51 protein-coding genes, 1 tRNA gene and 3 pseudogenes (2 of these 55 cut by a window edge) are annotated in these 57,671 nt (G+C 69.6%); 30 read left to right on the forward strand and 25 right to left on the reverse strand.

The annotated features are described in order from the left end of the window. Positions 1–252 carry the 5' portion of a hypothetical protein gene (locus CF165_RS38540; RefSeq protein WP_143268757.1) on the reverse strand. Its footprint begins 36 nt before the window's first position, so the window shows 252 of its 288 coding nt (coding positions 1–252); the start codon lies at positions 250–252; its stop codon lies beyond the left edge, outside the window. Between the two features lie 440 nt (positions 253–692). Here CF165_RS38540 and CF165_RS38545 point away from each other — a divergent pair, with 440 nt between their 5' ends. From CF165_RS38545 to CF165_RS54125, 4 genes and pseudogenes are all read left to right on the forward strand, one after another. Next, a complete protein-coding gene (locus CF165_RS38545; RefSeq protein WP_143268758.1) occupies positions 693–2,771 on the forward strand; it encodes a hypothetical protein in 2,079 nt (692 codons plus the stop codon). After that, the gene (locus tag CF165_RS38550) at positions 2,768–3,205 is read left to right on the forward strand and encodes a hypothetical protein (protein ID WP_143268760.1); all 438 of its coding nucleotides are present in this window, start codon (positions 2,768–2,770) and stop codon (positions 3,203–3,205) included. The genes CF165_RS38545 and CF165_RS38550 overlap by 4 nt, the downstream gene beginning before the upstream one ends. A gap of 244 nt (positions 3,206–3,449) precedes the next feature. Then, positions 3,450–6,296: pseudogene (locus CF165_RS38555) on the forward strand (nSTAND1 domain-containing NTPase); the annotation flags it as partial. 99 nt (positions 6,297–6,395) lie between these two features. Beyond that, positions 6,396–6,947 (forward strand): annotated as a pseudogene (locus CF165_RS54125) (WD40 repeat domain-containing protein); the annotation flags it as partial. Positions 6,948–7,551: 604 nt separating this feature from the next. Here CF165_RS54125 and CF165_RS38560 read toward each other — a convergent pair. Further along, the gene (locus CF165_RS38560; protein WP_240521967.1) at positions 7,552–8,235 is read right to left on the reverse strand and encodes a GNAT family N-acetyltransferase; all 684 of its coding nucleotides are present in this window, start codon (positions 8,233–8,235) and stop codon (positions 7,552–7,554) included. 22 nt (positions 8,236–8,257) lie between these two features. Between CF165_RS38560 and CF165_RS52165 the strand changes: the two are divergent. From CF165_RS52165 to CF165_RS38575, 4 genes and pseudogenes are all read left to right on the forward strand, one after another. Continuing rightward, positions 8,258–8,532, forward strand: a pseudogene (locus tag CF165_RS52165) (transposase family protein); the annotation flags it as partial. 23 nt (positions 8,533–8,555) lie between these two features. Next, entirely contained in the window at positions 8,556–8,801 is a 246-nt protein-coding gene (locus CF165_RS53515) for a transposase (protein ID WP_276209753.1), read from the forward strand. A gap of 291 nt (positions 8,802–9,092) precedes the next feature. After that, positions 9,093–10,655: a sensor histidine kinase gene (locus tag CF165_RS38570; RefSeq protein ID WP_143268761.1), complete on the forward strand. Its 1,563-nt coding sequence runs from the start codon at positions 9,093–9,095 to the stop codon at positions 10,653–10,655. Further along, positions 10,642–11,313: a response regulator transcription factor gene (locus tag CF165_RS38575; protein ID WP_093952543.1), complete on the forward strand. Its 672-nt coding sequence runs from the start codon at positions 10,642–10,644 to the stop codon at positions 11,311–11,313. The genes CF165_RS38570 and CF165_RS38575 overlap by 14 nt, the downstream gene beginning before the upstream one ends. Before the next feature lie 404 nt (positions 11,314–11,717). On the opposite strand, the gene CF165_RS38580 is transcribed toward CF165_RS38575, so the two are convergent. Next, on the reverse strand, positions 11,718–13,040 hold the full coding sequence (locus tag CF165_RS38580) for an AlbA family DNA-binding domain-containing protein (protein WP_093952544.1): 1,323 nt from the start codon (positions 13,038–13,040) through the stop codon (positions 11,718–11,720). A 141-nt stretch (positions 13,041–13,181) separates the two neighbouring features. On the opposite strand from CF165_RS38580, the gene CF165_RS53520 reads away from it, so the two are divergent. Both CF165_RS53520 and CF165_RS38585 read left to right on the forward strand, forming a co-directional pair. Further along, on the forward strand, positions 13,182–13,310 hold the full coding sequence (locus tag CF165_RS53520; RefSeq protein ID WP_276209752.1) for a hypothetical protein: 129 nt from the start codon (positions 13,182–13,184) through the stop codon (positions 13,308–13,310). Between the two features lie 389 nt (positions 13,311–13,699). Next, positions 13,700–14,422: a hypothetical protein gene (locus CF165_RS38585; protein WP_093952545.1), complete on the forward strand. Its 723-nt coding sequence runs from the start codon at positions 13,700–13,702 to the stop codon at positions 14,420–14,422. 116 nt (positions 14,423–14,538) lie between these two features. Here the strand turns inward: CF165_RS38585 and CF165_RS38590 are convergent, their stop codons facing one another. Beyond that, a complete protein-coding gene (locus tag CF165_RS38590) occupies positions 14,539–15,333 on the reverse strand; it encodes a DinB family protein (RefSeq protein ID WP_240521968.1) in 795 nt (264 codons plus the stop codon). A 120-nt stretch (positions 15,334–15,453) separates the two neighbouring features. Then, the gene (locus tag CF165_RS38595; protein ID WP_093952547.1) at positions 15,454–15,753 is read right to left on the reverse strand and encodes a hypothetical protein; all 300 of its coding nucleotides are present in this window, start codon (positions 15,751–15,753) and stop codon (positions 15,454–15,456) included. Positions 15,754–16,246: 493 nt separating this feature from the next. Between CF165_RS38595 and CF165_RS38600 the strand changes: the two genes are divergently transcribed. The 3 genes from CF165_RS38600 (at position 16,247) to CF165_RS38605 (ending at position 18,637) form a co-directional block, all read left to right on the forward strand. Continuing rightward, complete coding sequence (locus CF165_RS38600; protein WP_143268762.1) at positions 16,247–16,615, forward strand: hypothetical protein; 369 nt, start codon at positions 16,247–16,249, stop codon at positions 16,613–16,615. An 86-nt stretch (positions 16,616–16,701) separates the two neighbouring features. Continuing rightward, a complete protein-coding gene (locus CF165_RS51850) occupies positions 16,702–16,869 on the forward strand; it encodes a hypothetical protein (RefSeq protein WP_167441702.1) in 168 nt (55 codons plus the stop codon). 235 nt (positions 16,870–17,104) lie between these two features. Next, the gene (locus CF165_RS38605; protein WP_093952549.1) at positions 17,105–18,637 is read left to right on the forward strand and encodes a hypothetical protein; all 1,533 of its coding nucleotides are present in this window, start codon (positions 17,105–17,107) and stop codon (positions 18,635–18,637) included. 76 nt (positions 18,638–18,713) lie between these two features. On the opposite strand, the gene CF165_RS38610 is transcribed toward CF165_RS38605, so the two are convergent. After that, positions 18,714–20,033 carry a hypothetical protein gene (locus CF165_RS38610; protein ID WP_143268763.1) on the reverse strand — a complete coding sequence of 440 codons (1,320 nt, stop codon included), beginning with the start codon at positions 20,031–20,033 and terminating at the stop codon, positions 18,714–18,716. Positions 20,034–20,746: 713 nt separating this feature from the next. Here CF165_RS38610 and CF165_RS53525 point away from each other — a divergent pair. Then, positions 20,747–21,004: a helix-turn-helix transcriptional regulator gene (locus CF165_RS53525; protein ID WP_093952551.1), complete on the forward strand. Its 258-nt coding sequence runs from the start codon at positions 20,747–20,749 to the stop codon at positions 21,002–21,004. Beyond that, positions 21,001–22,473 (forward strand): tyrosine-type recombinase/integrase, encoded by a 1,473-nt coding sequence (locus CF165_RS51855; RefSeq protein ID WP_093952552.1) that lies wholly within the window; start codon positions 21,001–21,003, stop codon positions 22,471–22,473. The genes CF165_RS53525 and CF165_RS51855 overlap by 4 nt, the downstream gene beginning before the upstream one ends. Positions 22,474–22,869: 396 nt before the next feature. On the opposite strand, the gene CF165_RS50555 is transcribed toward CF165_RS51855, so the two are convergent. After that, entirely contained in the window at positions 22,870–23,682 is an 813-nt protein-coding gene (locus CF165_RS50555) for a hypothetical protein (protein ID WP_143268764.1), read from the reverse strand. Between the two features lie 1,004 nt (positions 23,683–24,686). Then, positions 24,687–24,763 (reverse strand) — tRNA-Leu (locus tag CF165_RS38625). A 198-nt stretch (positions 24,764–24,961) separates the two neighbouring features. On the opposite strand from CF165_RS38625, the gene CF165_RS38630 reads away from it, so the two are divergent. Beyond that, positions 24,962–25,576, forward strand: a complete 615-nt coding sequence (locus CF165_RS38630) for an ANTAR domain-containing response regulator (protein WP_013227937.1) — start codon at positions 24,962–24,964, stop codon at positions 25,574–25,576. Positions 25,577–25,609: 33 nt separating this feature from the next. Beyond that, positions 25,610–26,137, forward strand: coding sequence for a DUF4352 domain-containing protein (locus CF165_RS38635; protein WP_093952553.1), 528 nt, complete (start codon positions 25,610–25,612; stop codon positions 26,135–26,137). Between the two features lie 45 nt (positions 26,138–26,182). Here the strand turns inward: CF165_RS38635 and CF165_RS38640 are convergent, their stop codons facing one another. From CF165_RS38640 to CF165_RS38660, 5 genes are all read right to left on the reverse strand, one after another. Further along, positions 26,183–26,896 carry an ABC transporter ATP-binding protein gene (locus CF165_RS38640; RefSeq protein WP_093952554.1) on the reverse strand — a complete coding sequence of 238 codons (714 nt, stop codon included), beginning with the start codon at positions 26,894–26,896 and terminating at the stop codon, positions 26,183–26,185. Further along, a complete protein-coding gene (locus tag CF165_RS38645; RefSeq protein ID WP_093952555.1) occupies positions 26,886–27,659 on the reverse strand; it encodes an ABC transporter ATP-binding protein in 774 nt (257 codons plus the stop codon). Before CF165_RS38645 ends, CF165_RS38640 begins: the two co-directional genes overlap by 11 nt. Next, the gene (locus tag CF165_RS38650) at positions 27,656–28,813 is read right to left on the reverse strand and encodes a branched-chain amino acid ABC transporter permease (protein ID WP_093952556.1); all 1,158 of its coding nucleotides are present in this window, start codon (positions 28,811–28,813) and stop codon (positions 27,656–27,658) included. The genes CF165_RS38645 and CF165_RS38650 overlap by 4 nt, the downstream gene beginning before the upstream one ends. Then, positions 28,810–29,778, reverse strand: coding sequence for a branched-chain amino acid ABC transporter permease (locus CF165_RS38655; RefSeq protein ID WP_093952557.1), 969 nt, complete (start codon positions 29,776–29,778; stop codon positions 28,810–28,812). Before CF165_RS38655 ends, CF165_RS38650 begins: the two co-directional genes overlap by 4 nt. 110 nt (positions 29,779–29,888) lie before the next feature. Further along, on the reverse strand, positions 29,889–31,040 hold the full coding sequence (locus tag CF165_RS38660) for a branched-chain amino acid ABC transporter substrate-binding protein (RefSeq protein WP_093952558.1): 1,152 nt from the start codon (positions 31,038–31,040) through the stop codon (positions 29,889–29,891). Between the two features lie 549 nt (positions 31,041–31,589). On the opposite strand from CF165_RS38660, the gene CF165_RS38665 reads away from it, so the two are divergent. Further along, a complete protein-coding gene (locus tag CF165_RS38665; RefSeq protein WP_093952559.1) occupies positions 31,590–32,360 on the forward strand; it encodes an alpha/beta hydrolase family protein in 771 nt (256 codons plus the stop codon). Here CF165_RS38665 and CF165_RS38670 read toward each other — a convergent pair. After that, positions 32,326–33,297, reverse strand: coding sequence for a LysR family transcriptional regulator (locus tag CF165_RS38670; protein WP_093952560.1), 972 nt, complete (start codon positions 33,295–33,297; stop codon positions 32,326–32,328). The two genes, CF165_RS38665 and CF165_RS38670, sit on opposite strands and share 35 nt — an antisense overlap. Positions 33,298–33,302: 5 nt before the next feature. Continuing rightward, on the reverse strand, positions 33,303–33,743 hold the full coding sequence (locus CF165_RS38675) for a PaaI family thioesterase (RefSeq protein ID WP_093952561.1): 441 nt from the start codon (positions 33,741–33,743) through the stop codon (positions 33,303–33,305). Between the two features lie 62 nt (positions 33,744–33,805). On the opposite strand from CF165_RS38675, the gene polA reads away from it, so the two are divergent. From polA to CF165_RS38690, 3 genes are all read left to right on the forward strand, one after another. After that, a complete protein-coding gene (gene polA, locus CF165_RS38680) occupies positions 33,806–36,547 on the forward strand; it encodes a DNA polymerase I (RefSeq protein WP_093952562.1) in 2,742 nt (913 codons plus the stop codon). Between the two features lie 102 nt (positions 36,548–36,649). Beyond that, entirely contained in the window at positions 36,650–37,174 is a 525-nt protein-coding gene (locus tag CF165_RS38685; protein ID WP_240521970.1) for an EF-hand domain-containing protein, read from the forward strand. A 126-nt stretch (positions 37,175–37,300) separates the two neighbouring features. Next, the gene (locus CF165_RS38690; protein WP_093952564.1) at positions 37,301–38,902 is read left to right on the forward strand and encodes a S1 family peptidase; all 1,602 of its coding nucleotides are present in this window, start codon (positions 37,301–37,303) and stop codon (positions 38,900–38,902) included. A 113-nt stretch (positions 38,903–39,015) separates the two neighbouring features. On the opposite strand, the gene CF165_RS38695 is transcribed toward CF165_RS38690, so the two are convergent. The 6 genes from CF165_RS38695 to CF165_RS38720 form a co-directional block, all read right to left on the reverse strand. Then, the gene (locus CF165_RS38695) at positions 39,016–39,588 is read right to left on the reverse strand and encodes a TetR/AcrR family transcriptional regulator (protein ID WP_093952565.1); all 573 of its coding nucleotides are present in this window, start codon (positions 39,586–39,588) and stop codon (positions 39,016–39,018) included. Continuing rightward, entirely contained in the window at positions 39,585–41,480 is a 1,896-nt protein-coding gene (locus CF165_RS38700) for a YhgE/Pip family protein (protein ID WP_093952566.1), read from the reverse strand. Before CF165_RS38700 ends, CF165_RS38695 begins: the two co-directional genes overlap by 4 nt. Next, on the reverse strand, positions 41,477–42,196 hold the full coding sequence (locus tag CF165_RS38705) for an ABC transporter ATP-binding protein (RefSeq protein WP_093952567.1): 720 nt from the start codon (positions 42,194–42,196) through the stop codon (positions 41,477–41,479). The genes CF165_RS38700 and CF165_RS38705 overlap by 4 nt, the downstream gene beginning before the upstream one ends. A gap of 122 nt (positions 42,197–42,318) precedes the next feature. Then, entirely contained in the window at positions 42,319–43,239 is a 921-nt protein-coding gene (locus tag CF165_RS38710; protein ID WP_093952568.1) for a GNAT family N-acetyltransferase, read from the reverse strand. Between the two features lie 22 nt (positions 43,240–43,261). Continuing rightward, positions 43,262–44,173 carry a GNAT family N-acetyltransferase gene (locus CF165_RS38715; protein ID WP_093952569.1) on the reverse strand — a complete coding sequence of 304 codons (912 nt, stop codon included), beginning with the start codon at positions 44,171–44,173 and terminating at the stop codon, positions 43,262–43,264. Beyond that, positions 44,170–45,021 (reverse strand): class I SAM-dependent methyltransferase, encoded by an 852-nt coding sequence (locus CF165_RS38720; protein ID WP_093952599.1) that lies wholly within the window; start codon positions 45,019–45,021, stop codon positions 44,170–44,172. The genes CF165_RS38715 and CF165_RS38720 overlap by 4 nt, the downstream gene beginning before the upstream one ends. Positions 45,022–45,341: 320 nt before the next feature. On the opposite strand from CF165_RS38720, the gene rpsA reads away from it, so the two are divergent. Continuing rightward, entirely contained in the window at positions 45,342–46,841 is a 1,500-nt protein-coding gene (gene rpsA / locus CF165_RS38725; RefSeq protein ID WP_093952570.1) for a 30S ribosomal protein S1, read from the forward strand. Between the two features lie 123 nt (positions 46,842–46,964). On the opposite strand, the gene CF165_RS38730 is transcribed toward rpsA, so the two are convergent. Next, entirely contained in the window at positions 46,965–47,600 is a 636-nt protein-coding gene (locus CF165_RS38730; RefSeq protein WP_205661086.1) for a TetR/AcrR family transcriptional regulator, read from the reverse strand. A 138-nt stretch (positions 47,601–47,738) separates the two neighbouring features. Between CF165_RS38730 and CF165_RS38735 the strand changes: the two genes are divergently transcribed. Next, on the forward strand, positions 47,739–48,185 hold the full coding sequence (locus CF165_RS38735) for an OsmC family protein (RefSeq protein ID WP_093952571.1): 447 nt from the start codon (positions 47,739–47,741) through the stop codon (positions 48,183–48,185). Positions 48,186–48,192: 7 nt separating this feature from the next. Here CF165_RS38735 and CF165_RS38740 read toward each other — a convergent pair whose 3' ends face one another. After that, positions 48,193–48,441 (reverse strand): hypothetical protein, encoded by a 249-nt coding sequence (locus CF165_RS38740; RefSeq protein WP_093952572.1) that lies wholly within the window; start codon positions 48,439–48,441, stop codon positions 48,193–48,195. 187 nt (positions 48,442–48,628) lie between these two features. Here CF165_RS38740 and coaE point away from each other — a divergent pair, with 187 nt between their 5' ends. After that, the gene (gene coaE, locus CF165_RS38745; RefSeq protein ID WP_093952601.1) at positions 48,629–49,813 is read left to right on the forward strand and encodes a dephospho-CoA kinase; all 1,185 of its coding nucleotides are present in this window, start codon (positions 48,629–48,631) and stop codon (positions 49,811–49,813) included. Here the strand turns inward: coaE and CF165_RS38750 are convergent. Further along, positions 49,810–51,318 (reverse strand): glycosyltransferase family 39 protein, encoded by a 1,509-nt coding sequence (locus CF165_RS38750; RefSeq protein WP_093952573.1) that lies wholly within the window; start codon positions 51,316–51,318, stop codon positions 49,810–49,812. The two genes, coaE and CF165_RS38750, sit on opposite strands and share 4 nt — an antisense overlap. A 175-nt stretch (positions 51,319–51,493) precedes the next feature. On the opposite strand from CF165_RS38750, the gene CF165_RS38755 reads away from it, so the two are divergent. The 4 genes from CF165_RS38755 (at position 51,494) to CF165_RS38770 (ending at position 54,696) form a co-directional block, all read left to right on the forward strand. After that, entirely contained in the window at positions 51,494–52,363 is an 870-nt protein-coding gene (locus CF165_RS38755) for a class II glutamine amidotransferase (RefSeq protein WP_093952602.1), read from the forward strand. A gap of 85 nt (positions 52,364–52,448) precedes the next feature. Continuing rightward, complete coding sequence (locus CF165_RS38760; RefSeq protein ID WP_003102310.1) at positions 52,449–52,610, forward strand: hypothetical protein; 162 nt, start codon at positions 52,449–52,451, stop codon at positions 52,608–52,610. 151 nt (positions 52,611–52,761) lie between these two features. Continuing rightward, on the forward strand, positions 52,762–53,538 hold the full coding sequence (locus CF165_RS38765; protein WP_093952574.1) for an isocitrate lyase/PEP mutase family protein: 777 nt from the start codon (positions 52,762–52,764) through the stop codon (positions 53,536–53,538). A gap of 168 nt (positions 53,539–53,706) precedes the next feature. Continuing rightward, positions 53,707–54,696, forward strand: a complete 990-nt coding sequence (locus CF165_RS38770; protein WP_167441703.1) for an RNA polymerase subunit sigma-70 — start codon at positions 53,707–53,709, stop codon at positions 54,694–54,696. Here the strand turns inward: CF165_RS38770 and CF165_RS38775 are convergent, their stop codons facing one another. Then, a complete protein-coding gene (locus CF165_RS38775; RefSeq protein ID WP_093952575.1) occupies positions 54,697–56,148 on the reverse strand; it encodes a hypothetical protein in 1,452 nt (483 codons plus the stop codon). Positions 56,149–56,381: 233 nt separating this feature from the next. On the opposite strand from CF165_RS38775, the gene CF165_RS38780 reads away from it, so the two are divergent. Further along, the gene (locus CF165_RS38780; protein ID WP_093952576.1) at positions 56,382–57,170 is read left to right on the forward strand and encodes a hypothetical protein; all 789 of its coding nucleotides are present in this window, start codon (positions 56,382–56,384) and stop codon (positions 57,168–57,170) included. Positions 57,171–57,291: 121 nt separating this feature from the next. Beyond that, positions 57,292–57,671 carry the 5' portion of a sugar phosphate isomerase/epimerase family protein gene (locus tag CF165_RS38785; RefSeq protein ID WP_093952577.1) on the forward strand. It continues 391 nt past the right edge of the window, so 380 of the gene's 771 nt are visible here — the first part of the coding sequence; it begins with the start codon at positions 57,292–57,294; its stop codon lies beyond the right edge, outside the window.

Raw genomic sequence — 57,671 nt, forward strand, 5'->3', positions numbered from 1 at the left:
AAAATCAAGATCGAGCTCCAGCGGGGCATCACGCTCGGCGCCGGCGTCATCGACCTCGGCAACGGCCACGGCCAGCGCACCGACGAGGTGAAGGCCGAGCTCGTCGGCCCCGGTCTTCCGCGGTCGGGTACGACCGGCTCCGCGAGGTCGGCCGCGGCGCACCTCGAGCTGCTGCATCGGCAGCAGCGGCCAGCAGGAGACGGACGCGACGCAGCTGTGCGGCGCGTTCGGGCTCGGCGCATCGGCGGTCATGCAGGACTGGAAAGTCAGGCCGTGCACGATGGCTCGGCATGAGATCGCCGGCGACGTCCGGGAACAGTCTCTGGCCGAAGCGCTCACGGAGTCGTCCGTCGCATCCGCGTTGCTGTCGTGACGGTGCGCTATGCTGGCGGGAGCATTCAGGCTCGATGCCGGGTTCAGTCCCGACTCCCATGGCCCACAAGGGTAGGGAGAGCCCCACAATGTCACGGCTGTCCGGCGAGTTCGAGTCGGCGGTGGTGACGTGGGCGACGGACAAAGCTACGGACGGGGCCCGGCCACATATGTCGTGTTCGCACGACGGATCGGCCGGGATACTGGAGACCTCCACGTAGATGCGGGGGTCCGGGCCTCTGTGTCGCCCGGACCGACCGGTTCGGGGTACCCGGACCGTGCCGACGCGAGCCGTCGGCGCCGCACGATGGAGATCCAACGTGAGCGTTACTGTGGAAGACTCCCAGGGCATCGACGAGCCGAACCTGGGCGACAACCCGTTCCCCGGGGCCGACAAGCCTGACTGGACTGAACGTCTCGCGAAGGCGATCAGCGCCCGCACTGGCATGCCGATCGAGCACGCGTGGTCGATCGCGGTGTACGTCGTCCGGCCGAAGGACTACCTCCGACGACACGGCACCGAGTACGTGCTGGTCGACAGCGCGATCAGCGAAGACGACGGACTGGTGGTCTTCACTGCCCAGATGCACGGGTTCGCCGGCACGGCCGGCGAATACAACGAACGCATCCGCACCAGCTTCGACTCACCGCTAAGCGCCACGGCCGACCCGAACTACGTACTGCCGCGGTTGATCACTTTCTTCACTCCGAACGGGGAGCGAGCACCTGTCCTGACCACCGCCGACCCGGTCGACATGGACCGGCAGGCGCTGCTGTTCGAACGCATGGAGACGGCTCTCACCGAAGCCGACGGTGAGCGCGGCTACCGGCTGCGCGACGACATCGCCATCTTCGGGCAGAAGGAAACCACGCTGCACGCGGTGTTCCTGCGCCAGATCGCCGAACCCCAGGACGGTGGGACCACCGTGCGTGCCGTGCCGGACCTGACGGCGATCAAGGGCGCGAACCGGTCCCGCGCTCGCCTGGACCTGTTCGGCTTGAAGGCGTACGACATCGTCTTCGGGATCAACCCCTACCGCTTGATGGGCATCGAGCGGGACTACAAGACGGCGGACCCCACAAAGTGGGTGCCGGTCTTCGCGAAGCTCCTGAAGGAGGCCTACAGCAACCCGGACCACCCCGGCCACCAACGAGCACAGGAGGCTGCGAATGTCGCGACCGTCGAGGTCGGCGTCATCATCGGGGCCGGAAGTCTCGAGGGCTTCCACGCGCGGGTGTTCGACCCGAACAGGGTTGATCACCGCCGCCCGCCGCTGGACTACGCGCTCTCCGAGAAAGCTGCCTCCGATCTCCGAGCTGTCCTGCGGATGCTGAACACCGAGGGCCTGATCACCGAAGCGGACCGTGCGTGGCTGTCGGGTGAAAGCCGTGATCCGCATGAGACACCGGGTGAGCCGATTGTGGACCGCCGCGACCGCCGCGACCGCGCCCTGTTCGCGATCATGTTCCCCTCTGACGACGTCGATCGCCTCCGGCTTCGCCGGACCCTGGGCGAACCGGCGCCGAGCCAGACGGGTCGCCGACACGTCGACGCACGTACCCGGATGATCTCCGCGGTCATCAGCGACTCCTACATCCACCACTGGAACCCGCGCGTTCTGGACGGCGTCATGAACACCTCGGCGATCAAGACCGAGTCGTTCTCGTCCACCGAGACCTGGCGTGAGCTGCTGACAGCCGCCGAGGACGACCTGGAGGCGCTGAAGCGCTTCGTGCTGACCCGTGGCATGCACTGGCTGGCCGAGCACAAGATCGTCGAGGCAGACCGCGGGTCCGTCGGCGCCCAGACCGAGGACCCGGAATCCGAGACGCGTCGGATCCGGCGAACGCAGACCAGCATCCGAGACGCGCTCCTGCTGGCCCCGGCCCGCACAATCGGGCTGATGCGTGAGCTCGCGCGCGCGGCCAACGCCCAGGAACGACCACGGCAGGTCGACATCGACGGCGTTCCGGTCGACGACACCGAAGCGTCGAAGGCCTGGTTCGACACCGCCTTCCCGAAAACCTCGCGTCGGAAGACGGGCGACGACACGAAGCCGACCGACAACCCGCAGACTCCGCCCCCAACCCCCGGCCAGCTACTGCTGGAAGCCCGGATCGCCCTCGGGGAAGCCCTCCTCAAGGTGCTGCCCCAGGCACACGTGACGACGCTGGGCTTGGCGCGCGCCGCAGCGGAAGCCGCGGAAAAGGCCGACACCACCGCGTTGCAGGAGGAAATGACCGACCAGCTCAAGCTCTACAACGAGGCGCTCGCGGCGATGAAGAAGGACCAGAAGACCCTCGCTGCTGCCCTCTCCGTGCTGCAGCAGCCCGGTGCCGATCCCTCGGACTTCGAGTCGGCGAGCGATGAGTTCCTGACCCGGCAGGTGGACGAGTGACCCGTCAGATGACCGCCTTGCCGGCGGGGCCGGTTCTGCTGCGTCACGTTCTCGGACGCTTGCCCCTTGCCGCCGGGCGCTACGGAGTCGCCAGCTACCTCGAGCCGGTGCCCTTCGCCGACTTCGAGCGGTATGCCGATCTCGGCATCGTCACCGGGATTTACCTGATCACCGATATCGATCGTCGAGTCCGGTGGTTGGGCCAGGCGAGCCGCGATGACGACCTGGTCTCGCGACTCGCGGACCACTGGCAGGATCCGGCCAAGCGGGCGGTGTTCACGGCCGTGCGAGTGTTGCACCTTCGGGATCACACCCCGGTCGCCGCGGTCAACGCGATCGAAGGAAAGTGCGCGGACTGGCTGGACCTGCGCTCGACGATGCGGCCGGCGCGGGTGTGGCCGCAGGCGACAGACTGGCTGACGCTGGTCGCGTAGATGCTGGTGTTTGGTTGGCTTGCAGGCTGGCCAAGCACCAGCACCAATATGTTGCCTGGAGGGCGAAGCAACCAGCGTCGTACACGTCGACCGGGTGGACCATGCCGGCGCCGGGGGAGCGGGCTGTCAGAGGCACGCCGGTGGCCATGCGGCTCCGATCACTGCCGGGGCACGCCACCCCGGTCGCGGTTCGTTGACCCGATCGGTCCTAGGTTTGCCGCCGCGGTTTCGCGACCATGCCCCTATGCGCACGCGGGTCTGGTCACAACAGTTCCGCTATCGCTTGCGGCTGTGGCTGGCCGCCGGCGTCGTGCTCGGGGTGGCGACCGCGCTCACCGTCGTCACCGGGAGTACCACTTCCCTGCTCGCCGCGCTGGCGCTGTTCGCCACGGGATTCGCCGGTGTCGTCGCGCAGGAGCTGGTCAAGGGCGGGACCGGTCACCGGTTCTGGTCCGCCGACCGGCCGCCGTACCCGGGGTTGGAGGCATTCGCTCCGGAGGACGCCGCGGTGTTCTTCGGGCGGGCGGTCCCCACTCAGGACCTGGTCGACCGGCTGAATCCGGTGGTCCGCGAACACTCGCGGCGGTTCGTCGCCGTCATCGGCCCGTCGGGCAGCGGCAAGTCGTCGCTGGTGCAGGGCGGGGTGATTCCGGCGCTGCGGCAGCGGCGGACCCGCTGGGTGATCAGCCCGGCGTTCCAGCCGGGGAACCGGCCGGTGGCCGCGCTCGCTACGGCGCTGGCGGAGCTACCGCCCCTGCTGCGAGCCGAGGATCTCGAAGCCGCGCTCATGGCCGATCCTGCCGCGCTGGGGACCAGGGTCCACGAGATGTCGGGCCGGCACCGGCATCTGATCGTCATCGACCAGTTCGAAGAGCTGACCACCATGGCGGGTGCCGAAGAGCGCGACAAATTTCTCACGCTGGTGAGCGAGGCGCTGACGGCGAACCCAAATCTGTGGGTGATCGCCACCCTGCGTTCGGAGTTCCTGACCGACCTGCTGGAGTCGCGGTATGCCGGGCTGATCCAGCAGCCGGTGACTGTCGGCACACTCGACGCGGACACGCTGAGCGAGGTCATCGAGGGCCCCGCCGAGCTCGCCGGCGTCCGCTTCGCGCCGGGGCTGGTGAGCCGGATGGTCGCCGACACCGGCGGCGGGGATTCCCTGCCACTGTTGGCCTATGTGCTGCAGCGGCTCTACCTGCGCAGCCGCGGCCGGGGCGTGATTTCCGCGGAGGACTACGAACGACTCGGCGGCGTCCGGGGCGCGATCGCCACCCAGGCGGAGACCGTGCTGGCCGACCTGGCCGGCGAGGTCGCCGAGGACAAGGTGCTCAGCCTCCTGCGCCGGTTCGTCACGTGGGAGGGGCGGGAGCCGACCCGGCGCCGGGTCCGGGCCGCCGACCTGACCGACGAAGAACGGCGAATCGCCGACGCCTTCGTCGACGCCCGGCTGCTGATCAGCCGGACCAGCAGCGGGCACGTCGTCCTGGACGTCGCCCACGAGGCACTGTTCCGGTACTGGGCGCCGCTGCGCCAAGAGGTCGAATCGCACGCCGAGGCACTGCGCCGGCGCACACAGCTGGAACGCTGGGCCGGCGAGTGGCTGCGGTCGGGCAGGCTGCGGGCGTTCCTGCTCCGCGGCGAACGGCTGCACACCGCGATGCGCTGGGTCGCCGACAGCACCGAGCAGGCCGTCGGAGAAGTCGCCGAGTTCCTCGCCGCCTCCCGCGGTGACGACCAGGTGTGGCGAGACCGGCTGGCCGACTCGCTCGCCGCACAGGCGACTCTGACCTGCGAGCTCGACCCCGAGCTGGCCATCCTCATCGTGCTCGCCGCGATCGAGGAGTGCGCGCCGCGGCCGCTCGCCTTCCGAGCCCTGCACCGGGCGCTGTGGGCCTGCCGCCAGCGCGTCCTGCTGCGCGGGCACGACGACTGGGTGTGGGGAGTGGCCTGGTCGCCCGACGGGCGGACGCTCGCGTCGGCGTCGCACGACCACACCGTCCGGCTGTGGGATCCCCGCGACGGCACCGAGCTGCGCGTGCTGCGTGGGCACACCGACAGGGTCGCGACCGTCGCGTTCTCCCCGGACGGCACCCGGCTGGTGTCCGCCGCCCAGGACCGGACCGCGCGGGTGTGGGACACCGCGTCCGGCGCGGAGCTGCTCCTGCTCGCCGGGCACGAGCATCGGCTGGAAGCGGCGGTGTTCAGCCCGGACGGCCGGCTGGTCGCGACCGGTGCCCGTGACGGCACCGTCCGGCTGTGGTCGGCCGATGACGGGACCGGCCGTGCCGTCCTCACCGGACACGGGGACTGGGTGCAGGACGTCGCGTTCGCGCCGGATTCGGCGTCGCTGGCGAGCGGGTCCGGGGACGGCACGGTCGGCGTCTGGCCGCTCGCCGACCCGGCTCCGGTGTACCTGCGCGGGCATCGCGACTGGGTCGAAGCGGTCGACTGGTCGCCGGACGGCAAGCGCCTCGCAAGCGGCTCGCGCGACACCACCGTGCGGGTCTGGCACGCCGCGCGGGCCGAGCAGCGGCTGGTGATCCGCGGCCACGAAAGCGTGGTCGAGGACCTGGCCTGGTCGCCGGACGGGCTCCGCATCGCAAGCGCCTCGCGGGACACGACAATCCGCCTGTGGGACGCCGGCGAAGGCGAGGAGACGGCCGTGCTCCGCGGGCACGCCGACTGGGTCGAAGGGGTCACCTGGTCGCCTGAGGGCACCCGGGTCGCGAGCGCGTCGCGCGACGGAACGATCCGGATCTGGGACGCCGCGCCGTCACCGGAACGGCTCGGGCTGCGCGGCCACACAGGTTGGGTGCGGGCGGTCGCGTGGTCGCCGGACGGGCGGCTGGTCGCCACCGGCTCCCGCGACGGGACCGCCCGGGTGTGGGACGCCACGACCGGCGCGGAACTGGCGAACCTGCCCCACCAGGGCGAGGTCCGCGGAGTCTCGTTCGCCCCGGACGGCCGCACACTCGCGACCGCGTCCTACGATTACGTGGTTCGCTTGTGGGACACAGAAGCCTGGGCGGAGACGCGCCGGTTCACCGGCCATGAGGACGGCGTTCGGCGCGCTGTCTTCGACCCGGCAGGCACCCGCGTCGCCAGCTGCGGCCGCGACGACACCATCCGGTTGTGGGACGCGGGGACCGGGGACACCCTCGCCGTCCTGACCGGGCACCGGGCGATGGTCCGCGGCCTGGCTTTCTCGCCCGACGGAACCCGGCTCGTAAGCGGCTCGAACGACGGCACCGTCCGGCTCTGGTCGGCCGCCGACGGCACCGAGCAGGCCGTGCTCACCGGCCACTCCGACGCGGTGACCGGGGTGGCCTGGTCGCCCGACGGCATCCGGCTCGTCACCGGCGCCAAGGACCGGCGGCTGCTGGTGTGGGACGCGGCTTCCTGCCGGACCGAAGCCGACCTCGGTGAGCAGGAGGAAGTCATCCGGGACCTGGCCTGGGCTCCGGCGGACGGGCGCGTCGCGGTGGCGCTGGACGACGGCACCGCGCGGGTGTGGGACACCGGCGCGGCCGTGGAGCTCGCGATCCACCGGGGACACCGTGCCTGGGCGGAGGGCGTCGCGTGGTCCCCCGACGGCACCGCGGTCGTCACGGCGTCCGGCGACGGCACCGCCCGCGTCTGGCCGGTCCAGCCCGACACGGCCGCGCTTCTCGAACTCGCGCACAGCCGCGTTTTCCGTGCGCTGACCCCCGAGGAGCGCGATCGGATGCTCCTGCGCTGAGGCTGTGCTCGCCGAAGTGGAAGGAGTTGCTTCCACCACTGGGGGTCCGGCGGCCGCAGCGACCTCACCGCCGCGGCCCAAGCGCTCCGCGATTGGTCACGTCGAAGGGCGTATAGAAACAACCCGATCAGGTCGTACTGGTCGAGCATTGCCCCCCAGCGTGCCGACCGCAGTCACGTCAGAGAGCGTATGGGGAACGGCGCAAGGATCTGGTCCTGGACCTGCGCGAGCAGCGTGATCGACAGGCGCTGATCCAGCGGTCGCTGGCAGCCCGATGGTGTTCGAACCCGGCACACCGTGCCTTGGCCGGACGTCGGCGCGCAGCAGCTCGAGCCGTTCGTCGGTCACGGCGACCCGTAACGCCGCGGCCTCCAGCTGCTCGGAGATCTCGGCCAGCGTGGTGTCGAGCCGGGCGAGGGGCCGACCGAGCAGGCTCAACGCCCGCCCGAAGGCCAGTCCGCCGAAGGGGCCAGCATCGCCGGCTGCACGTGGGTATGCAGGCGAAGATGCGGCGCCCCGGTTACCGGTCCGCGAATCCTGTCTCAGAAGATCAGTAGTCACCGAGCCTTTTCCAACCTCACTCTGAACAGGTTGGGAGGAGTGCTCATGGCGTTCCGGGACAATGCTCTGAGCGGAGCAGACCGTAGACGAGCACATCGACATACTCGCCGTGTTGGAAGGACCTGCCGCGCATGACCCCTTCCCGGCGGAACCCCAGGCGTTCGAGGGCTTTCTGTTCGCCGAGGTTGCCGCCATTGGTGAGGGCTTCGATTCTGTTCGCAGTCGTGCGGCCGAACAGGTAGTCCACGAGCAGCCTCTGCGCCACTGTGCCCACTCCCTGTCTACGATGCTCGGGTAGCACCCCCACGCCGATCTCGTAGGTGACACCCGAGGGGAAGCCGCGGGGCTTCCAGGTGGCGATGCCGATAACCGTGTCGTCGGGCTGCGCGATCGCAACCGCCGCGGACTCGACGGAGATGTACCCGTCGATCTCCCATCGCTTGCGGCGTGCCCTCGGATCACCGAATCCGGGCCATTCGAACTCGCCGAGCGCATCGGGATCCGTACAGAGGCGGTCGAGAAAGGCGAGGTCGGCCTCGGTGAACGCCCTCAAGTGGACTGTGTCCGGGCGGTTCGTTGGAGTCATGAAGGCCAGTATCGCGCCCGGAACTTCCCCCGTCAGGCAGTGAGCCCTCCCCAACCTGGTTGCGACAGGCTGGAGTTGGACGGATCTCTGGGTGCTGAACGTGGCGAAGCTCCTGGTAGAGGAGAGCGCGACCAAGATCACTCGCTCGACCAGGAGCCTCGTCGTGCTTGTCTACCCATCCGCGATCGACCTGTCCAGTTCGCACCTGCGGTTCCTCGCCGGGCACTTGCAACGGCGTCGCCGCGAACGAGGCACTCGGTGGCGCAGGCTGCCGGTGCACCGCCAGGCCCTGCTCGTGCTCGCGCACCTGCGCTGCGGGGATACCTACGCACGACTCGCCGCCAGTTTCGGGATCGGCGTGGCCACTGGCTCCTGCCGATCGACCGGATCGCCGCCGACCGCCCCTTCTACTCCGGAAAGAACCGCAAACACGGGCTACTCCAGCCGAGCCATCCGCTCCTATCTGCGCCAGCGTCGCATCCCGGCGACCATCCTCGAACGCCGGGACCAACGAGCCACCCGGCCGCACCGCGGCCGGGCCGGTGGACGTCCACCGGCCCGGCCGCGGTGCCTGCCGGCGCCGCAACGTCGTCGAACGCTGCTTCAACTGGCTCAAACGATTCCGCGCCCTCGCCACCCGCTTCGACAAGACCGCCACCTCCTACCGCGGCCTCATCGACCTCGCCACTCTGATCCTCTGGCTTTGAGGGCAGGCCTAGCGGTGGTCGGCGCAGGTGTTCGCCGCCGACCACCACCGCGGGCCGCCCAGGGACGGCATTCCTCCCCTGAGACCCCCAATACCGGCCTGCCCCACTATGGTGGCTCTGCTGTGCACTACGGGAACACCTGGCAGGCCTGACTCCGGGATGGAGGTTTGCCTCTAGGCAAGGGTGAGGGAGACGGTGTAGTCCCGGTACGTGGCAGTAGACGACGATCGATGGGTGGGGTGCGAGCAGGCCCGGTCACGGGGCATGTGGGTACTGGCGGTGGTGGGCGCGGTGAGCGTGCTCGCGACGGTCGTCCAGGCGCTGCTCGAGCCGGGGATGCCGACCCTGCCGATCGTGCTCGCGATACCGTTTTCATATTTTGTGGTCGGGATGTTCGTGTGGTGGCGGGCGCCTCAGCATCTGGTTGCCCGCCGCATGCTCGCCACGAGCACGCTAGTGGCGGTAACTGCACTCGACGTGCCCGTCCATCGCATGGCGCGTTGGCTGGGAGGGGCTGCCGAAGAGGTTCTGCTGCGCTGGAAGTTGATCGGCATGCTCGACGACGCCGAGTTCGGTCTTGTCCTTGTCATGGTCATCGGCCTGATCGCATTGCTGCCGGACGGCCGGTATCGGTTCGCCTACGAGCGAGTGGCGCTACGCGTGTTATGGCTGTTACCGCCGTTGTATTCGCTGAATCGCTTACCCGGGCTACCGACGCTCTATCCCTTCCCGTGGCTGGGGAATTGGCTTTTGCTGCTGGGACCGGTGCTGTTGGTCGTGCGGTACGTTCGGCTTCCCAGGGCCGAGCGTCGCAAGGTGCGTTGGCTGCTGGGTGTGGCGGCGCTAGTGGCCGGGGCGATCCTGACGCCTTTGATCGTGATGCTGTTGCTCCCCGGGAACGTCATCGTCGTCCGGGTGCTGGGGCCGCTGGCTGTCGCGGCGGCCGCGGCCGGGTTGGTGGTGATCGGAGTCCGTTACCGCATGCTGGGCGCTGATCTCGGGATCCGGTGGACGACCCGGTACGGTTTGCTCTGGTTGATCTTCGGGCTCTCGGGTCTGGTCGCCGCCGCTCTTGTCAGTGACTGGGTGAGATCTGCTCTACCGCTCGCGGTAGCTGTGGTGGTACTCGCCGGCGCATACTCTGTCCGGATCTCGGTCGAACTGGCCGCCCGCCTCAGCCTGATCCAGCGCCAAGCAGGTGAATTAGCTGCCTCGCGGACCCGCATCGTGCAGGCGCAAGACACCGAACGGCGCCGCATCGAGCGCAATCTCCACGACGGGATTCAGCAAGAACTCGTCGCCCTGGTCGCCAAGCTGCGGCTGACTCGCAACAAACTCCCCCCTGGGGCAGACCAGGCCAGAGTAGTGCTTACTGAGGTACAAGACGATGTATACCGTGTGATCGACGAGTTGCGGGAGTTCGTCCACGGCATTCATCCGCCTGAACTCACCGACCAAGGCCTGGTTGCCGCAGTGCGATCCCGTGCCCGTCGTGTACCGATCCCGGTTACCGTCGTCGCCGAGCCTCCGGTGGACGCCGCACGATACGCCATCGACGTCGAGGAATCGGCGTACTTCCTCGTCTCCGAGGCGCTAACCAATGTCCTCAAGCATGCCCACGCGCCGCGGGCGACCATCCGGCTCGCGCTGGCTGGCGGGTTTCTGGTCGTCGAGATCACCGATGACGGGATCGGCAAGCCCGGCGGCTTCCGCGAGGGTTCCGGGTTGATCGGGCTTCGCGACCGCGTCGGTGCCACCGGCGGGAGTCTCGAGGTCACCGGTAGTCCCGATGGAGGCACCACCGTGCGAGCCCAACTACCAGCTCGGGAGGTCACCGCTAATGCCGAAGCGTGAGCACCTGCGGATTCTGATCGCCGACGACCACTACCTGATCCGCGAAGGCACCCGCAGGCTCCTCGAAGACTCCGGACAGATCACGGTTCTAGCCACTGTCGGTACCGCCGACGAACTCCTCACGGCCGTAGAACACGAACAACCGGACGCAGTTATCGCCGACATCCGCATGCCTCCCGAGCACCAGACAGAGGGCATCACCGCAGCCCACACCATCCGTAGCCGCCACCCGGATGTCGGCGTCGTCGTGCTGTCGCAGCACGCCAACGAGCACTACGCCTTCGCGTTGTTCCAACACGGAACACCGGGACTGGCCTACCTGCTCAAGGAACGCGTCGGCGACCTCGACGAACTTATCCGCGCCCTCCACGAGGTGGCCGAAGGCCGATCCGTAATCGATCCGCGCATCGTTGAAGTACTGCTGCACAGCCACCGTGCCGCTGACTCACCCCTCGCCCAGCTCTCTCCCCGCGAGCTCGACGTTCTGCGGCTAATGGCCCAGGGTAAAAACAATCGTGCGATCGCAGAAACTCTGACCCTGTCCGAATCCACTATCGAAAAACACGTCAACTCCACCTTTGCCAAACTCGGCCTGGCCGAACAGCCCGAACTCCATTACCGCGTCACCGCGGTGCTGACCTATCTCCGCCACGAATAAGACCTCAGCGTCATGAGGCTATTGATCTTGTCGTAGACCACCCGGCCCTTCACTCCACGTCCGAGCAGCCCCAGTTCGACCTCGTCCGAGTCCGAGGCTCCCCGTGGCGCGGCGTACAGCAGTTCGCCGCCCGGCAGGCTGACGTGGCGATGCCGGGATGGATGCGCCGGCACGCCGAGATCATGATCGGCCAGATCGACGACGGCTCATACGCCACCAGCGTGATGGTGCCACTGCAAGGGGGATCTTCACCAGCGGGCAACCACTGCGGATCGCCACGATGAGCGGCGAACCGCTGGCCGGCTACGCGGCTCGGCTCCGGCAGCGGCACGGCGGCCCGGATGGAGTCTGGATGCTCGGATATGCCGGGGAGCTGCGCGAGGTCCGCCTCGCCGCCCAACGCATCATTGGTCCGATAGGCCAACCTGGGTCATCCACGTCAAAAGCTGCTCACGACTGTCTCTGCCCAGTCGTTGCCAGACAAGTGAACCATCTGGCCGAAAGAAAGTCGTCTCGGATTGGCCGTAGTCGGCGACGAGGTCCTCAGCGATACTGCGAGCGGATGCCAGGAGTTGTTTTGGATCCTCGGCTACTGAATGTAATGGCACCGTGAGGTGAGTTGGCTCATCCGAGCTACGCTCCACAATGGTGTCGAAATCGTCTAGAAAATTCTCGTTCGCCGGTGCGCTCAAGTCCGAGCGAACGGCAATTGGGCCGGCGGTCCTTGCCAGGATGTCGACATCGCCATATGCACCCGACCAATTGGCGTATGATATGGCAAATTGAAGCAACCCGAGCACTCCGAGCTCAAGCATCGTGAAGTTGAGCCTCGGCGTGGAGTCCTGGGTTCCCCTGGTGATGCCTACCCGGATGAAGCAAGACCCGTCGGTATGCCACTCGGCGAAGACAAGAGAGTGAGCTATGCGTAGCCGCCCTCGAAGAACAAGTGGCTGACGACCAAGGAAACCTCTTGCGAGTTCGGATAGTGGCGCGCATCGCGAAAGCTCGCCATAGAAGCCTGCTATCTGATTGATGAATGCATTGTCCACACGGCGCTCGGCTGGGACAGCCGGAACGGCCGCCAGCTCTAGCCATAGATTTGAGTTCTCGGCACGTGCTCCTGAGAGCCAGGCGCATCCCTGATCAAACACCCGACGCACGTGAGCGACATGTTCTTGTGCTTGCCGAAAACGGTCTCGATAGCGAGCTGCAATCTCCGTTTCCTCCAGCCATGCAGTGGTCCTACCAAGACGCAAGGCGTACGAATACTCTGGCCGTGTCGACCGTCGCACCGCGTGTGGCGCCAACGAGCTACGTGGGATGCCAAGCAGGTAGTAGCCTGATCCCGGTGTTCCTGGATCTTCTACGGTCCGGATCTCAACTGCCGGATGCATGGGCACCACCCTTGACCGGAGCCCCTGGTACATCTTGTTGATCACGTCGTCGCCGTTGGCAAGATCCACCACCTGTGGGTTGGCCGCGTTGCCGTTCGCATCTTCGGCGATGCCGATCACAAGGAGGCCGCCCTGTGCATTGGCCATCGCTGTGACGTCCTTCGCGAGTTCGTCCAATCCGTCCTTGGTGGTCGTGTAGGAGTTCTCTGACTTGAAGTCGAGTTGAACATCCTCGGCGACCCGCTCCACACATGCGCCCTTCAAGTCTTCGGCGGTAAGGTCAGCAAAGTCGGCACCAAGCTTGGCCGCGATGCGTGGCAAGTGCACTGACATGTCGTCAGCCTAGGCTGCCCGCCGGGTCGTCGCGCAGACGACACGACCCGTCGTCAACCGGAAGCGGCGATCTGTGCGCAACTCGGCGTCGAGGTCCCGGCGACTCACCGGGACGCGGTCGCCCTCCCGGTCGCTGCCGACGTGCTGGTCGAGGACGGCGACAGCTACCGGCTCGCCGAACACCCGCCGCTCGCGGCGGACCGCGTCACCCTGCCGGAATGCCTGGCCACGCAGGTGGAGCGGGCGGCCCCCAGTGCCCGGTACACGTAGGCCGCGGCGGACCTCACCAGTGTTGCCGCGTGGGGCGATCCCGCTCCGGTCGGCGACGTCGCGGAGCGGCTTCTGGTCGCGCCGGGCGAGGTTCCCGCCTTGCTCGCTTTCGCCGTGTCGGACCATTTGGTGCGGCGAGTCGGCGAGGGGGTCGTGGCGCTGCCACGGCGGTCGGTGCCCATGCCTGTGTCCGGTGCCGTCGCGGTCGGAAACCCGGCCACTGTCCCGGGAATGCCGCCGCGGGCCGGCGTCGTCGGCGGGAACGGTGAGGTCACCGTGTGGCGGGCGGGCGAGCCGGTCGTTTTCAGCCGTGTCCCCCGACCATCACCGCTATCGCGCGCACGAAACGCCGGTGGGGATCGTTGTGGCGACGTCGGGTGAGTCCGGGGATGCTGGTGCGGTGGGACGGCACCACCGAGCGGCTGCCGGTCGACCTCGGGTTCCACCCGGTGCGCAGTGCCGATGGGCGGTTCCTGGCTGGGGTCGAGCACCATGTGGGGCGCCGGTCGTGGGATCGGCCGCATCTGCTGGACGTCACCACCGGCGGGGTCGCGTCCCTGCCCGCGGCCGACGAGCTGACGCGCCGCGCGCTGGCCGTCATCGACGGTGCGCTGTACTACTCCGATGGCTCCCACATCGGGAGCCGAACGTTCCGCTGGCGCCCGGGCGCCGACCCCGAACCGCTCGCGCCCGGCCTCTGGAACGTCGATCCGCTCTCCGGCGCGGCGCTGGAACGCGGCGCCGGCGGCGTCTTCCGGCACGGCCCGGACGGCACCCGGACCCCGGTGCCGGCCGACCGGCAGTACGAGCTCGCCCCAGGTGGCGAGCTGCTGTACGCATTCCAGTACGCGCCGCCGTCGGTCTGGCTCCTCGACGACGGCGCACCGGAGGAACACCCGTTGCCGGAGGGCTGCGACCTCAGCACGGCGATCCCCTCGGCCCCGTTCTGGGAGACACCGACGACGCTGGTGTTCACCGGCGAGCGCGGCGGCACGAGCCGGCTGGTGCGCTGGGACCTGCGGTCCGGCCGGTTCGACCACTACGACCTGCCCGCCGTAGCCGGGTATCGGCCGTTCGCCGTCCAGCCGATCCTCCGTCCCGTCGCAGGTTGAGACGCGGCGTCTTCTGCCGCTGACCGTGCAGCGAGACACACGCACCGTCGAGCACGGACGTAAGGGGCCGCTCCTGCGTCGGCACTTCCGTCTTGGCAGAGGAAACCGCTCGGCGACTACTGCGGTTCAGACACACCTGCCTCGAGTACCGCGAGGTCGCGCACCGCGTAACGGTGGTGCTCGGCTTCTTCCTTCAGTACAACCTTGAGGCAGCGGCGCACGACGTACTCCTGCTCGGGATACGAGTCAGCCGGTTTGCGACCGCACACCCGGTCAAGCTCGGCCGCGGTGAGCCCGTCGACGACACGCCGCATCGCGGCCATGCGGGCGAGCCGCGGCTCGAGCACCTCGTCGAGCGTCGGGGTGGCTTCGAGGGTGAGGCCGAGCTTCGCCGCCTCTTCCGGCGGCGTTCCCCCGGCGGGGAAGCCCAGCGGGTGGTAGGGCGCTTCCTCCTCGAGCACGGCGTTGCCGAGCCAGGCATCGCCGGCGAACAGCAGATGCCGTTGGGTCTCGACGAACGACCACTCGCCGTCGACCTGTTCGTGCAGTGTGGCCTCGGGCAACAGCCTGGCCCGGTCGAGCGTCGCGCCCCACAAGGTCTCGATGGCGCCCCAGGCGGCCCGGTAGTCCTCGGGAGAAGCCGCATTCCGCGCCAGCGCCCGCTCGGGGTGCCGGCGATCGAGTTCGGCCTCGACGTAGGCGGTCACGTCGACGTCGTTGACGACGAGGCGCTCGAAATAGCCGCCGAGGTAGACGTCGCTGCCGTAGCAGTCGACGATCTTCAGGCCGGTCACCTCGCAATCGCGGATCTCGAGGCCGGTGAGGTTGCACAGGTGGATACGAGCACCGCGGAACTGGTCGCTCTGGACGTATTCGGAAACCATCGACGCAGTCTCGCGCACCCGTCCCACCCGCGCCACGTACTGAAGCAGCGCGGCCTCGTCACAGTCTGAGAAGTACGGCCACTGCTCCCGACGCGCCCGACCGTAGGTCGCCGACCAGGTGCGGAGGGCAATGCCCGGTGTGATGACTCAGCCGATGGCCGCGGATTCGACGATCGGTTCGCCCTGGACGACGTGAGGCAGCCGTGCAAGATAGGGGCCGACGTTGTCGTCGACCCACGTCGTCGTGCCCACTGCGACGTTGATCGCATCCACCACGGCCGGGTCGTCGACGACCAGTGTCGCGATCGCCTCGGTATCCGAAGCGTCGAACGAGAACCGCACGAATCCCGGTACGGTCCTCGCGACCTCGAGCCACCGTTCCAATGCGATCCTAAGGCTCTCGTCGACCGGGCGTTTCAACTCGAAGCACATCACGAGCGCCGTCATAATTGCGACACTACAGAGACTCTGGCCGTGTAGGACCTGCCGCACCGTCGGCGCCCGGTAAGCCGCACCGCCGCGTATCTGCGGCCTGATTTGGCACGTGAGCCGAGTTTCTGTCGTTCGATGTCCGGCGACGGACCTGGAACGCACTAGGCGGAGACCTCAATTAGTCCAACAGTTGATCACGACGCCCTCGTAGCCCGCACGAGGACGCCCTCGCGCCCAGAACAAGACCTCGAACAGGCCACGTCGAAGGTCTGGTCTCGTTGCAGACCTTCGGGGGACCTGAAGAAGCCCAGCATCGGACCAGCACGGGTCCTTGGAGTCCATGGCTCTCCGCCTGCTGACATCGGCTTATCAGGACTCATGAGGGTCTCGTTCGGGCCTTGCGCTCGACACGGTCCAGCCGACTCGCCTGCTGGCCGAACCGATGGAGTCGGGCAGGCGTTCAGCCTCGTGCGGCAAAACTGTCGGTGGTGGTCGGTACCCTGCGCGCATGACACCAGGCCAGCCGGCAGCCTCCGAGCAGCTGCTGCGGAAGGAGATGGCTCTGCTCACCGCGGAGTTCGCAACGGAACAGGCGCTGGTGAGCCTGCGGCAAGCGGTCAGGGACGGCCGGACCGCCGACATTGCGCAGTGGGCGGCGCTCGCGACCGAGGCTGTCATGGAGGCTGTGAGACTGGTTGAGGTCCCCGCCGAGAGCGCTGGCGCCTTCACGACGAGCCGGGACTTGGTGATCAACGCCCTGGATGTGATGGCCAAAGCCGTTGAGGCTGACGACGCCGACGGCGTGGTGAGCCGTGGTGAGCTGGTCGGCGATGCCGTGGCGAACTTCGCTGTGTTCCTCAAGGGCTTCCAGAGCTGAAGGGGAGCCCGCTCAGGGGAGCAGCTGCACACCGGAGGGATGCATGCTGGCCCGGGCCACCCTGGGATGCGGGTTAAGGTCCGTCCATGGGATTCGACTGGGAAAGCATCGTCGGCGCAAGCGGAACCGGACTCGATGATGCCTACGATGCCGCGGTGTCGGCCGCCATGTACCCAGACGAGCCCACGGCGGAGGTGCGCCGGTCATTCCCGGGCGGGGAAGCGGACGGCGAGACGGACGGCTCGAGCTCGTGACGGGGGCCTGTCTGCCAGCGATCAGCGGGATCGCGCCCCCTGCCGGGGACACGATGACGCTGCAGCTGGCCACCGCCGACCTTGGCCCGGTCAGCGTCGCCGACCCTGGCATCCTTGACGAGGCTGGGGGCAGAGCATCCGCGTGTCGGGTCCGGTCATGGACCGCACTTCCGCATCAACGCGTTGCCAGTCCGGACCGGAGGCGAGGTAGCCGACGACGCGCAGGGGGCGTCTCATGACGGCCATCGGTCGGCTGGTCCTCCTACTGGGACACCTGCTGGAGGAGGACGAGCGCGCGCAAATCGGCCACTTCCTGGCCGAAAGCGTGCACGGCATCGACGAAGCGGACGCAGCGCCCGAGGAACAGGCCGGTGACGAGCCGGACTGGAGCTACCTGTGGCATGCGCTGCTGAGCGCGTCCGATCACGCGCACCGGACTCTGGCCCTGCTCGAGTCCGAACGGATCTACTTCGATGTCTCGGCCATCACCGAGTCGGCACGGGAATTGCGCTCGCAGATCAACGCAGCTTACGAGCTGATTGCCGAGGCCCACAGCCTGGACGGGCTCGTCCTGGAAGCCGGAACCACCATGGAGGAAATCCGGACAAAATCCACGTTGCACCGGGCCGCCCTGGTCGACGCGGATCTCGCATCGATGCGCCGCGCCCCTTCGTCCGAGACCCCAGTGTGGACGGTCGACATCGATGAGCACGGCGGTTTCGTCGCCACCACCAGCGCCCAGGCCGCCGACGTGGCGCCGTGGAAGTTCTGGGGGAGCGCGGCGACTGCCGCATCGGCGGCGCACACCCTGGCCTGGTTCTTCCATGATCGGCCGCCGAAGATCGTCTTCGATCCACCGTCTTCCCCCATGCCGGTCGCCTCGAATGTCGCGGATGCTGACCGTTCCCCCGAGGGCCCCTCGGTGGCGGAGCTGCTGGCCCGTCGCGGTGCGGCGTATGCCGAGCACGTAGCCGCGGTTCAGGAAGCCCGTGACGCTCTTCGCCGCCGCACCGGAGATGCCGAGGGGTTCCTCGCCGAACGCGCCGCGGAGCTCAATGCCGCCGATCCGCAGCGGCTGCGTCACCAGAACGTGCTCACCGCCCTCCCGTCAGGCGACAATCGTGATCATCTTGGCTTCGCCAACACTGTGATGTGGGTACCGACCCGGCTGGTTGTCGGCACCCGTCACCCCGTGTGGGGCGACTTCGGAGGGCACCGAGATGAGACACCGCTGGACATCGCAGTCGGGCTCTTGGGCGCCGACGACGTGGACGCGTTCACCCTCAAGCTCTTCACCCCGAAGATCGTCCTGATGATGGCCCCCGGCTGGGCCGGCCCGCTCTACCGCGTCGGCTATAACGGCAACCACCGCGTCCACATGGCCCGGATGCTCGAACTGCCCTGGCTGGCCGCAGCAGTCGAGGTCAAAGCCGTCCCGCCGTCGTGGAGGATCATCGACCTCCTGGCCATTGACCCCGATGACGGCACGAGGATCGATTCGTGCAATAGCCGAATGAGGGAGCGGACAGAGCTTGTCACCGGGTTGTTGCGCCGCGGGGTGATCGACGGCGAGCTCGCGGGGGAGCGGGGTGAGACCCTGCGGTGTCGTCGGCTGCCGGCGGCGTGGCTGCTGCACCAAGCCGAGTACGCCACGGCCGTCAACGCCGTCTACGAAGACCGTTACCCCGGTGCGCTAGCCCAGCTCGGCATCCCGCTCGACGCCGGCACGAATCCCGCCGCATGGCGACGCTGGCTTGCCGAGGCCTGAGACGTTCCGCGCCCTCACCGCACCGGCTGACGATGCGGCCTCAGTGAGCTTCGCCTCCTGGCTGGGGTGCGTTGTTCTACACGCGGTCGGTGATGATCAGGGCTCCACTCGTGATGGCACGCCAACGATCTTTGATCAGTTCGGGATCTGCAGGTGGACCACCGAGGCTGTGAACGAGCATGGCGCGGCAAACCTCACTCAGAACATCAACCTTCATCCCGTAGGTGTGTGCCGGATCGCCGTCAATCGAGGTCACCCGGATCGGCATGCCCAGCCGAGGTTCGCTTCCGTGCCGAGTCCCGGCGTGCCCGGTGGCGGACCGCAACCCATACATCAGGATGTCCTCCGCCAGTTTCTCGTCTTCCTTGGTCATCGCCTGACCATTGGCGAAGAATTCGGCGAGCAGACCGAGCGCAGCCTTGCGCCTCAGCTTCGCTGCCTCGTTGCCGCCGGCGGGAGCGCCAGTGAGTTGCTCCAGCATGGCGACGAATTGGACTCCGGCTGCCGAGGGGCGGCCCTCGGCCACATCGCGCAGTGCCGCGTCGCATGCCTCCAGAGCTCGTGACTTGCTTGCGCGTTGCTCGAGCAAGGACCAGGCATCTGGCAGCCAGGGCGGGACGACCAGAGGCTGGGCTGCTGGCACAGGTGGCGCCGGCTGGGGACGCCAGCAGTGCACCATCTCCAGTTGCCAGTCGTCGACGTAGCGGTTGAGGGCATCGGGTTCGTCGACGTGTGGCCAAGTCCAGTGAATCCACGACTGATTCCAGGCCAGCGACAGCAGCAGGCAGAGCCTGGCCAGGTCGTATGCCGCGAGGTCCTGAGCGCCTGGTGTGTAGTGCGCCGACACGGTCCCTCGAACCTCGATCGGCCAGAACGAGACCGGGTACGGCCGGGATCGGTCGGCTGGATGCGGATACACCTGGGTGATCCACTGTGACACCGGCGAGAGCACCATCGGGCCGATTTCAACAGGCGCTTCCAGCCGCGTCGGCACGAAGACGCCGCGTTCCAAGGCCGCCCCCTGATCAGGCGCAGGCCCGATCACTGCCACCCACGACCGCTGTCGTGGCGGATCGGAGGTGAAGCTGCGCACCGCCTCGGCCACCACAGTCGACCACCACGCGCGTTCCGCGGAGACATCTTTTACCGTGCCGACAACGTCATAGTGAAGCTCCCGACCCTTGCTCAAGAACAACCGCAAGGTGCTGGCCGCAGAGGTTGAGGTGAACGTCAGGTTCGGACGGCCGGCATGTGCCGCCTGGCCACAAGAGGCGAGTTCCGGGACTTGCTGGCGTAGGTGGTGGAAGAACCAGTTCATCTCATCCGAGGTCAGCTTGCGCAGACCACATGACATCCCAGATCCGTGGGTCGTCTGCTTGCTGCCTTCTTCGGGCACTGGGTGTTCTCCTGATGATCGTGACGAAGAGACAGGAAACCACTTCCGATATCTCGGCGCCCGCCGGGGCAGCGGCAACTGGCGGCTCCCGGCAGGCTCCGGGCGCGCTGCCGCCCCGGCGGTCACATCTGACCGGCGCCACCCTCGCAGAGACCGTGGGCGTTCATCAGCGACCGACCTACGCGTCTATTTGTGGCGGCCGAACGCCAGAGGGGCGGGATCGGTTGTGTGACTGCAGTCACTGGTGTCGGCAAAGCCGCCAACCGGACCTGAAAGAGTCCTGCGAGCCGGAAGGTGCTGGAGCGAGGCTGACCAGTAGGACGCCGGCTGAAGACCCCGCCGAGACCGCGGTCAGTCCCTGGACTTCTCTGTTCCGGCAGCTGTCCCTTGGTGTGACGTCGCAGCGGCCGGAGGGATGCCTGGAATAGGCCACACCCACGCTGGATCCTCTCGCGGACCTGGAACGGACCTGAAGGCGACTAGTCATCATGCAGAAATCACATCGCGTGCGCGGATTCGGTGTTGCGATCGCACTGCGGTTGGCTAGTCTGGGGGCAAGGTGGTGTCCGGATGACACCGGCCGATCCAGGCGGATGCCAGACCGCGGTGACCCTTTCTTGGGTTCGCGGGACGAGGGACGGACTCGGACGGGGCTCGCCGCGCGCAGCGCGGGTTGGAACGAGACAGCTCTTCGACACTGGGAGAGGTCTCCGATGCCTGCCCACCGACCCGCACGCCTGACCCGCGATGAGTCCCCGCACGCGTCATCCGCTACCGAGTCACCGGTTCCCGAGGATCTCCTCACCGTCGACGAGGTCTGCGCCACACTGCGCGTTACCCGCTCCACCTTCAACGATTGGCGTGCCAAGAGGTGCGCGCCGCCCTGTGTGCAGTTGCCCAACCGGCAGTTGCGGTTCCGGCGGTCCGCATTCGATCGCTGGCTTGCCTCGCGCGAGGAGGCTTCTGCGTGACGGACACGACCTTCGATGTCCGTATATGGGACGTGCGGGTCAAGACCGGCCGTCCGCGCAAGGACGGCAAGCCGGGCAAGAAGTCCTACACGGTCCGGTGGGTGGTCGCGGGCAAGGTGTTCCCTGAGTCCTTCGCGAACTCGACGTTGGCGGAGAGCTTCCGCTCCAAGCTGATCGTGGCCCAGCGAAACGGCGAAGCATTCCGTATCTCCGACGGCCTGCCCGTGTCGATGGCACGCACGCGCAACGACCAGACCTGGTTCAGCTTCGCGCAGGCGTATGTGGACATGAAGTGGCGCCGAGCGGCCGCGAAATCCCGCTCTGGCAACGCTGACGCGCTGGCGACGGCGACGCTGGCGCTGCTGACGGGCCACCGTGGGAAGCCGGACGACGCGGTGCTGCGCCGAGCGATGACGGGCTGGGCGTTCAACACCGTCCGGCGCGAGACCGCCAAGCCTCCTGCTATTGATGCGGCGTTGGCGTGGCTGGAGTCGAACACGGTCGCCGTATCGCGGCTGGGGGACCTGACGACGCTGCGGGGTGTGCTGGACCAGCTGGCGCTGAAGATGGACGGGACGGCCGCCGCGGCGAAGACGGTGTTCCGCAAACGCGCGGTCGTGTTCAACGCGCTGGAATACGCGGTGGAGCGGGACCTGTTGCCGGCGAACCGGTTGCCGGAGGTGAAGTGGACGGCACCGAAGCGGGTCCGGGCGATCGACACCCGCGTCGTGGTCAACACCACCCAGGGCCCGCGGTTGCTGGCCGCGGTGGCGGAGCAGAAGGTGATGCGGGTTCCGCGGGGCTCGGATGTACCGGTGATCGTGGAACGGCGTTCGTCCGGGCCGCGGCTGGTCGCGTGCTTCGCCACGATGTACTACTCGGCCCTGCGGCCAGAAGAAGCAGTGATGCTGCGCGACATCGACCTGAAGCTCCCGCGAAAGGGCTGGGGCGAGTTGCTGGTGTCGGAGACAGCCCCGATCGCCGGCGCTGCCTGGACCGACACCGGGCAGCGGCGTGACCGCCGCCAGCTCAAGCAACGGGCGAAGGGGGAGGTGCGGCCGGTGCCGTGCCCGCCGCCGCTGACCGCTCTCCTGCAGCGCCACCTCGAGCAGTACGGCGTGGTCGACGATGGCCGGCTGTTCCGGAGCATGGACGGCGGCGACGTCGCCGAGTCGACCCTGGCGCGGGTATGGGACAAGGCCCGCAAGGCCGCGCTAACGCCGGAGGAGTACCGGTCGCCGCTCGCTCGTCGGCCCTACGATCTGCGGCACGCGTGCGTGTCGACGTGGCTGGCGGGTGGCGTGATCTCGGCTCAGGTGGCGTTGTGGGCGGGGCACTCGGTTGCGGTGCTGCACGAGGTGTACGCCAAGGTCCTGGCCGGGCTGGAAGAAGAATCGCTGGGCAAGATCGCCCGGATCCTTGGCCTGCCCCTCGACGACGAGGACGAGGATGAAGCGGACAACGGATAGCGCCGACCGATCGGGGCATCGATCCTGGCTGGGGCGGCGTGCGCTCCGTGGTGTCGTTGCCCGCGGCGTCCGGCGACGGGTCTGGGCAGTGGCTGCGGCCTCGACAAGCTGGGCCAGCAGGCTGGACTGCTCGGGAGCCATTCCGGACCGAGCCGCTCGACTTGCGCCAGGATCGCCGCAGCTACGTTGTAGCGCGGAAAAACCCCGCCAGAACTCGGGACGGTAGCCGAACCCGGCCCGTCCCAGATCGGGGAGCGCGGCGTATTGGTGAACCAGCTCGTCGTAGCGTTCCATCAGATACCGACAAGCTGCCTCTCGGGGCACTAACTGGGTAGACAAGTTGGATATCCTGGAAACTATTACTTCTCGGCCGACGCTAGAAACGCAAGAGAGTTATTAGCTGGAGATTTTTGCCACAGCTGAAACAATTGCTGCGAGCAATGCAATAAGCGCTAGCCCTAGGGGGCTCGAAAGTGCGAGTAGTGCCCGAGAAAATTTTTGTTCACGGCTTTCTGGAGGGCGACTTGCATCGATTGGCGGTTCAGCAATAATCAGTGTCAGGTAAGGTCTCGGCAGCATTGCGTGTCGCATGGCCTCCACTACAGCTGCTCGCGCCTGGTCTAAGCGAAATGCATCTCCGAGGTCAGCCGAGGTCCAGGCCAGCCAGCGACTTAGATAAAATACCGAGGAGTCATCTTCTTCCGCAGAGACGCCACGCATGCGACACAGTACTCTAGCAACATAGTTCGCATCGACAAGTAGTCGGCGATGCGCCCGGTTAAGCTGCCAGTAGAACCGCGAAATTTCTCGAGTGCCCGTCAAGTCTATCTCGGACATATGCTTAAGTCGAGTCAATGCTGTCAGCGTGTCGGCGAGTCGAAGGACAAGGCTCTGTGGAAGATTGAAGGAGATGACTCGCAGAACAGAAGTCAGAAATGCCAGCGTGGGTATGACAAGCATAACCATGTAGCCGAGCACGTAGGTTCCCCAAGCGGTATTCGACGGTGCCGCCCTCACAACAGCCACATCCCAGACGAAAAGGAGGACTGTAACTAGTCCAGACGCGAACGAACGTCTGTTCACCGCCTTCTGATGTTGCGTGATGGTACGCACCTCTTCGGGATTGAAGTTTTCCTGAAGGATCCGAAGACGTCTCCTCGCGGACACCCGGCCGTTTAGAACCCAGCGACTGCCGTCGCGTTGCAGCATCTTTGATAAGATCGTTGACCACATTGCCGACGGATCTTACTCGACTCTCCGTGAAACTTTCCGCGAGCTGCACCTCGACGCGCCGACCAAGGCGGGCAGCATGCGGGCACCGATCGCAAGATGACTACCGCAACTTCGACTGAGACGAAAGGTCGGCTACCGCTGAGCGCGGCTTGTAGCGCCACCTCGGGGTTCGTCGCATCGGCGACGGAGTTCGCCACCGCTGCGGCCGGAGGGTCTGCTCGCCGGGCTCGCAACAGTCCATTGCCCCACAACCCCAGGCCCAGCACACGGCCCCGGCCACGCTGTCGATCTTGCCTGTCGACTCCAGCCCGACCCACGCGGTGCCACCACCGGCCACGGCCGTCACGGCACCTGCAGCGACCCAGGGACCCCAATGACGGCAAGACAGGCCGACATTATCGTCCATCACCTGCTGGCCGTAATGCATCCGCGCCACGAAAGGCAAGATCCACACCGCATCCACGCCGACGCACTCTATGCCGCATTGCAGGTGTGGGGGAGCGCGGACGATGGCCAAGGAACAGTGAGATAACCTGCTCTGCTTCTGCGCTGCTGGCGGTGTTCCCGCGACCGGCAACGCACTGGTCCACGACGAGGCTAGACGACATCTCACCCGCCGCGCAGTGGGTTCCGTGATGCCAATCGCGATGATGGCGGCGCGGAGCAGCTGTGACGATGCCGGCCTGCGCGCCCCGGAGGTGGCGCCGAGGCCGAGCGCGCCAGGCCGCCAACGCCGGCGACATCGGTGGGCCAGAGTCACCTCCGCGCTGCCAGGACACCGCCGCCCGCTACCGTCTCCGGCACTCACGCGCGGCAGGCCGCCAGCCCCTTCCGAGGCCTCGGATCCGCCAAAAAGTAGACCGCGAATAGACCGCGACTGGCCGCACGCCACCGGTTTCAGCCGTACACAACCGGACATCCCGGACTGGATCGCTGCTCCAATCAGGCCCGCTCAGAGACCTGTTTTCGCAGGTCAGAGGTGGTGCCCCCGGAGAGATTCGAACTCTCACTACACGGGTTTTGAATCCGTTGCCTCTGCCAGTTGGGCTACGGGGGCGTGACGTCTTGACTCTACGGGATCACCCGACCCCGCCCACCTCCGGGTCCGGCCTCTCCGAGGCGGAGCGCGAGCACAGTGTCATGCCCGCCACTACGTGGTGAACGCCATCTCTTCTTCTGGATCGTTCCCGGTAGGCTTCAGGTTCGCGGAACGCCGCGAGACGTCAACCCCCGCCGAGTCTTCAGGAGGACCCCGGTGACCGATCAGGCTACCGAGGCCAACGGTGCCGCCACCGTGCCGCAGCGTCGGGTGCTCGTCGCGGAAGACGAGGCTCTCATCCGGCTCGATCTCGTCGAAATGCTGCGTGAAGAGGGCTATGAGGTCGTCGGGGAGGCCGGGGATGGCGAGCAGGCCATCTCGCTGGCCACCGATCTGAAGCCCGATCTCGTGATCCTCGACGTCAAGATGCCCAAGCTGGACGGCATCGAAGCCGCCGCCAAGATCACCGGGGACCGGATCGCTCCCGTTGTCATCCTCACCGCCTTCAGCCAGCGGGACCTCGTCGAACGGGCGCGGGATGCCGGGACCATGGCCTACCTCGTCAAGCCCTTCGCCAAGCGGGACCTCGTGCCTGCCATCGAGCTCGCCGTCAGCCGGTTCTCCGAGCTGCAGGCCCTCGAGGCCGAGGTCGCCGGGCTCACCGACCGGCTCGAGACGCGGAAGGTCATCGACCGCGCCAAGGGCCTGCTCATGAGCCGGCAAGGCCTCACCGAGCCCGATGCCTTCCGGTGGATCCAGCGCACCGCCATGGACCGGCGGACCACCATGAAGGCCGTGGCCGAGGCCGTCGTCGAGAGCATCGGAAGCTAGCCGGACCGACGGCCGGCAGGCAGAATCACCCAGGTGAAACTCCGCCTGCTGGCCGTCGTCGTCCTCATCAGCGCAGCAGGCTGCCAGGCCGAACAGCCCAGCGCGCCCGCACCGACGACTTATGAGCTGCCGCCTCGTCAGGTCCGCCCCGACGAGACCGCCCTCAAGCTGCCGCCCGCCAAGAACGGTGACACCGAGTTCACCCTCATCGGCCTGGCCGCCGGGCTGCCCAGCATCACCGGGAGCCACACCGAGTTCCCCGCCAAGGGCCAGTTCGTGCGGTTGCGGCTCGTCGTCACCAACACCGGCACCTCCAGCGTCCTGTTCGACACCGGGCGCCAGCTGCTCGTCGACGACCAAGGCGCGACCCACCCGCCGGAAGAACAGGCCATGGTGATCAAGCGCCAGCCGCGGCAGTTCGACCTCGGGCACGGCGTGCGCGTCGAGTTCGACCTCTACTGGGACATCCCCAAGGACCGGAAGCCGGTCACGCTCCGGGCCTTCGGTGGCCCCACCATCACCGACATGAAGAACGTCACCGGCACCGACATCAAGCTGTGAAAAAAGGGGCCCGGCACCGAAGTGCCGGGCCCCCGGAAAAGAACCTCAGACGCCCAGGTCGCCACCGAGGTAGGCGGCCCGGACCTGCGGGTCGTCCAGCAGGTCGGCCCCGCGGGCGCTCTTGACCACTCGACCGGTCTCGAGCACGTACGCGCGATCCGACAGCTTCAGCGCCTGCTGGGCGTTCTGCTCCACCAGCAGCACCGTCGTGCCGCGCTTGTTGATCTCGCGGATGATGTCGAAGATCTGCGCGATCAGCATCGGCGCCAAGCCCATCGACGGCTCGTCGAGCAGCAGCACCTTCGGCTTCGTCATCAGCGCCCGGCCGATGGCGATCATCTGCTGCTCGCCGCCCGACATCGTGCCGCCGAACTGCGTCCGGCGCTCGTTGAGCCGGGGGAACAGCTCGTAGACCTCGTCGAGGTCGGCGGTGAGGTCGTCCTTGCGGGTGTAGGCACCCATCAGGAGGTTCTCCTGCACCGTCATGCCGGGGAACACGCCCCGGCCCTCCGGCGACTGGCCGATCCCGAGCAGCACGCGCTTGTGCCCCGGGGTCTTCGAGATGTCCTGGCCGTTGAACAGGATCTTGCCGCTGGTGAGCGGGCGCAGCCCCGAGATCGTCTTGAGCGTCGTGGTCTTGCCGGCGCCGTTGGCGCCGATCAGGGACACGATCTCGCCCTCGTCGACCTGGATGCTCATGCCCTTGAGGGCGGCGATCTTGCCGTAGTGGACGTTGATGTCCTGGACGTCAAGAAGCATCTTCGGACACCCCCAGGTACGCCTCGATGACCTTCTGGTTGGTCTGCACTTCCTGAGGGAGCCCTTCCGCGATCTTCTGCCCGAAGTCGAGCACGGCCAGCCGGTCGCTGATGTGCATGACCAGGCCCATGTCGTGTTCGATGAGCAGCACGGTCCGGCCGTCGTCCCGGATCTTGCGGATCAGCGCCTGCAGGGCGTTCTTCTCCGCCGGGTTCATGCCCGCCGCGGGCTCGTCGAGCAGCAGCAGCTTCGGGTCGGTGGCCAGCGCCCGCGCGATCTCCAGCCGGCGCTGGTCGCCGTAGGAGAGGTTCTTCGCGGTCTCGTGCTCCACCTTGCCGATGCCGACGAAGTCGAGCAGCTCACGGGCCCGCTCGCGGCCGCGCTTCTCCTCCTGGCGGTGCCACGGCAGGCCGAGCACCGCGCCGATCGCGCCGGTCTTGTGGTGCGCGTCCGCGCCGACCATGACGTTCTCGATCGCCGACATGTTGTGGAACAGCCGGATGTTCTGGAACGTCCTGGCGATGCCGCGCTTGGTGACCTGGAAGCGCTTCAGCCCGTCGATGCGGTCGCCGCCGAAGCGCACCTCGCCTTCGGTCGGCTGGTAGACGCCGGTGACCACGTTGAACACCGTGGTCTTGCCGGCGCCGTTCGGGCCGATCAGGGCGAAGATCTCGCCTTCGTTGATCGAGACGTTCACTTCGCGCAGGGCGGTGACACCACCGAAGCGCATCGTGATGTTGTCGAACTCGAGCAAGGGAGTCACTTGGCCACCTCCGCCGCGGCTTCGGTGCCGGGTCCGGCCACTTCGCCACCGAGCGAGCCCATGCCGCCGGTGCCTTCCCGTAGCTCGGCTTTTCGTTGTCGTGACGGCAGGATGCCTTCGGGCCGCAGCGCCATCATCAGCACCAGGACCGCGCCGAACAGCAGGATCCGGAACTCCGCCGGGTCCTTGTCGCCGAGCAGGTGCTTCAGCCAATCGACGGACCGGAGGCGCTCGGGGATCCAGGCCACCAGGAAGGCGCCGAAGATGACGCCCGGCAGGTTGCCCGCGCCGCCCAGCACGACCGCGGCGAGGATCGTCGCGGACAGGATGAACGGGAAGTTGTCCGGAGCGATGAACACGGCCTTGCTGGCGTAGATACCGCCCGCGAAGCCACCGATCATGGCGCCGATCGCGAAGGCGAGCAGCTTGAACTTGAACGTCGGCACGCCCATCAGCTCGGCGGCGTCCTCGTCCTCGCGGATCGCGGCCCACGCGCGCCCGACGCGGCTCTTCTGCAGCCGCACCGAGAACACGATCACCAGCACGATCGCGACCAGGATCAGGTAGTAGTACGGCGCCGGGTCGAGCAGGAACTCCATGCCGAAGATGGGCGACGGGTGCGGGATGTTGGTGATACCGCGGGCACCGCCGATGGAGTTGGTGTTGTTCGCGGTGATCCGGACGATCTCCCCGAACCCGAGGGTGACGATCGCCAGGTAGTCACCGCGCAGCCGCAGGGTCGGGGCGCCGAGGATGACACCCGACACCGCGGCGAGCACGATCCCGACGAGGATCGTCGGCCACACGTTCCAGCCGAACTTCGTGCCGAAGATGGCGACCGTGTAGGCGCCGATCGCGAAGAACGCCACGAACCCGAGGTCCAGCATGCCGGCCAGGCCGACCACGATGTTCAGGCCGATCGCCAGCAGGATGTAGGTCCCGATCGGGAAGATCAGGACGCTGGTCCAGTCCGAGGCGGGCGACATGAACGAGCCGATCCAGGGTGCCGGGAGGATCAGCGCGAACACGATCAGGGCGATGTAGACGAGGTAGCGCTGCCACATCGGCGCGTGCTGCCACCAGTCCCGCGCGCCGTTCACCGGCTGGAACGAGCGGCGAGTGTTTTCCTGGGTAGTCACACCGTCGCCTTTCATGCGCGAGCTCGCTGGAGGGATTCACCGAGAATGCCGGTGGGGCGGAACATGAGCACGAGCACGAGGACCACGAACGCCGTGACGTCCTTCCACTCGGAACCGAGGAAGATCGCGCTCCAGTTTTCGACGAGGCCGAGCACGATGCCGCCGAGAAGCGCGCCGCGCAGGTTGCCGATACCGCCGAGCACGGCCGCGGTGAACGCCTTGATACCGAGCACGAAACCGACGCGGTAACCGGTGTTCTCGAGTTCCATCAGGTAGAGCGCGGAGGCCACACCGGCCATCGCGCCACCCAGCAGGAAGGTGATCCGCACGATGCGGTCGATCGAGACGCCCATCAGCACGGCGGCTTCGGGATCCTGGGCGGTCGCCCGGATGCCGCGGCCGATGCGGGTGCGCCGCACCAGCTGGTCCAGCACCACCATGACGATCACCGCGCCGATGATGACCAGGACCTGGTCGGTGCGGACGACGGCGTTGCCGACCGGGAACAGCGTGTCGCGGTCGACGAACCGCGGCGCGTTCTGCGGGACGCGTCCCGACTTGTTGAAGACGTTGGGGATGATCACCAGCGCGAAGAGCTCCTGCAGGAAGATCGACGCGCCGATCGCGGAGATCAGGGCCGCGAGCTTCGACGAGCCGCGCTTGCGCAGCGGCCGGTAGGCGACCTGCTCCAGCACGACCGCGGAACCGCCGGACACGACCGCGGAGGCGAGCATGAGCGCGAGCAGGAGCAGGATCATCGCGCCCAGGCCCACCACGATGTTGCCGGAGGTGGCGATGCTGGCCAGGATGAACAGGGACGTCATCGTCCCGATCATGAAGATTTCGGAGTGGGCGAAGTTGATCAGCCGCAGGACGCCGTAGACCATTGTGTAGCCGAGGGCGACGAGGGCGTAGATGGAGCCGAGAACCAGTCCGCCGATGGTGCTGCCGAGGAACTGGTCTTGCAGGGTCTGCAACATGACGTGGGCGCCTTACGAGACAGGGCGAGGACAGGGGATACGGGCCGGGAGCGGGGGTGCTGTGTTCGCACAGCGCCCCCGCTCCCGTCTCTGGTGTTCTCCCGCTTTCGTCAGCCGGTGATCTTGGCTTCGGTCGACGCGCCGAGGTTCTTGATCGCGCCCTTCACCACCTGGTAGACGTAGATCGCGTTCGTCTCCGGCTCACCGTTGGGCTTGAACTTGATCTGCTTCGAGACGCCCTTGAAGTCCTCGGTCTTGAGGAACTCGTTGATCTTCTCGCCGGTGGTGTTGCCCGCCTTGACCGCGTTGATGATGGCGGTCGCGGCGTCGTAGCCCTCGGTCGCGTAGATCGCCGGGTCGACGTTGAACTTCTGCTTGTACTTGGTGGCGAAGTCGCTCGGGGTGCTCGCGTCCGGGATGTTGCACGGGCAGCCGATGACCGCGCCTTCGGCGGCCGCGGCACCCGCGCCCGAGACCAGCTGCGGGTCGAGCGAACCGTCACCGGTGGCGAAGATGGCCTTCACGCCGCCGTCGCGGAGCTGCTTGAGCAGCGGGCCGCCCTGCGCGTAGTAGCCACCGAAGGTGATGATGTCCGGGTTCGCCGCCTTGACCTTCTGCACGGTCGAGGAGTAGTCCGGCGCGTCCTTCGGGAACTTGTCGCGCTGCACGGCGACGCCCGCGCCCTTGAGGGTCTTCTCGAAGGCGTCCGCCAGGCCGACGCTGTATTCCTGGTCGTCCGAGAGGACGAACGCGGTCTTCGGCGACTTGGCCTTGATCAGGAAGTTGGCGATGCCGGGGCCCTGGTCGTCGTCGTTCGCCACGACGCGGTGCCAGTAGGCCCAGTTGTTCTTCGCCAGACCGGGGTTCGTCGCCGAGGGCGAGACACTCGGGATCTTGTTCTGCTCGAGCTGGCCGCCGATGGCCTTCGACTCGCCGGAGAAGGCCGGGCCGATCAGCGCGGTGATCTTGTCCGAGCCGATCGCCGTGGTGATCAGCGAGGTCGCCTGGTCGGGCTTGCCCTGGCTGTCGTAGGGTTTCAGCTCGAGCTTGGTCTTCGGATTCGTGGCGTTGTACTCGTCGATCGCGAGCTGGGCACCGTTGCGGGGCGGGATCACGATCCCGGAGTTCTCCCCGGTCAGGTCGCCCATGAACCCGATCTTCAGCGTGCTGCCGTCACCGCTGCTCGACGAGCCGCCACCGGCGCAGCCCGCCAGCGCGAGCGACGTCGCCGCTGCGAGGGCGAGAACCCGTCCAAAACGCACTCCTGACACCGACTACCTCCCATGACCAACCATCGCCGGTAGGCGTTGCCCCCGACACAGGGGCTAGGTTAGGGCAGGAAGATATCCCTCTCGCCCGTCTTGTGCACAGGCGGCCTCACTACTCTGTGTCCACATCGTGACGATCGCAACCGACACGAATTGCACGAAAAGGCGAACGATGTTTCCCCGTGGCCCGCTGCTGGTCACGCAGCGATGCTAAGTATCGGCGTACGTGCTGCGAATGGGTGACAGCAATGTTTCACCGGTATGTCATCGCCTATTTCGGCGACCGGACGGTGGCCGGTTTCCCGGTGACCGGCTGTTCACTCTGACGGGGTCGCGGGGGAGCGGGCACCGCCGTAGGGATGCACCTTACGTCCGGTTCGGCTCGCCGAGCGGACCGCCCCCTTGTTCAGGTCTGCCCGAAAGGCCATCCGGCCGGACCCGGCTGTCACAACCAACGGTTGTCGTGGCCGCCGGAACGGCTGTTGGACCCGCACCCCGCCCCGGCGGTTCGCTGGAAGCAGCCGAAAGACAGGGAGAGACGAGATGGGCGAGATGGTCGAGGGTGTTGCCGCGGGGGTGCCGTTCGTGGCGGTACCGCCGGCGGACCCGGACGCGCCGGCGGCGCTGGTGGCGGGCTGGCACCTGATGGACGTGCCGGCCAGTGAGCGGGCGATGGCCGAGGCCGTGCCGATGGCGGGTCTCCAGGCGTGGCGCGTGTACTTCGGGCTGCCGCTTTCCGGGGCGCGGCTGCCCGAAGGCGGTTACGACGAGGTCTTCCGGCGCGCGAGCGAAGACGCCGTCCTGAACGTCTTCGGGCCGGTGACCGAGCAGGCGGCGGGCGAGTTCCCGGCCGCGCTGGCCGAACTGCGTGACCGCCTGCCGGGCGCGACCGGGCCGCTCGGGGTGTTCGGCGGCTCGGCGGGGGCGATCGTGGCGCTGGAAGTGCTGGCGCGCGGGGACGCCGGGATCGCGGCCGGTGCGGTGGCCAGCCCGGTCGTCCAGCTCGCGCCGATGATCGCCGCCAACGAGCGGCGCTTCGGAGTGACCTACACCTGGACCGAGCGGTCCCGCGCGGTCGCGGCGCGCCACGACTACGTGGACCGGGCCGCCGAGCTGACCGCGCCGCTGCTGCTGGTCGCCGGGGCGGACGACGACGTCGCCGTGCGGGAGCCGGCGCAGGCGCTGCGCGACAAGGTGGGCGCCGAGCTGGTCACGGTCGACGGGATGGCGCACGAGTTCCCGCCGGGGACGCCGGCCGCGGCCCGCGTCGACGCGGCGTTCACCGAGTGGTTCGCGCGGCGGTTGCGAGGCTGACGTCGTCGGCCGGCAGCCAGGCGTGCTCCGGGTCGTAGGCGCACCAGTCCTCCTCGCGGCTGGTGCGCCCGGCGACGGCCAGCAGCCGCCGCAGCGCCGGGTGCGCCTTCCCGCGCCGCCAGACCAGCGACCACGGGAACAACGGCGACGGCTCGAACGGCAGGACCTTCAGGTTGAGGTCGGGCGCCAGCTCCATGTCGGCGCCGGCGAGCGTGACGCGCCGCTTGCCGTACCGCGTCTGCTCGAGCGTGTGCCGCAGGTCGTAGCTGACGCCGGAGTCGTCGATCGGCACACCGGACGCCTCGCACAGCTCCTTCAGGTAGGACAGCCATTCGGCGGGGCCGCTGAGCCCGGGCAGCCAGATCCCGTCGGCGCGCAGCTCCTCGAGCCGCAGCACGTCCTGCACGGCCAGCGGGTGCTCCGGCGCGAGCAGGGCGACCAGCGGCTCGAGCCGGACCGGACGGTGCTCCAGCTCGTCCGGCAGCGGCCGCCCGCAGCCGGACACCCGGCCGAAGGCGGCGTCGAGCTCGCCGGAGAGCAGCGGGTCGATGGCGTTGGCGAACCCGCGGCCGGCGACGCGGTCGATGCGCAGCCCCGGCTCGTGCGCGGCGAGCCGCCGGAGCAGGTACATCGGGGAGAGCCGGTGGTCGACGAGGTCGAGGCGCAGCGGCCGGTCCTCGGCACCCATCGCGGCCACCGCGGCGTCGGCCACCCGCACCAGCTCGCGCGCGTGCGGGAGGAACCGCTCGCCGTCGGCGGTCAGCTCGACCGAGCGGGGCGTGCGCAGGAACACCGGCGTGCCGAGCGCGTCTTCGAGCTTCCGGATCCGCTTCGACAACGCCTGCTGGGTGAGGAACAACGACTGGGCGGCCCGCCCGAAGTGCCGCTGCTCCGCGGTCACCACGAACGCCCGGACCTGGGCGACGTCGAGGTCCACGAGGCTCAGGCGCCCGGCGGGCGGTCCCGGACCACGCAGGTGAGCCGGGCGGTGCAGGTGCGGCGGCCCTCGTCGTCGGTCAGCACGATCTCCGCGGTGATGGTGCCGCGGCCGACGTGCAGCGGCGTCGCCACGCCGGTGACGGTGCCCGACCGGACGGCCCGGTGGTGCGTGCAGGACAGCTCCAGCCCCATCGCCGCGCGGTCCGGGCCCGCGTTGAGCGCGGCGACCGTCGACCCCAGCGCCTCGGCGAGCACGGCGTTGGCGCCACCGTGCAGCAGGCCGTACGGCTGGAGGTTGCCCTCGACCGGGATCGTGCCGACCACGCGTTCCGCGGTGGCTTCCAGGAGCTTCATGCCGACCTTGTCGTTCAGCTGCTGGTCCGCGGCGGCCGGGTCGATACCGGCGTAGTTGTCGACCGCGACGTCTGCGGCGCGTTCGGTCACGCAGTGCTCCTCTTCCTATGCGACACGTAAGAGTGTCGGACCCTCAGCCTAGACTCGGCGCCGTGAGCCCGAGTGAGAAGACGACCGTTGCCAACGCCACAGGAAACACCAGCCTCGCCGAGCGGCCGAAGCTGCTGCTGATCGACGGCCATTCGATGGCCTACCGCGCGTTCTTCGCGCTGCCTGCGGAGAACTTCAAGACGAAGACCGGGCAGGTGACGAACGCCGTCTTCGGCTTCACCTCGATGCTCATCAACCTGCTGCGCGACGAAGCACCGTCCCACCTGGCGGTGGCGTTCGACCTCTCGCGCAAGACTTTCCGCTCGGAGACCTACGCCGAGTACAAGGCGAACCGCAGCACGACGCCGGACGAGTTCCGCGGCCAGGTGGACCTCGTCAAGGAGGTCCTCGACGTGCTCGGCATCCCGTCGCTGGTGAAGGAGAACTTCGAGGCCGACGACATCATCGCCACGCTCACCACGCAGGCGACGGCGGACGGCTTCGACGTCCTGATCTGTACCGGCGACCGCGACGCGCTGCAGCTGGTCACCGAGCAGGTCACCGTGCTGTACCCGAAGCGCGGCGTCTCGGAGATGACCCGGTTCACCCCGGACGCCGTCGAGGAGAAGTACGGGCTCACGCCGCGGCAGTACCCGGACTTCGCCGCGCTGCGCGGCGACCCCTCGGACAACCTGCCGAGCATCCCCGGCGTCGGCGAGAAGACCGCGGCCAAGTGGATCAAGCAGTTCGGCTCGCTCGACGACCTGATCGACCGGGTCGACGAGGTCAAGGGCAAGGTCGGCGACGCCCTGCGGGCGCACCTCAGTGCCGTCACCCTGAACCGCCAGCTCACCGAGCTGATCCGCGACGTCGAGCTGGACGTCGCCCCGGCCGGGCTGGAGCTGCGCCCGTGGGACCGCGAGGCGGTGCACGCGCTGTTCGACGAGCTGGAGTTCCGCGTGCTGCGGGACAGGCTGTTCGCGACGCTGCAGAGCGCCGAGCCGGAGGCCGACGAAGGCTTCGAGGTGTCTGGCGACGCGCTCGCGCCCGGTGCGCTGGGCGCGTGGCTCGCCGCGCACGCGGGCGAGGGCCGTCCGGTGGCGCTGGCCTTCCGCACGGTGGGCGCCTCGGTCCGGTCCGACCTGCGCGCGGTCGCCTTCGCGGCGGCTGACGGCGAAGGCGCGTACGTCGACGTCACGGCGATGGACCAGGCCGACGACGCGGCGCTGGCCGCGTGGTTCGCCGACCCGAAGATCCGCAAGACCGGCCACGACCTCAAGGTCCCGCTCCACGCGATCCGCGCCCGCGGCTGGGCGCTGGCCGGGATCGAGATGGACACCGCGCTGGCGGCGTACCTCGTGCGGCCCGGGCAGCGCACCTTCGAGCTGGACGACCTCGCGCTGCGCTACCTGCACCGCGAGCTGCGCTCGGAGACCGACGGCGGCGACGGCCAGCTGTCGCTGCTCGACGGCGGCGCGGAAGGCCTGGAGCAGAAGGAAATCCAGGAAGAACTGGTCAAGGCCCGCGCGATCTTCGAGCTGGCCGGCGCGCTCGAGAAGGAGCTGGAGCAGATCGGCGGCGCGAAGCTGCTCGCCGAGCTGGAGCTGCCGCTGCTGGAAGTCATCACCGAGCTGGAGATCGCCGGCGTCGCCGTCGACCTCGAGCAGCTGACTTCGCTGGAAGCGCACTACCTTTCGCGCGTGACGCAGGCCGCCGAAGCGGCGTACGAGGTGATCGGCAAGCAGATCAACCTCGGCTCGCCGAAGCAGCTGCAGGTCGTGCTGTTCGACGAGCTCGGCATGCCGAAGACCAAACGCACCAAGACCGGCTACACCACCGACGCCGAGGCGCTGCAGGGTCTGTTCGAGAAGACCGAGCACCCGTTCCTGCAGCACATGCTGGAGCACCGCGACGCGACCAAGCTGCGCACCACCGTGGAGGGGCTGATCAAGTCCGTCGCCGACGACGGGCGCATCCACACCACGCTGCTGCAGACGATCGCGGCCACCGGGCGGCTTTCCTCGACCGAGCCGAACCTGCAGAACATCCCGGTCCGCACCGAGGAAGGCCGCCGCATCCGCGATGCCTTCGTCGTCGGCGCGGGCTACACGGAGCTCATGACCGCGGACTACAGCCAGATCGAGATGCGGATCATGGCGCACCTCTCGAAGGACGAGGGGCTCATCGAGGCGTTCAACAGCGGCGAGGACCTGCACACCTTCGTGGCGTCGCGGGCGTTCTCGCTGCCGCCGGAGGAGATCACGCCCGAGCTGCGCTACCGCGTCAAGGCGATGTCGTACGGTCTCGCGTACGGGTTGTCGGCGTATGGGCTGTCGCAGCAGCTGCGGATCTCCACCGAAGAGGCCAAGGCCCAGATGGAGGCGTACTTCGCCCGCTTCGGCGGCATCAGCGACTACCTCCACTCGGTGGTCGGCGAAGCGGCGAAGTGCGGCTACACGGAGACGATCTTCGGCCGCCGCCGCTACCTGCCGGACCTCAACAGCGACAACCGCCAGCGCCGCGAGATGGCCGAGCGGATGGCGCTGAACGCCCCGATCCAGGGCAGCGCGGCCGACATCATCAAGGTCGCGATGCTCAACGTCCACCGGGCGCTGGTCGAGGCGAAGCTGAAGAGCCGGATCCTGCTGCAGGTCCACGACGAACTCGTGCTCGAGGTCGCCGACGGCGAGCGGGACGAGCTGGAGAAGCTCGTGCGCCAGGGCATGGGCTCGGCGTACGACCTCGCGGTGCCGCTGGAGGTTTCGGTCGGCTACGGCCGGTCCTGGAACGACGCCGCGCACTGACCGGCTGCCTACTCAGCGCCACGACCCGGATCACCGGGTCGTGGCGCTGAAGTACTCGGGCGGACGTCGTCGGGGCCGGTCGCCGCGGCGATGCTGGGAGCCATGGCCAGTGACTTCCAGCGGCGCAAGATTTCCCGCGTCTTCGGTGCCATGGACGCCGACCACGACGGCTACCTCACCGAGTCCGATTTCCGGGCCCTCACGGCGAGGTGGCTCGATCTCCGCGGCACGGACGCCGGCACACCGGAAGGGGAGCGGCTCGCCGCGATCATGATGGGCTGGTGGGCCACCCTGGACGAAGCCGCCGGCCGTGGCGGCAAGGTGACGCTCGACCAGGTGCTCGGAGTCGTCGACGAACTCCCGAAGATGCCGGGCGCCGTCACCGGCACGGCCGCCGCCATGTTCGAAGCCGTGGACGAAAACGGCGACGGTGTCATCTCCGCCGCCGAGTACCACCGCATGATCGAGGCCTGGGGCGGTGACACTCCAGGCGGCGGAGTCTTCGCCCATCTCGATCTCGACGGCGACGGCCGCCTCTCCCGCGACGAGTTCACCGGGCACTGGTACGAGTTCTGGGCGGGCGACGACCCCGCCGCTCCCGGCAGCTGGGTGTTCGGGCGCGTCTGATTACTCGTCTGTGCGCAACGCCGTTCGGCGTTCCGACGAACGGAGGACTCCGTTCGGGTGAGCCATTACCGCTGGGTAGGGAGGTCGGCGCCCACTCCCCGGCGATCACGGCGTAGGGTCCGCCGAATGGGGTTCGAGCGTGAGCGACGACGCTGGCGGGTCCGGCTGCACGACGAACTCGGCCGGGTGTGCGGCGCGGGCACGGTACTCGACGAGTACCACGTGCTCACCAGCGCGCACGTCGTCGAGACCGCCGGAGGTCCGCGAGCCGCGCTGAGCGTCGACTTCGTCGGCCTGGCCGAGGCGATGCCGGGCGCCGCGGCCGTGGTCGAGGGCTGCTGGGTGCCCTCCGACGGCGGTGGCCACGGCGATCTCGCCCTGCTGCGCCTGGAACGCCCCGAATCCCGGGTGTTCCGCGCTCCACTGCACCGGATGCCCCTCGGCGAGCACCAGCTCGTCCGCGTCTTCGGCTTCCCGCCGGGTTCGGTCGGCCGCTGGACGCACGCCCGGCTCGGCGGCCCGGAACAGACCGGCGGCGAGTGGGTCCGCCTCTTCCGCACCGCCGAGGCCGAACCGCTCGGCCCCGGCTTCGGCGGCACGGCGGTGCTGGACGAGGCGACCGGCCACGTCGTCGGCATGGTCGTCGGCAAGGACACCGGCACCTGGATGGTGCCCGTCGAGACGATGCTCGGGCACCTGCCGCAGCTCAGCATCTGGACGTCCGGCAGCCCGGCGGTAGACGCCAGCTTCTCGCGCCCGGTGGGCGAAGCCGTCGACGTCTCCTTCGTGCAGCGCGTGGTCGACTGGTTCGCCAAGGCCGAGCCGGGCACGGTCTGGGTCGTCGACACCGGCGAGGCCGGTTCGCCCATCGCCGCTGCCCTGCGGTTCGGGATCGTCCTCGCCGACCGGGAACGGTCCCTCGGCGTGCCCGGCCTGCCGCCGGCGCTCGGCCCGATGCCGCCGGTCGGCAGCGTGGACCTGGCGGTCGACGCGACCGGCCGCACGGCGGACGCCGTCCGGCACCGGATCGCCGACCGGCTCACCACCGGAGTCGCGGGCCGCACGCTTGTCGTGGACGCGATCGACGACTCCGCCGAGCCCGACCGGCTCGTCGGCGAGGTGCTCGCCCCGCTGGCCGGGCGCGCGGCCGAGCTCGGCCTGCGCCTGCTGCTCGGCTTCCGGGAAGAGTCCTCGCCCGGGGTGGCGGCGGTGCGCGCGAGCACGGTCGGGGCTCGCCCGGCCCCGGACGACCTCGCCGGCCGGCTGGAGGTGCTCACACAGGCGGTGGAGGAACTGGCCGAGATCGAGGCGTACCAGCTGCGCGTGGCGACCCGCTTCACCGGCGTCGCGATGCTGCCGGCCCGGGCCCAACGGCTGCGGAGCGCGCTGAAGCAGCTGCGCTCGGCGGAGGTCGACGGCGACGCCGAGTGGGTCGAGCGCCACATCGACGGCCACGAGCACGCGGTGGCCCCGGCGGTCGAGGACGGCCGCCGCCAGCGCGCGGTGCTGGACGGCCTGGTGGCGCGCCGCGAAGAGCTGCGCGCCCGCCTGGCGGCCGACAACCAGCTCGCCCGCGAACAGGGCCTGGTGAGCGACCCGGACCTGGAGCAGGCGTACGTCCCGGCGAAGCGGCTGCTGATCGACGGCCCCTGCGAGCTGACGGCGGCGGCCACGGCGGTCGACAGCTACGCGGCGGCGGTCCGGGCCCGCATCGAGGACCGCGGCTGAGCCGAGTTCCGGCGCCGAAACTGTCCGTGCCAGGCGGTAGCGTGGAAAACGGGGGGCGCCCCCGCGGCCGCATCAGCGACCGCAGCGGATCCCCCCGCTCCGAACGAGTCCGGCTAGCGGCGACCCAGACCGCGGATCAGCACCATCACCGCGTCACGGACCTCCGCCCGCGTCCGCTGCGGCCCGAACACCTGCCAGTCCAGCGCCACCACCAGCATCGTGCCGAACAGCCCGGCCGCCGCCGTCGGGATCTCCACTCCCTCCGGCAGCCGCCCGGCCGAGTCCAGCCGCGACAGCTGGTGCTTCACGATCGAGATGATCTCCTCGCGCAGCAACGACAACGTGCCGTGCCACTGGCCCGGTGTCCGCCACAGCTCGCTCACCAGGATCTGCGAGAACCCCGGGTACTGGGCGATGAACTCCAGCGTCGTGTCGACCTGCGCTTCGATCACGTCGAGCGGATCCGCATCCGAAACGGCGTCGCGCAGCCGACCGGCCAGCATGTCGACGCCGTATCGCAGCAGCGCGTCGACCAGGCCGTCCTTCGACCCGAAGTTGTAGTACACCGTGCCCTTCGCGACGCCCGCCGCCGCCGCGATGTCGTCGACCGTCAGGCCCACCAGGCCCCGGCTCTTCGAGAGCTCCAGGGTGGCCTCGAAGAGCTTCTGCTTCGTCGCGCCGCTCACAGGCTCAGCTCGGGCTTGAGCGCGGACACCGTCCAAACGCGACGCTTCCGCGCGGCCAGGGTCGAGACCAGCACCCCGCCCGCGAGGTAGGCCAGCAGGACGCCGATGTCGCCGAGGATCTGGACCGTCGCCCCGCTGTAGAACAGGTGGCGGAAGCCGTCGATCGCGTAGCCCATCGGCAGCACGACGTGCAGCGGGTACAGCGCGTCCGGGATCGTCTGCCACGGGAACGTGCCGCCCGCGCTGACCAGCTGCAGGACCAGCAGCACCAGCCCGAGGAACTTCCCGACCGCGCCGAAGAACGCGTTGAGCGCGTGCACCACCGAGGTGAACGTCAGCGACACCAGCACGGCGAAGCCGATCGCGCCGAGCGGGTGGGCGATGTGGATGCCGACCAGCCACGTCACCGCGCCGAACAGGACGATCACCTGCGCGGCACCGAGCAGCGCCGAGGACAGCCAGCCGCCGACGGCGACCCGGAACGGCGCCGCGCCCGCGGTCAGCGCGCGCGTCGAGAGCGGGCGCAGGATCAGGAACAGCACGAACGCGCCGATCCAGGTGGCGAGCGAGATGAAGAACGGCGCCAGGCCCGCGCCGTACGTCCCCGCCGACGCCTCGCCGTTGGCGTTCACCGCCACCGGGTCCGCGATGGTGTTGGCCGTCGCCGAACGGGTCGGGTCGTCGGGGTTCGGGATCTGCTTCAGCCCGGCCGCGAGCCCGTCACGCAGCTTCACCGCGCCGTCCGCGAGCTGGTTCGTGCCGTTCACGGCGGTCTTTTCGCCGTCGCTGAGCTGCGAAGCGCCGTCGCGCAGCTGGTTCGCGCCGTCGGACGCCTGCGCGATGCCGTTCGCCAGCTGCGGCGACGCGGCGGCGAGCTTGGCCGCACCGTCGGACACCTGGCGGGCGCCGTCGGCCAGCTTCGCGAGGTCGCCGTTGGCCTGCTGGATCTTGCCGTTCGCCTGGTCGACGGGGGAGCGCAGCTGGTCGGCCTTGGCCAGGATCGCCTGCACCTGCGCGTCCGGCACGCCCGCATTGCTCAGGTCCGTCTGCAGCTGGCTGCGGTAGGAGTCGAGCTTGCCCTGGATGTCGGACGACGCGGTCGCGGCGATCGACGCCGCGTCGGCGACCTTCTGATCACCGGCGGCCACCTGCGACGCGCCGTTGGCGAGCTGCTGCGTCTGCGAAGGCAGCGCGGCGGTACCGCTCTTCAGCGTGCTCAGGCCGGTCGCCAGCGTCGACGATCCGTCCGCGAGCTTCGCCGCGCCGTCGGCCAATTGCTGCTGCCCCGACTTGAGCTGCGTGGCGCCGTCGGCGAGCTGCGACGCGCCGGTCGAGGCCTCCTGGATCTTGCCGTAGATCGTGGAGAAGCCGACCAGGAACCGGTCCGCGGCCTCGCTGCCGACCTTCTCCGCGATCGTCTTGCGCACCTGCTCGGCGACCTGCTTCGCGATCGTGCCGGACAGGTAGTTGTTGGCGTCGTTGGTGGTCAGCGTGATCGTCGCCTGCTGCGGCTGGAAGTTGCCGACCGACAGCAGCGACGCGGAGAAGCCGCTGGGGATGCCGATCGCGAAGGAGTACTTGCCGTCGCGGACGCCGTCGCGGGCGTCCTGCTCGGACACCTCGTGCCACTGGAAGGTGCCGGACTTGACCAGCTCGTCGGTCACCTCGCGGCCGACGTTGCGCTGCTGGCCGCTGGAGTCCTTCGCGCCGGTGTCGCTGGTGAAGACCGCGGCGGGCAGCTTGTCGAGCCGGCCGTACGGGTCGTAGTTCGCGTAGAGGTAGAAGGACGCGTAGAGCAGCGGCACCAGGACGAGCGCGACCAAGGCGAGCTTCGGCAGCGTGCCGGTCGAGAGGCGGCGCAGCTCGTTGCGCGCGATCCGGAAGGCGTTCATGCGGGGTCTCCGTCAGTGCTCACGGTGAGCTCTTCGGTGGGTTCGGGAGAGTTGGGTTCGGGAGAGCTGGGTTCGGGTTCGGGGGAGTGGTGCCGCGGCTCGGGCTGCTCGGTGGCGCCGATGCGCGCGGGCGCGAAGGGCAGCGCGGACAGCGGGGTCGTCGCGGCCAGCACGACGACGGCGAAGCCACGCTCGGCCTGCTCGCGCGCCAGCCCGGCCCAGCCGTCGACGTCGCTCGTGTGCCGGTCCGGGGTGTCGAGCACCAGGACGCGCACGCCCTTGCGCTCCGCGGCCAGCTCGGTCAGCAGCCGCGTGCGCAGCACCGGCGTGAGGTTCTCGAAGCGCGTGCCGGCGAACGGCGCCGCGTCGTGCTCGGCGAGCCAGCGGGCGACGTCCTCCTTGCCGGCCGGGCGGTGGGCCAGCGCCAGCTCTTCGCCGACGACCACGCGCAGGGGCAGGGCGTCGTCGGGCTCGCTGACGCCGGGCGCGTCGACGACCGCGACGAGCTCGGGCAGGCCCGCGTCGACGCCCTCGGCGTGCACCGTGCCGGTGGTCGGCTCGAGCCGCCCGGCCAGCGCCAGGCCGAACGCCGTGACGCCGACGCCGGGTTCGCCGTGCACGATCGCCAGGTCGCCTTCGCCGACGGTCAGCGAGGTGGGCGGTAACAAGGTGCCGTGGTGCCCTTCGAGGGACACCCGATCGGCTCGGACCTGCACGGTTTCTCCCGCTTCGAGAACTTTTGAACTGACCGGTCAGTTCAAAAGCTAGTCCCGGCGGGCGCCGGCGGCAAGATCACCGGACGCACGTCACACTTGTGGGTGGGTCACCGGATCGTGGGTCAGCGCAGCGCCGCCGCCGGGCGCACCTCCCAGGTCGTCCACAGTGGACGATAGCCCTGCCGGTGCCAGAACACCGAGGACAGCGGGTTGGTCGGGTTGTAGTAGAGGTACGTGCGGGTGGCGCCGCCCCGGTGCAGCTCGCGGTGCACGTGGGCCATCAGCGCCCGGCCGAACCCGCCACCGCGCTCGCCGGGGGCGGTCACGACGTTGTTCACGTACCCCCAGCGTCCCGCCGGGAGCAGCTCGCCCGCTTCGGTGCCCGGCAGCGCGTCCACCCACGCGCAGTGCGCGAGCGCGCGGATTTCGCCGTCCTCTTCGGCCAGCCAGACGGCCGGCTCGTCCTCGGCGAGAGCGTCCCGCAGGGACGGCGCCAGCAGCTCGGCCGTGTTGTCCCGGCGCGGCGCGGCGACGAGCCCGGTGTAGTCGAACGTCGTCACGGCCAGCTCCAGCGCCGCGGCGAAGTCGCCCGGCGCGGCCCGGCGGACGGCGACCCCCGGCTCGGCCCCGGCCGGGGAAGCGGTGCGCACGCCGACGGCGGAGAGCGGGACGAGGCCGTGGTCGAGGAAGGCGCGGATCGCCTCGGCGTCCCGGCTGGGCCAGACGACGACGCACGCCGAGTCGGCGCCGGTCTCCTCGGTCTCCAGGCGGCCCTTTAACGCGCGCAGCAGGAGGTCCGCGCCTTCGGTGCCGGTGTCGCCGAAGTACGGGAAGAGCTGCCAGGTGTCGGCGGCCGACCACAGCATCGGGACGTCGCCGGGCGCGAGCCGGTGCCGCAGCAGCACCCCGGTGACCTGGGTGCCGTCCGCGGTCGCCGCGTCGAGGCGCTCGCCGGCGGCCGGGGGCGGCGCGGGCGGCAGCAGCGCGTCGACCGCGGCGAAGCGCGCCCGGTGCGCCGCCAGCAGCGGCTCGGCGATGTCCATGGTCCCCCCTGGAGAGTGCGAGTCAGGACCAGGCGGGGCGCCGGATCCACATGGTCCACAGTGGACGATAGCCCTGCCGGTGCCAGAACACCGGCGAGAGCGGGTTCGCCGGGTGGTAGAACAGGAACGTGCCGCGCACCTCGCGCCCGAGCAGGTCCTCGTGTGCCACCGCCATCAGCGCCCGGCCCACCCCGCCGCCGCGCGCCGCGGGCGCCACCGACAGCGTGTCGACGTACCCCCAGCGCCCCGGGAGCAGCCGGCCGTGGACGCTGTTGCCCGGCGCCGGGGAGGCCAGCGCGCAGGAGGCCAGTCCCACCGGCACGCCGTCGTCCTCCGCGAGCCAGACCAGGCCGCTGAAACGCAGGGAACGGACGACTTCCGTGCGCAGCAGCGCCCGCGCGCCCGGCCGCCGCACCGCGGTGCCGACCAGCGACGTGTAGCGCCACTCCGCCAGCCGCAGTTCGGTCAGCGCCTCGACGTCGCCCTCTTCGGCGAGCCGGACGGTCACCCGGGCCGGCCCCGGGACCTCGGGCGGGACGGCGGCCCGCACCGCCAGGCAGGTCATCGGCGCGAACCCGTGCGCCAGCAGCACCGCCGACGCCTCGGCGTCGCGGCTCGGCCAGGTCAGCGTGCAGCCCGAGTCCGGGCCGGGCCGGGTCCCGCGCAGCCGGTCGCGCCACGCGCCCAGCAGTGCGGCGAGGCCCGCAGCGCCGCTTTCGCCGGGCACCGCGGTCAGGTCCCAGATCTCCGACGGCCCCCACAGCGCGGGCCACGACCCCGCGGCGTGCACGACGTGCGCCAGCAGGCCGCCCGCCTTCCGGCTTCCGGTGACAGTCAGCAGCGGTTCGCTCACCGCCGGCGGCGCGGCGATCGGCGGGAGCAGCGGGTCGAGCGCGGCGAACCGCGCGTTCTGCTGCTCCTCCAGGGGGTTCACGAGCGGTGCGCGCGGAAGATCGCGGTGCCCGGAAACAGCTTGCCGCGCAACGGGCTCCACTGGCCCCAGACCCGCGTGTGGCCCTCCGGCCACTCCGGCTCGACCAGGTCGGTCAGGGTGAACCCGGCCGCGGCCAGCGCGCGGACGTAGTCGCCGAGGGTGTGGTGGTACTCGACGTAGGTGGCAGTGCCGTCGTCGTCGACCTCGACGTACGGGGTGCGGTCGAAGTACGGCTGGGTGACGGTGAGACCCTGCGGGCCCGGGTCGTCGGGGAAGATCCACCGCATCGGGTGAGTCACCGAGAACACCCACGGCGCGCCGGGCCGCAGCACCCGGTGCACCTCGGCGAAGACCGCGTCCACCGACGCCACGAACGGGACCGCGCCGAAGGCCGAGCAGGCCGCGTCGAAGCTGCCGGACGCCAGCGGCAGGTGCTCGGCGTTGGCCTGCACCATCGGCACGGCGAGGCCGGTGCGCTCGTTGCCCGCGCGTGCGTGGCGGAGCATGCCCGCCGACAGGTCGGTCGCCACGGCGTGCGCGCCCTGGCCGGCGAGCCAGCGCGAGCACGCGGCCTGCCCGCAGCCGACCTCCAGCACGCGCTTGCCCCGGACGTCGCCGAGCAGCCGCGCGTCCGCCTCCCGGATCCCCTCCGGGCACCAGACGAAGTCGGCGTCGCCGAGGAACCCGCCGTGCTCGGCCTGGTAGTCGTCGGCGTCGGCGTCCCACCACGCGAGGTTGGCCGCTGCGGCTTCGGCCCCGCCGACCTCGCGGTAGGCGATCGCCGTGGTGCCCAGCCGGTGCTCGGCGGCCTCGTGGCGCCCCGGCGCGGACGGCTCCTCCGGTGGCATGATGGTGTCTCCGGTCCCGGTGGCCACTGCTCGTTCCACCTGCGTCCTGGTGCCTGCGGTTTGCTTCCGCGAGGACCTTAGCGAGCGAGGGGGGACCCTGATTGTGCCGCCTAGCGGCTGCCGCGTAGGATAAGTGTTAGCGCAGTGGGTTCGCGCTGCCTTCCGCTCAGCTTCTGGTTGGGACTCGGGGTCGCGCACCGTATGCGGGGTCATGCCGCGGTCGTTCACTGGTGGACGTTTGCTCGCAGGGTCGTCGCATGCCGCCCATCGCGCCGACAACTGCCAACCCTCGATTCCCATCCACCGGAGCAACCCGCCTAATGACCATCGACACCGCCACCGCCCCGACCGCCCCGAACGCGGCCCCGCAGGTCGCCATCAACGACATCGGGTCGGAGGAAGATTTCCTCGCGGCTATCGACAAGACGATCAAGTACTTCAACGATGGCGACATCGTCGAAGGCACCATCGTCAAGGTCGACCGCGACGAGGTCCTGCTCGACATCGGCTACAAGACCGAGGGTGTCATCCCCTCGCGTGAGCTCTCCATCAAGCACGATGTCGACCCGGCTGAGGTTGTCACCGTCGGCGATGAGGTCGAAGCCCTCGTTCTCCAGAAGGAGGACAAGGAAGGCCGTCTGATCCTGTCCAAGAAGCGCGCGCAGTACGAGCGCGCCTGGGGCACGATCGAGGAGCTCAAGGAGAAGGACGAGCCCGTCAAGGGCACCGTCATCGAGGTCGTCAAGGGCGGCCTCATCCTGGACATCGGCCTGCGCGGCTTCCTCCCCGCGTCCCTGGTCGAGATGCGCCGCGTGCGCGACCTGCAGCCGTACGTCGGCCGCGAGCTCGAGGCGAAGATCATCGAGCTGGACAAGAACCGCAACAACGTGGTCCTGTCCCGCCGCGCCTACCTCGAGCAGACCCAGTCCGAGGTGCGCAGCGAGTTCCTCAACGCGCTCGCCAAGGGCCAGGTCCGCAAGGGCGTCGTGTCGTCCATCGTCAACTTCGGTGCCTTCGTGGACCTGGGTGGCGTCGACGGCCTGGTGCACGTCTCCGAGCTGTCCTGGAAGCACATCGACCACCCGTCCGAGGTCGTCGAGGTCGGCCAGGAGGTCACGGTCGAGGTCCTGGACGTCGACATGGACCGCGAGCGCGTCTCGCTGTCGCTGAAGGCGACCCAGGAAGACCCGTGGCGCCAGTTCGCCCGCACCCACGCGATCGGCCAGATCGTGCCGGGCAAGGTCACCAAGCTGGTTCCGTTCGGTGCGTTCGTGCGCGTCGAAGAGGGCATCGAGGGCCTGGTCCACATCTCGGAGCTGGCCGAGCGCCACGTCGAGATCCCGGAGCAGGTCGTCCAGGTCAACGGCGACGTCATGGTCAAGGTCATCGACATCGACCTCGAGCGCCGTCGCATCTCGCTGTCGCTGAAGCAGGCGAACGAGGGTGTCACGCCGGACACCGAGTTCGACCCGACCCAGTACGGCATGGCCGCCGAGTACGACGCCGAGGGCAACTACATCTACCCCGAAGGCTTCGACCCGGACACCCAGGAGTGGCAGGAAGGCTTCGACAAGCAGCGTGAGGAGTGGGAGCGCCAGTACGCCGAGGCGCACACTCGTTACGAGGCCCACATGAAGCAGGTCGTGAAGGCCGTCGAGCAGGACGCGGAAGCGGCTGCCGACGCGGCGACCGGCATCGAGGGTGGCGCGGAGAGCTACACCTCGGGCTCGACCGCGACCGACACGAAGAGCAGCGGTGGCACCCTCGCCTCCGACGAGCAGCTCGCGGCGCTCCGCGAGAAGCTCTCCGGTGGTGCGTGAGCACTAGTGCTCTGAGCCAGACAACGCTGAGCTAGACAACGCTGAGCTAGACAACGCTGAGCTAGACAACGAAGCCCCCGGTCCACTTCGGACCGGGGGTTTCGTCGTCTTCCGGTCCGCCGGTCAGCGGTTGCGCAGGCCGAGTCCGGTCATCATCGCCGTCACCGTCCGGCGGTACATCTGCTCGTTCGCCTCTTCGGTCGGCGGGATGAACCAGTCGGGCAACGGCGTCCGCGAAGCCAGCATCAGCTCCGCGCTGACCAGGCCGTGCATGGCCGTCCACAGCTGGTACGCCGCCGAGCGGGCGTCCGCTTCCGGCGGGCACACCCGGTCGACGCGGGCGATGAACATGCCGAACGTCGTCCGGAGCACCGCCGACCGCAGGGCCGGGTCCGGGTCGAAGCCGGGGACCGGGCGTTCGAACATCAGTCCGTAGCGGGCCGGGCTCTCCCGGGCGAAGCTCCGGTATTCGAGGGCCAGGTGCAGCAAGTCGCCGATGCCGTCCGGGCTCGACGGCGGCAGCCCCTCCAGCAGCTCCCGCAGCGAGTCGAAAGTGCGCTCGTACAGGGCGTCGAGCAGGCCCGCGCGGCCGCCGAAGCGGGCGTAGACCGAGAGGGTCGACGCGCCGGCGGCCTCGGCCACACCGCGCACGGTCAGGCCCGTGACACCCCGGTCCAGCAGCACGGACAACGCCGCGTCGAGGTGCCGCTCGCGGCTGCCCTGCTCGGCCGGGCGCGTCGGCAGATGCCTGGTGGCCACGGCGCACCCCCTTCGCAGCGGCCGGGCGCAAGCGGCGTCCGGGTGACCCATCCGCAGCAGAAGATACGATATCCGCCCCGGTCTTGGGAATGCGCGGGATGTCCGGATCTGCTCCCGTCCCCGGGAGAATGGACACTGATGAACCAGCCCGAGCCCGGCACGGTCGTCGTCACGGCGACCGGCGACGGCACCTACACCCAGCAGGTCACCACGGCGACGCACACGCTGCTCGTCGACGAACCGGTCGCGGTCGGCGGCGCCGACGCCGGCCCGAACCCGTACGAGCTGCTGCTCGCGTCGCTGGGTTCGTGCACGGCGATCACGCTGCGGATGTACGCCGACCGCAAGGGCATCCCGCTGACCCGGGCGACGATCCGGCTGCGTCACGACCGCATCCACGCCGAGGACTGCGAACGGTGCGAGACCGAGCGCGGCATGCTCAGCCGGATCACACGCGAGATCGAGCTCGAGGGCGACCTCGACGACGACCAGCGGGCCCGGCTCATGCTGATCGCCGACAAGTGCCCGGTGCACCGCACGCTGTCGTCGGAGATCGCGATCGAGACGCGCGAAACCGGCCGCTGAGCTGCGGTCAGGCGGCTCGCACGACCACCACGGCCGGGGCGTGCGGGCGGACGGCCGGGACCCAGATGCGCTCGAGCGCGGCGGCGCGGGCCTTGCGGCGGAGGCCGGCGAAGCTGTGCTTGGCCGGGACCAGCAGGGTACTCAGCCAGGTGCGGCGGTAGTCCGCCAGCGCGTCGGCCACCGGGCGATGAAGAACGCAGTGCACCAGCCCCGGCGTGCCGAGCCGGTGCCGACCGACGTGCTTGCTGTTCGCCATCGTTCCTCCGCGTGGGCGACCTCGTCGGGCGCACCGTACGCACCGGCGCTCGCGAAGGTGGGTAAGCAACGCGGCGTGTCCGTATATCGGTTGAGTCACGCGTCACGATCGACTTGCGGATCGCCCGTTCGTCTGCGTCGCCGACGTCCGGGAGGACGCGCCGTCGTGCGTGACTAGGGTGATCGGCATGTTGCGTGTGGGGTTGACGGGCGGGATCGGGGCAGGCAAGTCGACCGTGGCGAACCGGCTCGCCGAACACGGCGCCGTGCTGGTGGACTCCGACCGGATCGCGCGGGAGGTGGTCGAGCCCGGCACCGAGGGGCTGGCCCGGCTGGTCGAGGAGTTCGGCACGGAGATCCTGGCCGCCGACGGCTCCCTCGACCGGCCCGTGCTCGCCGCGAAGGCGTTCGCCGACGACGAGTCGCGGCACAAGCTCAACGCGATCGTGCACCCGCTGGTCGGCGCCCGCACCGGCGAGCTGATGGCCGCCGCGAAGCCGGACGCGATCATCGTCCACGACATCCCGCTGCTGGTCGAGAACGGGCTCGCCACGGCCTACCACCTGGTCGTGGTCGTCGACGCGCCGGTCGAGGTACGGGTGCGGCGGCTGGTCTCGGCGCGCGGGATGGCCGAGGACGACGCGCGGGCGCGGATCCGGGCCCAGGCCGGTACCGAGCAGCGCCGCGCCGTCGCGGACGTCTGGCTGGACAACGGCGGTGCCGAAGACGCCGTGCTCGCCGAGGTCGACGCGCTGTGGGCGGACCGGCTGGTGCCGTTCGAGGCGAACGTCCGGCTGCGCCGGCCGCGGCCGCCGATGTCGCCGAAGATCGCCGCCTACGACCTCGCCTGGCCGGCGCAGGCCGAGCGCGTCCTCGCCCGGGTCCGCGCCGCGGCGGGCGAGCTCGCCGTCCGCGCCGATCACATCGGGTCGACGGCCATCCCCGGCCTGCCCGCCAAGGACGTCCTCGACCTGCAGCTCACCGTGTCCACTTCGGACGACGCGGAAACGCTGCGGGAGCTGCTGTGCGACGCCGGCTTCCCGCGGCTGGAGGGCGGCTGGTACGACGACGCCCAGGACGGCGGCGAGCCGTGGCCCAAGTGCCTGCACGTCGGCGCCGACCCGAAACGGCCGGTGAACCTGCACGTCCGGTCCGTGGAGACGCCCGCGTGGCGGCTCGCGCTGCTCTTCCGCGACTTCCTGCGCGCGAACCCGGACGAGCGCGACGACTACCGCGACGTGAAGCTGCGGCTGGCCGAGGCGCACGCCGCCGACGGCACGGTCGAGGCCTACGCCGACGAGAAGCAGGAGTGGGTGAACGGCGCGTTCGGCCGCGCGGAGAAGTGGGCGGTGGCCACCGGCTGGACGCCCTAGGCTTTCATGTCCTTGAGCCGCGGCCAGATCGTCGCCCAGCTCGCGGTCCGGCCGGTGAGCTGCCAGACCGGCATGTGCCGGCTCGCGTTGGGGACGCCGAGCCGGTTGCCGACCTGCCCGACGATGTGCGCGTCCCCGAAGTACTTCGCGAGTTTCGACGGGTCGTAGCCGACGAAGAGCACCGTGTCGGCGTTGTCGGCGGGGCGGCCGAAGTACCAGAAGCCCCGGCTGGGGCTGTACGCCTCGGGCAGCCCGCGCTCGGGCCCGTACCGGCCCAGCGCGCCTGCCTGCCAGTAGCCGCCGGTGACGATCGCCGTCCCCGGTGGCGCGGTCCGGTGCAGCGCGGCGACGTCCTCGGCGAGGTCCGGCCAGCCGATCTCCTCGGCGGCGTAGGCGGGCCGCGGCACGTCGGGGTGCTCGACGAGCCAGTGCGCGGGCCAGACCGGCAGCGTGAACGGCAGGCTGAACAAAGCGGACAGCACGAACACCGGCCAGGTCGGCACCCACCGCCACCAGCGCGCCGGCTCACGCGCTTCGAGGTGGACCGCGGCGGCCGCCCACAGCACGCCGAACATCCCGGCGGCGTAGTAGTACCGCCCGTTCGCGATGAGGAAGACCGCGACGACGCCCAGCGCCGCCCAGCCGAGGAACCGGTAGGGCCGCAGCTGCTTGCTCCCGAGCAGCACGGCGACGCCGTAGAGCACGCCGAGTGCGCCGATCACCCACCCGGCGCCGGCCAGCAGGTTCGGGACGAAGCTCGCCCGGCCGCCCGCCGCGTCGACCTCGGCGCCGACCGCGTCGCCCATGCCGAGCTGTGGCCAGCCGTTGGCGCGCTGCCACAGGAGCGTGGGCACCAGCGAGACGGCGGCGATCAGGGCGCCCAGCCAGAGTTTCGGGCGGCGGAACAGCTCCCGCGGGCCGAACACGAGGACCGCGAGCGCGGCGACGGCCCAGAAGGCGGCGATGAGCAGCTTGTCGTTGAGCGCCACCGCCGTCACGACGCCGAGCCAGACCAGCAGGGTGTCGTGGCGGGTGCGGACCCAGCGGACCAACAGCCACAGCACGAGTGTCCACAGCAGCGGGTCGATCGTCGACGTGGCGAGGTAGTGGCCGCTGCCGACGAACTGCCCGCAGATCGCGTACGCCGCCGCGGCGCGGGCCTGCGCCTTGCGCCGCCCGCCCAGCTCCCGCGCGATCAGCGCCGTGACGACGACCCCGGCCGCGGTCGCGGCGATCGCCGGCAGCCGGAACACCACCAGCGAGCCCGGCGCGAGGGTGTTCATCGCCCAGGCCAGCGCGGGCACGAGCGGTGGCTGGTCGGCGTACCCCCAGGCCAGGTGCCGGCCGGCGGCGAGGAAGTACAGCTCGTCGCCGAAGTAGCCGTAGCGGCCGGCGGTGAGCAGCAGCGCAGTGGCGGTGCCCAGCGCGAGCAGCGCGACCGGCAGCCGGGCGAACGGCGCCAGTGCGGCTTTCGCCTGGTCGGGGGCCGTGGCCACGGCGTCCATCGTGCTCCTGTCCCTCGTCGGCGCCCGGTCTTCCCGCACCCTACGTGCCGGTGCTCGGGGCCACCGTGTGGACGGCGACGCGGGCGACACCGCTCACATCCGGGGGTTCTCGTTCCGGTTCGGCCTGCCGACGGCGGGTATCCGGAAATCTTCGACGGAAGCGGGAGGACGCGGGATGTGTCGTCTGTTCGGTTTGTCCGCTGCGCCACAACGTGTTCACGCCACTTTCTGGCTGCTCGAAGCCCCGGACAGCCTGGCCGCGCAGAGCCGGCGGGAACCCGACGGGACCGGGCTGGGGGTTTTCGACGCCGACGGTGCGCCGCGGATCTGGAAACAGCCGCTCGCCGCCTACGCGGACGAAAAGTTCGCCTACGAAGCCAAACAGGGTGAGTCGGTGACCTTCCTCGCCCACATCCGCTACGCCTCGACCGGTGGGGTCGAGCCCCGGAACACCCATCCGTTCGCGCAGCACGGCCGTCTCTTCGCCCACAACGGAGTGATCGGCGATTTGCCGGAGCTGGAAGCCCGGCTCGGCGGCTACCGCGACCTCGTCGAAGGCGACACCGACTCCGAGCGGTTCTTCGCCCTCGTCACGCGGGAGATCGACGAGCACGACGGTGACGTCGGCGCCGGGATCACCGCCGCCGCCCGGTGGGCCGCCGCGCACCTGCCCGTCTACGCGCTCAACCTCGTTCTGACCACCCCCAGCGAGCTGTGGGCGTTGCGGTACCCGGACACCCACGACCTCTACTTCCTCCCCAGGGCACCGGGCGGGCCACACGGCGACCGCCACCTCGAACACGCCAGCGCCGCCGGCCGCATCCGGGCCCGCTCGGGATCGCTCGCCAGCCACCGCGCCGTCGTCGTCGCCAGTGAGCGGATGGACGAAGACCCCGGCTGGCAGAACCTGCAGCCCGGTCAGCTGCTGCACGTCGGCCCCGGCCAGGTCGTCACCCGCCGGACCGTCCTCGAACAGCCGCCGCGGCACCCGCTCACCCTCGACGACCTCGGCACGCACGCCGCCGCGTCGCAGCAGGGCCGGTGAATCCGGTGGTCACCCGAAAGGAGCGCTCCGGGATGAAGGGCCCGGGCGCTGGGTATATCCGTCTCAACCGTCGATCGGAGCCATCATGGGAATCCTCGTCGCCTTGCTCGTCGTCTGGGCCGTCCTGGTCGTGCTCGGCATCGTCGTCAAAGGGCTGTTCTGGCTGATCATCGTGGGTGCGGTGCTCTTCGTCGCGACCGGCGTGATCGGCTTCGTCAAGCGCGAGGCCCTCGGCCGCCGGCACTGAACCGGGCCGCGCTCCGATTCCTTTCGGGGCCGCTCGATGTCCATGACTTCGGAAACGGCGTCACGCCGCCAACCGGAGTCACGAGGAGACACGAGTGCGCACTCGCCGGCCGGACGTGCCGTCCTCCGCCGCGAACCGAAGGAGCGAGCCCATGTCCGATTTGAAAGCCCACGCCGACCTGCTGCGCGAACTCCACCACGGGAACCTGCTCGTGCTGCCGAACGCCTGGGACGAGACCAGCGCCGAACTCGTCGTCGAGGCCGGTTTCCCGGTCGTGGCGACCTCAAGCGCCGCCGTGGCCGACGTGCTGGGCCACCAGGACGGCGAAAAGGCGCCCTGGCGGGAGATGTTCGCCGCCGCCGGCCGGATCGCGGCCGCCGTGCCCGTTCCGGTGACCGTGGACGCCGAGGCCGGCTACGGGCTGGAGGCGCACGAGCTGGTCGACCGGCTCCTCGAGGCCGGTGCGGCCGGCTGCAACCTCGAGGACACCGACCACCGGGCCGGCGGTCTCGTCGACGCCCACGCACAGGCCGACTGGCTGGGCCGGGTGCGTGCGGCCGCCGACGCGTCCGGCGTCCCGATCGTCGTCAACGCGCGCATCGACGCGTTCCTGCCGCCCAGCGGGATTCCCGAAGAAGCCCGCCTGGCCGAGGCGATCCGGCGAGGCCGGCTCTACCGGCAGGCCGGTGCCGACTGCGTCTACCCGATCGGCATGTCGAGCCGTGACGACCTCGCGCGGCTGGTCGCCGAGGTGCCGGGCCCGGTCAACGGCAACACCGGCGCGGAACTGGACCTGGACACCCTGGCGGCGGCGGGGGTCGCCAGGGTGTCCTACGGGCCCCGCTTCTACCGCGCCGGACTGGCGGAAATGCGTGGCGCGCTCGAAACCCTGCGCGGGGAACCGGATGCCCGGGCGCCCCGTCGATGAGGTGATCCTCGCTCCGGCCCTGGACTACGCGGTGGCGTCGGCGGCGGGGATCGGTCTCGCCGACCTCCGCCGCCCGTCGGCTCGGCCGCGCCCAGCTTCAGCCGGACCGATTCCTTTTCCCGCCCGGTGATGTCCAATGAACAGGACCCCACGAACAGGGAGAGTGTTGTGTCGTCGGAGACGATCCCGCGGACGGGAAGCGCGTGGTGGCGAGACGAGTTCGACGCGCTTCGCCCGGCCCTGGTCGCGCACTGCTACCGGATGACCGGCTCCTACCACGACGCCGAGGACGCCGTCCAGGAAACCTATCTCAAGGCGGCGCGCGGCGTGGACGCGTTCGAAGGGCGCTCGTCGGTCAAGACGTGGCTCTACCGGATCGCGACCAACACCTGCCTCACCGAGCTGAACCACCGGAACCGGCGCGTGCTGCCCGCCGGGCTCGGCGCGCCGGCGCACGACCCCGACACCCGCGTCCACGGCGACGACTCGCTCGCGTGGCTCGAGCCGCTGCCCGACGCCGTGCTCGGGCAGCGGGCCGGCGATCCGGGGGACGTCGTCGTGCTGCGCGAGTCGGTGCGGCTGGCGCTGATCGCGGCGCTGCAGTACCTGCCGGCGCGCCAGCGCGCGGCGTTCCTGCTGCGGGAAGTGCTTTCCTGGTCCGCCGCCGAGATCGCCGGCACCCTCGGCGTCAGCGTTCCCGCCGTCAAGAGCCTGCTCCAGCGCGCCCGCGGCAGGCTCGACGAACTGGATCCGGACGGCCCGCCGCCGGCGGCGCCGGATCCCGGCGTCGAGCGGGCGCTGCTCGACCGCTACATCGCGGCCTTCGAAGCCGCGGACGCCGCCGCCATCCGCGCGGTCATCCAGGACGACTTCAGCCTCGAAGCCGTGCCGCACCCCGTCTGGTTCCAGGGGGTCCACGTGTGCCTGCCGTTCCTCGAACGACACGCCTTCGCCGCGGACGGCGGGACCGTCCGGCTGCTGCCCACGCGGGCCAACGGCCAGCCGGCGGCGGGCAGCTACCGGCGGGACGCTTCGGGGATCCTGCGCGCCGAGAGCCTGTGGGTGTTCACGGTGACTGGAGACCGCTTCTCCCGGGCCGTCAAGTTCCCCGGCCCGGGCCTCGTCACCGCCGCCGGCCTGCCCGCCCGCCTGGCCTGATCAGGCGCGCATCAGGATGAAGTCGCCGTGCCCGCCGTAGCCGAGCACGTCTTCGGCGTACTGGGTGCCGTCGAACGTGGTCAGCCACCACCCGTCGCCGACCCGCACGAGCATCGGGTGCGGGATGTTGGTGCCGTACGGCGCGTTCAGCGTGCCGAGTTTGCGCAGCCGCAGATCGTAGACCGGGTACTCGCGGGCATTGCCGTCGCTGGCGAACAGGTACCACCGGCCGCCGACCCGCTGCAGGATCGTGCCTTCGGTCTGGGTGACCGACGTGTCGGCCCCCAACAGCGTCAGGCCCTGGTCGTAGCCGGCGCCGGGAGCGGCGGCCGCCAGCGCGGGGTGGAACACGAAGGACGGCTGCTGCGCCGGGCTTTCCACGAACGCGATGTGCCAGCGGCCGTCGATCTTCGTCAGCGCGGGGTCCCAGGAACTGACGCTCGTCGGCAGCGGGAGCTGTTCGGTGGGCAGGACGTGCACGCCGGAAAGGACGTCGGCGCGGGTGACGGTGTGGCGCACGTGCACCCCGGCGAAGGCGAAGTCGCCCCAGGAGCTCATGAGCAGGATGAACCGGTCGTGCTCGTCGTCGCGGACGATCTGGCCGGCGTGGTCGCCGAGCACGACGCCGTCGCGCGCGAAGAACAGGGTCGCCACCTGCTCCAGCTTCGTCGGATCGGCGAGGTCGAGCGTCCAGACGGCCCAGTGCGCCTGCTGGAAGAAGCCGAGCCCGGCGTTGGTCATGGTCAGGTAGAGCTTGCCGTGGCGGATGTAGGGCCGTCCGTCGGCGTGCTGCACGACGTGGGGATCGCGGACGCCGGCCTGGCCGAAGTAGCCGGCCCGGACCCGGCCGAGCCGCGCCGGCCCGCGGCTGCCGTAGGCGTAGGACAGCTTGCCCAGCACCGCGGGGTCGCGCAGGTCGATCCGCGCCCGGACCTGGTCGCGTTCGGTCAGCAGCGGCCGCCACCCGGCGCCGGTGTCGGCCAGGACCGTGACCGCGTTTTCGTTGACCACCACGGCGAAGCCGAACGGCGCCCGCAGCTTGGCCGCCGTGGTCTTGACCACCGCGGTCCCGGCCGGGGTGGTGACCTCGATGCCCGCCTGTCCCGCGGTGTCGTCGTAGGTGCCGAGCACCGAGACGCCGTTCCCGGCCAGCCCGGCGGCCACCCGGGCACCCGGTGCGGCGACTTCGACGGTCACCGTTCCGTAGGGGGCTTTCGGCCGTGCTCCGGTCTCGACCAGGGCACCGGGCCGGGCCCGGGTGTCGACCTGGACGAACCTGGGGGCGATCAGGGCGAACGGCCGGAACTGCTCCTCGACCGTGAACTTCAGGTCCAGCGGGCTGGTGCCCGCCGCTTCGGCGGAGCCGCCGAACAGCCCCGCCGCCACGCCCGTCACCCCGAGCAGGGTGAGCGCGCGCAGCACTTCGCGTCGGTCGAAGTCGGATTCGGTCACCTGGGAACCTCCGGCAGCTAGGCGACAACGTTGTCAACGGCCCGGGCAGGCGGCTCGCGGCTGAACCGCCGGAGCCGTCACCGTAGAGCCCGGCAAGAGCCGTCCGCAACGGCCGTTCGCCGGTCCGGTGTGACGCCGATGGGTGGTCCAGGTTCCGGACGGCCCTCCGCTGGGTAGCCCACAGGTGTGAGCTGAGCAGGCTCAGCCTGCTGCGACGAGTGAGAGGTGATCACATGAGCCAGGGCGACGCCCCGGTCGGGCGATCGGTGAAGACGGCGGCGGCCGGCGTACGGGATCTCGCCGCGGAGGCCGCGAGGGTGGGTGCGGCCGCGGCCGCGCGGGCGGTCGAAATCACCGACCGGAAGCTGGCCGAAGGCAAGGACGAACTCGCGAAGGTCGGCCGTGCGGCGACCAAGGACCTCGACAAGAGCACGCGGTCCTCGCGCCGCGACGTGCTGGCGAACTCCACCGCCGCTCGCGACGAGGTGCTGGCCCGGGCGGCGAAGATGCGCGACCCGGGCCGCAAGGCGGCACAGGCGGTCGCGGCCGTCGTGGGGTCGGCGGGGGAGTCGGGCCGTGCCCGCCGCAAGGTCGTGACGGCGGCGAAGCGGGACTTGGCCGTGGCGCTCCAGGAAGCGAAGAGCGTGGCCCGCGGTGAACGCACCAAGCGGGCGCGCTGGCCGTGGCTGGTGGCGCTGGGCGCGGTGGCCGCCGCGATCGTGGCGGTCGTGCAGGTCCGGCGATCGAACCCGTTGGCGGAGGCGGAAACCTCCGGGCAACCGGACGAGAAGCCCGCGTCGCAGCCGAGCGGCACCACGGCCGCGCTGCCCACCGAGAAGCCCGCGACCGTGAAGCCGGCGGAGCAGGCCGTGAAGCCCGCGGCCGACAAGCCGGCTTCGCCGCCGGCCGCGAAGCCGGCGGAGCAGGCCGCGAAGCCGGCGGCGGCCCAGCCGGGTCCGGCCGGCAAGCCCGAGGGCGCGAACGGTCGTGCGCCCGCGGGGCGGGGTCAGAACAAGGCCTGACGGGCCGGTGTCCGCTGTCCGCACCCGGGCGTTCCGGGTGCGGACAGCGGCATGTCCGGAGTCGAAGGCCGAGAGAAAGCGCTTACACTCGGGCGGTCGCCGGAACGAGCGGAGGTCGTCGATGGGGTGGCGGTTCGCGGTCAGCACGCTGGGCATGCCGGGTGTTCCGGTGCGGGAAGCCGCGCGTACCGCGCTCGCGCACGGCTGCGAAGGCCTCGAACTGCGCGTGCACCCGGACGAGGAAGTCCACTTGGGACTGTCCGGCCCGGCAACCGACCGGGTGCGGTCCGCCCTGGCCGAGGACGGACTGGCCGTCGCCGCGCTGGCCGGATACGCGAAGGTCGCCGCGCCCGGCGCCGACGAGCCCGTGATCGACGAGTTGAAGGCGCTGATCGGCCTGGCGCACCGGATCGGTGCGCCGGCGGTGCGCGTCTTCCCGGGCGGCGACGGGGACGCGCGGCCCCGCATCGGCGCGGTCCTCGGCGACCTGCGCGACGCCGG

This window comes from Amycolatopsis vastitatis, from assembly GCF_002234595.1.
In the GTDB taxonomy this organism is placed as follows: Bacteria; Actinomycetota; Actinomycetes; order Mycobacteriales; family Pseudonocardiaceae; genus Amycolatopsis; species Amycolatopsis vastitatis.

Excerpts from the sequence above, each read along its gene's own strand:
- CF165_RS38575 (WP_093952543.1), top strand. The coding sequence starts at position 10,642 with ATGCCGAAGCGTGAGCACCTGCGGATTCTGATCGCCGACGACCACTAC.
- CF165_RS38580 (WP_093952544.1), bottom strand. The coding sequence starts at position 13,040 with ATGTCAGTGCACTTGCCACGCATCGCGGCCAAGCTTGGTGCCGACTTT.
- CF165_RS38585 (WP_093952545.1), top strand. The coding sequence starts at position 13,700 with ATGCTGGTGCGGTGGGACGGCACCACCGAGCGGCTGCCGGTCGACCTC.
- CF165_RS38595 (WP_093952547.1), bottom strand. The coding sequence starts at position 15,753 with ATGACGGCGCTCGTGATGTGCTTCGAGTTGAAACGCCCGGTCGACGAG.
- CF165_RS38600 (WP_143268762.1), top strand. The coding sequence starts at position 16,247 with ATGACACCAGGCCAGCCGGCAGCCTCCGAGCAGCTGCTGCGGAAGGAG.
- CF165_RS51850 (WP_167441702.1), top strand. The coding sequence starts at position 16,702 with ATGGGATTCGACTGGGAAAGCATCGTCGGCGCAAGCGGAACCGGACTC.
- CF165_RS38605 (WP_093952549.1), top strand. The coding sequence starts at position 17,105 with ATGACGGCCATCGGTCGGCTGGTCCTCCTACTGGGACACCTGCTGGAG.
- CF165_RS53525 (WP_093952551.1), top strand. The coding sequence starts at position 20,747 with ATGCCTGCCCACCGACCCGCACGCCTGACCCGCGATGAGTCCCCGCAC.
- CF165_RS50555 (WP_143268764.1), bottom strand. The coding sequence starts at position 23,682 with ATGCTGCAACGCGACGGCAGTCGCTGGGTTCTAAACGGCCGGGTGTCC.
- CF165_RS38640 (WP_093952554.1), bottom strand. The coding sequence starts at position 26,896 with ATGCTTCTTGACGTCCAGGACATCAACGTCCACTACGGCAAGATCGCC.
- CF165_RS38650 (WP_093952556.1), bottom strand. The coding sequence starts at position 28,813 with ATGAAAGGCGACGGTGTGACTACCCAGGAAAACACTCGCCGCTCGTTC.
- CF165_RS38655 (WP_093952557.1), bottom strand. The coding sequence starts at position 29,778 with ATGTTGCAGACCCTGCAAGACCAGTTCCTCGGCAGCACCATCGGCGGA.
- CF165_RS38665 (WP_093952559.1), top strand. The coding sequence starts at position 31,590 with ATGGGCGAGATGGTCGAGGGTGTTGCCGCGGGGGTGCCGTTCGTGGCG.
- CF165_RS38685 (WP_240521970.1), top strand. The coding sequence starts at position 36,650 with ATGGCCAGTGACTTCCAGCGGCGCAAGATTTCCCGCGTCTTCGGTGCC.
- CF165_RS38690 (WP_093952564.1), top strand. The coding sequence starts at position 37,301 with ATGGGGTTCGAGCGTGAGCGACGACGCTGGCGGGTCCGGCTGCACGAC.
- CF165_RS38700 (WP_093952566.1), bottom strand. The coding sequence starts at position 41,480 with ATGAACGCCTTCCGGATCGCGCGCAACGAGCTGCGCCGCCTCTCGACC.
- CF165_RS38710 (WP_093952568.1), bottom strand. The coding sequence starts at position 43,239 with ATGGACATCGCCGAGCCGCTGCTGGCGGCGCACCGGGCGCGCTTCGCC.
- CF165_RS38720 (WP_093952599.1), bottom strand. The coding sequence starts at position 45,021 with ATGCCACCGGAGGAGCCGTCCGCGCCGGGGCGCCACGAGGCCGCCGAG.
- rpsA (WP_093952570.1), top strand. The coding sequence starts at position 45,342 with ATGACCATCGACACCGCCACCGCCCCGACCGCCCCGAACGCGGCCCCG.
- CF165_RS38735 (WP_093952571.1), top strand. The coding sequence starts at position 47,739 with ATGAACCAGCCCGAGCCCGGCACGGTCGTCGTCACGGCGACCGGCGAC.
- CF165_RS38740 (WP_093952572.1), bottom strand. The coding sequence starts at position 48,441 with ATGGCGAACAGCAAGCACGTCGGTCGGCACCGGCTCGGCACGCCGGGG.
- coaE (WP_093952601.1), top strand. The coding sequence starts at position 48,629 with ATGTTGCGTGTGGGGTTGACGGGCGGGATCGGGGCAGGCAAGTCGACC.
- CF165_RS38750 (WP_093952573.1), bottom strand. The coding sequence starts at position 51,318 with ATGGACGCCGTGGCCACGGCCCCCGACCAGGCGAAAGCCGCACTGGCG.
- CF165_RS38755 (WP_093952602.1), top strand. The coding sequence starts at position 51,494 with ATGTGTCGTCTGTTCGGTTTGTCCGCTGCGCCACAACGTGTTCACGCC.
- CF165_RS38760 (WP_003102310.1), top strand. The coding sequence starts at position 52,449 with ATGGGAATCCTCGTCGCCTTGCTCGTCGTCTGGGCCGTCCTGGTCGTG.
- CF165_RS38765 (WP_093952574.1), top strand. The coding sequence starts at position 52,762 with ATGTCCGATTTGAAAGCCCACGCCGACCTGCTGCGCGAACTCCACCAC.
- CF165_RS38780 (WP_093952576.1), top strand. The coding sequence starts at position 56,382 with ATGAGCCAGGGCGACGCCCCGGTCGGGCGATCGGTGAAGACGGCGGCG.